Origin of the sequence: Magnetospirillum sp. UT-4, from assembly GCF_902729435.1 — a bacterium.
Taxonomy (GTDB): Bacteria; Pseudomonadota; Alphaproteobacteria; order Rhodospirillales; family Magnetospirillaceae; genus Magnetospirillum.
In genome coordinates, this window is record NZ_CACVCG010000024.1 from 1 (window position 1) to 55261 (window position 55261).

The window sequence follows — 55261 nt, forward strand, 5'->3', positions numbered from 1 at the left end:
CGAGGAATCCGCCGCCGCCGCCCATGCCCTCGAGGAGCAGAGCCAGGAGCTCAATCGCCTGATGGGCTTCTTCCACACCGGCGCGCCGGCCAAGGCCCAGCCGCGGCTGGCCTAGAGCCGGATGCTATCCGGTTGAATCCGCCTCTAAATCAATAAATTAGAGTGCGATTCAGACATTAGGTCGGCGCACCCCGTGCGCCGACCTAATGTCATCGCGCTCTAAGGCCTTCGCCTCTTTCCCAGCCTAGCCTGATACGCCAATATGGCGCCATGATGCGTCTTCTTCTTCTTTGCCTTGGCATTGTCCTTTCCGCCCCGGCGGCCTGGGCCGACCGCGCCGACCGGGCGGTGCTGTCGGCCGCCTTCGACCAGGCCGGCATCGAGGGTGATCCGGTGCGGGCCAAGGTGTTCCTGATCGACGAGATGATCGGCCGCATCGCCGACACCTACGTCGAGCCGCGCGAGCGCAGCGCCCTGGCCCACGCCGCCGCCGAGGCGGTGCGCAAGCTGGACCGCAAGGCCAGCCCCGACGAGGCCTTCAAGACCGCCGTCGAGGCCATGGTCAAGCAGCTCGACCCGCACACCGCCTATCTCAGCCCGGCCGACATGGAAGACATGCGCTCCATGGTCACCGGCGAGTTCGGCGGCGTCGGCATGGAACTGACCATGAAGGACGACCACGTCACCGTGGTCGCCCCCATCGACGACACCCCGGCGGCCCGCGCCGGCATCATGGCGGGCGACCGCATCACCCTGGTCGATGGCCAGACCGTTCAGGGCCAGTCGCTGTCCCAGGTGGTGGCGCGCATCCGCGGCAAGGTCGGCACCCGGGTGACGCTGATGCTGGCCCGGCCCGACGGCAAACCGCGTGAGGTGGTGCTGCGGCGCGAGATCATCCACGTCTCGGCGGTGCGCGGCCGGCTCGAGGGCGACGTCGCCTATGTCCGCCTCAGCCAGTTCGCCGGCGGGGTCGCCATCAACCTGAAATCCACCCTGCTCGACCTCGACAGGGCGGCGGGCGGCAGGCTCGGCGGCATCGTGCTGGACCTGCGCCGCAATCCCGGCGGCCTGCTGGACCAGGCGGTGGAGGTCTCGGACCTGTTCCTGGGCGACGTCCCCATCGTCGCCACCACCGGCCGGCGGCAGGAGGACCGGCAGGTCTACAGCGGCCGCAGCGGCGAGATCCTGGCCAACGTGCCGATGGCGGTGATGATCGACGGCGGCAGCGCCTCGGCCTCCGAGATCGTCGCCGGCGCCTTGCGCGACAACCGCCGCGCCGTGCTGGTGGGTCAGAAGAGCTTCGGCAAGGGCAGCGTCCAAACCCTGCTGCCGCTGTCGGAAGGTTCGCTCAAGGTCACCACCGCCCATTACCTTCGCCCCAGCACCCTGCCGGTGGACAAGGTCGGACTGCAGCCCGACATCCCGGCCGAGGGCGACGATGTCCAGCTGGAACGGGCGCTGAAGGCGGTCCGGGGGCGGTAGCCCTATTTCCTCTTTTCCTTTTTTTCCTTTTTATCCCAGCCACGGTGCTTCATCTCGTCGTCCATCCGATGCTCTGCGGAACGGCCACGCTCGGCCGCCTTCTCCTTGGCCTTTCCGGTGGATTGCCCGGTGGCGGACGACGAGGAAGTCGGGTTGCCAGCAGCCTTGTCGAGTTGCTCGGTGGCTGCCTGGGTCGCGGCCTGCTTGGCGGCGTTGGTCAGGGTCTCGGTGGCCGACTGGGCCAGGGCCGGGACGGCGAAGACCAGGATGACGGCGAATACGGCAAGAAACTTCATGGGCGCCCTCCGGATGGGGAAGGCGCCCATTCTGGACCCTGCGCCGGAACGGGTAAAGCCCCGTTACCGCTTGCCGGTTTGCGGCTTCGGCTCGGCCAGGGGCAGGGCGACGTAGCGCAGCGCCTGGGGATTCTCGACCCGAAGCAGCAGGTACTTCTGCCCCGCCGCGCGCGCGGCGTCCAGGGTCTTGACCAGTTCGGCCGGGGTGCGCACCGGCTTGTTGCCGGCTTCGATGATGACGTCGCCGGGCTTCAGGCCTTTCTCCGCCGCCGGGCCGGTCTTGACCTCGGTCACCACCACGCCCTTGGTTTCGTCGTCGATGCCGAAGCGCTCGCGCAAGGCGGGATTGAGGGTGGCCACCGACATGCCGGTGCCGGCCACCGCCTGGCCGCCGGCATCGACCGGCGGCTTCTCGGGCGCCTTGGCCTGCTCGACCGGCTCGTCCTCCATCTCGCCGACCATCACCGAAACGGTCAGCCGCTTGCCGTCGCGCCAGATTTCCACCGGCACCGCCTTGTTGATGGGGGTCTCGGCGACGATGCGCGGCAGCCTGCGCATCTCGCCGATCTCGCGGCCGTCGAAGCGCAGGATGACGTCGCCGGCCTTGAGGCCGGCCTTGGCCGCCGGCCCGCCGTCGTTGACCTGGGCGACCAGCGCCCCCTTGGCCTCGGCCAGCCCCATGGACTCGGCCAGCTCGGGGTCGAGCGACTGGATGCGCACGCCCAGCCAGCCGCGCCGGGTCTTGCCGAACTTGCGCAGATCGTCGACCACCGGCTTGGCCAGCGACGCCGGGATGGCGAAGCCGATGCCGATGGAGCCGCCCGAGGGCGAGAAGATGGCGGTGTTGATGCCGATCACCTCGCCGTTCAGGTTGAACATCGGGCCGCCTGAATTGCCGCGGTTGATGGAGGCGTCGGTCTGCAGGAAATCGTCGTAGGGACCGGCATTGATGTCGCGGGCGCGGGCCGAGATGATGCCGGCGGTGACGGTGCCGCCCAGGCCGAACGGATTGCCGATGGCCAGCACCCAGTCGCCCACCCGCATGCCGTCGGAATTGCCGAACGGCACCGCGGTCAGCTGGCGCCGGCCGGGATCGATCTTGAGCAAAGCGAGGTCGGTCTTGGTGTCGCGCCCGACCAGGGTGGCCTTGTGCACGGTATCGTCATGCAGGGTGACGGTGATCTCGTCGGCGTCGGCGATGACGTGGTTGTTGGTCACCACGTAGCCGGCGGCGTCGATGACGAAGCCCGAACCCAGCGAGGTGGCGCGGCGCGGGGTGGCGTCGGGGCGCATCTGGCGCTCGAAGAATTCCTTGAAGAAGTCCTCGAAGGGCGAGCCCGGCGGGAACTGGGGCATCTCGGGGACGCGCTCGGGGTTCTTCACGGTCTGGGTGGTGGAGATGTTCACCACCGCCGGCAGCAGCCGGTCGGCCAGCTCGGCGAAGCTGGCGGGCGCCTCGCGGGCGTTGGCCGCCGCCGCCTGCAGCAGCAGCGCGACCGCCGCCAGGGCGGCCCAGATCCAGGCCGGAACCGCCGGCCGCGGGGCGGCGGCAACGCGGGCACGCACGGTCTTGTTGGCGTTTCTTGAGTGCACCGATCAGGCCCTCCTTCGGGGGTGGCGCCCGCACGAGCATGCGGGCTCCTTCGAATTGGTCGCAATTCCGGCCGCCGTCAAGCGCGCCGAAGCGCGCCGTGACCATGGCGCGAAACTAAGGCGCGGCAATGGCGAATTCCGTCGGCCCGACGGATGGGGCGGCCGCCTACCGGCCACCCCGCGCCGGTCCCTGGCCGAAATAGCGCAGGAAATCCGAATCGGGCGACAGCACCATGCTGGTCGAGTTGTCCGACAGCGCCTTGCGATAGGCTTCCAGCGACCGGTAGAAGTCGTAGAAGCGGGCGTCCTTGCCATAGGCCTCGTTGAAGATGCGCGACGATTCGACGTCGCCCTTGGCGCGGAAGAAGTTGGACTGCTTGGTCGCCTCGGCCAGGATGACGGTGCGCTCGCGTTCGGCGCGGGCGCGGATCTGCTGGCCCCATTCGTAGCCCTGGGCGCGCAGCTCCTTGGCCTGGCGCTCGCGCTCGGACTTCATGCGGTCGTAGATGGACTGGCTGGTCTCTTCCGGCAGGTCGGCACGGCGGATGCGCACGTCGGCGACGATGATGCCGTAGGCGGAGGCGCGTTCGCCGACTTCCTTCTGGATGTCCTCCATGATGCGGGCGCGCTCGTCCGACAGCAGGCTGGGCAGCATCAGCTGACCCATCACCCGGCGCAGCGACGACGACACCACCTGGGACAGCTGGGTGCGGGCGTTGGTCTCGTTGCGCAGGGCCTGGTAGAACTTCAGCGGATCGGCGATGCGGTAGCGGGCGAAGGTATCGACGACGATGCGCTTCTGGTCGCCCAGGATGATCTCCTCGGCCGGCGGCTCCAGCGCCAGCAGGCGCAGGTCGTAGCGCACCACTTCCTCGATCAGCGGCATCTTGAAGTGCAGGCCGGGCTCCTTGATGGTGGCGCGGTGGGCGCCGAAGCGCAGCACCAGGGCCTGTTCCGCCTGGTTGACCACGAACAGCGCCGAGGAGGCGATGACGAGCAGGACGGCGCCGACGATGCCGGCCGCGATCAGCGTGGTGCGGTTCATCGCGAAGCTCCCGTGCTGGACTGGGACTGGGACTGGGGCTGGGGCTGCGGCTGGGCGCGGCGCAGTTCGGGCAGCGGCAGATAGGGGACCACCCCCTGGCCGCCGCGTCCGGTGGGCTCGATCAGCACCTTGGTCTTGTCCTTCAGCACCTCTTCCATGGTTTCCAGGTAGAGGCGGCGCTCGGTGACTTCGGGGGCCTGGCGCCAGGCGTTGTAGAGGGCGAGGAAGCGCTGGGTTTCGCCCTGGGCCTGGTTGAGCACCTGCTCGCGATAGGCCTCGGCCTCCTGGATCATGCGCTCGGCCTCGCCGCGGGCCCGCGGGATGATGTCGTTGCGGTAGCCTTCCGCATCGTTGCGGGCGCGCTCCTGGTCGGCGCGGGCGCGCTGGACGTCGTTGAAGGCGTCGATCACCGCCGACGGCGGTTCCACCTTCTGCAGCTGCACCTGGCGCACGGTGATTCCGGCGTCATAGGAATCCAGCAGCCGCTGCAGTTCCTCGTGGGCCTGAGCGGCGATCTGCTGGCGCTTGTCAGACAGCGCCGCCTGGATGGGGTTGCGGCCGATGACGTCGCGCATGGCGCTTTCCGCCGCCACCTTGACGGTGCCCTCGGGGTCGCGGACGTTGAACAGGAACTTGCCGGCGTCCTTGATCACCCAGAACACGGTGAAGTCGGTCTCGACGATGTTCTCGTCGCCGGTCAGCATGCGGCTTTCCTCGGTCACGTCGCGCACCCCGGTGCGCTCGAAACGGGGGTCGCCGGCGGCACGGAAGCCGAGCTGAAGCTGGTTGACCTTGGTCACCTTGGGCTTCAGCACGTTCTCGATGGGATAAGGCAGATGGTAGTGCAGGCCGGGCTCGGTGGTGTCGACCCAGCGGCCGAAGCGCATCACCACGCCCTGTTCGTCGGGCTGCACCTTGTAGATGCCGGTCGCACCCCAGGCCGCCACCGCCAGCACCACGATGGCCAGCAGGCCCTGGCCGCCGCCGAAACGCTGGCGCGGCATGGCGCGGCGCAGCTTTTCCTGGCCGCGACGGATGATTTCCTCGAAATCCGGGCCGCCGCCGGGCATGCCGCCGCCGGGGCCACGCCCCCACGGTCCGCCGCCGCCACCGCCGCCGCCGCCGCCGCCACCGCTGCCCCAGGGACCACCACCGCCCCCTTGAGGATTCCAAGGCATGCCAATTCCCCTCTTTCCATTCGGGCAACCAAAGGGCCTTATAGGCCACCCGCCGGTCCGGCGCAACGCGTGGGCGTCGGCTTAGGCGGGGTATCCGCCCATATGGAGAAGAACGCCCCCTTTTCAAGCCGAGGCCGGCCGGAACGGTCGCCCCCCCTTCCCAAACGGGGACGCCGCCCTTATATGAGGAAACGCTTTTGCTCGCCGCCAACAGCGCAGGTCCAACGGCGGCGCAATTCCAACGACAACCAGCACTCCCGGAGAAACGTTGATGGCCGATGTGACCGAAGCCCAAGTGGTCGATGCCCTGAAGCGGATCGTCGATCCCGACAAGAACGCCGATATCGTCAGCCTGGGCATGGTGTCGGGAGTGGTGGTGAAGAACGGCCACGTGGCCTTTGCCATCGAGGTCGAGCCCGAGCGCGGCCAGGCCCTCGAGCCCCTGCGCAAGGCCGCCGAGGAGGTGGTGCACAAGCTGCCCGGCGTGCTCACCGTCACCGCCGCGCTGACCGCCGAACGCAACGTCCACGGCGGCCCGAAGGGCGGCGCCCCGCAATCGGCGCCGCAGGGCCATTCCGACATGCTGTCGATGCCGGGCGTGAAGTCCATCGTCGCTGTGGCCTCGGGCAAGGGCGGCGTCGGCAAGTCCACCACCGCCACCAACCTGGCCATGGCGCTGGCCCAGCTGGGCCTCAAGGTCGGCCTGTTCGATGCCGACATCTACGGCCCCTCCATGCCGCGCATGCTGGGCATCTCGGGCGAGCCGGTCAGCCCCGACGGGCAGTCGCTGCTGCCCATGGAGAATTACGGCGTCAAGTGCATGTCCATCGGCTTCCTGGTGCCCGAGGATTCCCCCATCATCTGGCGCGGCCCGATGGTCATGGGCGCGCTGCAGCAGCTGCTGCGCGACGTGCGCTGGGGCGAGCTGGACATCATGATCATCGACATGCCGCCGGGCACCGGCGACACCCAGCTGACCATGAGCCAGAACGTGCCGCTGACCGGCGCGGTGATCGTCTCGACGCCGCAGGACATCGCCCTGCTGGACGCCCGCAAGGGCCTCAACATGTTCCGCAAGGTGGACGTGCCGGTGCTCGGCCTGATCGAGAACATGAGCTACTACGTCTGCCCCAAATGCGGCGACGAGGCCCACATTTTCGGCCATGGCGGCGCCAAGGAAGAGGCCGCCCGGCTGTCGGCCGAATTCCTGGGCGAGGTGCCCCTCGACATCGAGATCCGCAAGACCTCGGACAGCGGCGAGCCGATCGTGGTGTCCAAGCCCTCCAGCCCCCACGCCAAGGCCTATCGCGACATCGCCAAGAAGGTCTGGGACAAGGTCCAGACCATCCAGGGTGGCGGCAAGAAGGGTCCCAAGATCACCTTCGAATAGGCGATCCAAGGAAAGCCCCCCGTCCAGCCGGACGGGGGGCTTTCGTCATCCAAGCAACACTATCCTTTCGTGAAAACGAGTCGTAGCATTCCCCGACCGGCGGCCGCTTCGATGGCGGCGGCAATCAGGGGGAGTCGCGGCGATGGCTTTCGAAATCGGTTTGGTCATGGCCGGCGCGGTGTCGGGCGGGGCCTATACCGCCGGGGTCATGGATTTCATGATCGAGGCGCTGGACACCTGGTACGGCGCCATGAAGGACGAAGCCCATCTGCCGCCGGAGCAACAGACCGTGCCCCGCCACGAGGTGCTCCTAAAGGCGATGGCGGGCGCCTCGGCCGGCAGCGTGACCGCGTCCATCCTGGCCATCGCGCTGGCCTACAGGTTCCCGCCTGTGCGACTGGCAGCGGGCCAGAATGCTCCTACAATGTCCGGCAACCCCCTGTTCGAGGGCTGGGTCAATTCCGTCGATATTCAGGATCTGCTGAGCACCACCGATTTCGACGGCAATGCCGATGGCGAGCCGGCACACCGGCTGAAATCCGCGCTGAACTCCCGCAAGATCGACAAGACGGTCAAGGGTATCCTTGGCAGCAAGGGCCTGACCATGCAGCGGGACTGGGTCGCCTCCAAGCTGCCGGTCCAGCTCATGGTCGGCAATCTACGCGGGGTCCCCTATGGACTGACCTTCCGCGGCGCCAGCGGCAACGGCCATGAAATGATGCGCCATGGCGATCACATGTCGTTTTGCGTGCATGGGGCCGGCAGCGGCACTTCAACCTTCATACCTGGCCCAGGCTACCTGCCCCTCGTTCACCCCAACGATTCGGATACGGCCAACTGGCGGCAGCTCGGCAACGCCGCCATGGCGTCCAGCGCATTCCCCTTTGCACTCCGCCCGCGCCGGTTGACCCGGTCTCCGCTCGATTACGACCATCGTACCTATCTGCAGGCCGGCGACTGCACTTTGCCCCCAGGTGATCCGCTTCACTGCTCCACCTACCAGATGATTTTTCCGGCTTGGTCACGCCCCCAGGCGGGCGAATACGCCTTCCTCTGCATGGATGGCGGCATCATGAACAACGAACCCATCGATTTGGTGCGGAGCGTGCTGACCGACGGTGAATTCGAACGCAATCCGCGCGAGGGAGTTCAAGCCCATCGGGCGGTCCTGCTGGTCGATCCCTTCCTCGATCCGGCCTCCTATGGACCCGATGAGGAGCGGCCGCTCCACGAATTGCTGTTTCCGTTGCTCGGCGCCTGGAAATCCCAGTGCCGGTTCAAGCCCGAGGATCTCAGCCTTGCGCAGGATACGTCCGTCTACAGCCGCTTCGTTATCGCCCCCAGCCGTGACTACGGCCCGACTGACGCGGAACATCCACTCGCTTCCGGCGGCCTGCACGCCTTCCTGGGTTTCTTTGGCGTCGATTTCCGCCGCCATGACTACCAGTTGGGCCGCCGGAATGCCCAACAATTCCTCCGCATGCATTTCACCCTGCCGGAGAACAACCCGCTGTTCACCACGTGGGCACCGCAGGTCCGGGCGACCTGGCTGGCAAAAACGGAGTACCTTTCTCCGCCGCCAGGGACGACCGCCCTGCACCTGCCGATCATTCCCCTGCTCGGGGATTGCGACACGATGTTGGAAAAGGGGCTGCCCTGGCCGGTCGGCGGATGCGATCCAGCGCGCCTGCGTGCGTCCATTAAGACAAGAATCGCGGCCGCCTACGATGCCTTCAAGGACGACATCGGTGCCGACTGGAAAATCAGGCTTTGGCTGCTTCCTGCTTGGTTGCTAAAAAAGAACAAGATTGTCGATTGGGCCGTGGGCGCACTCACCGAGGCATTGGAAAAGCAGAAGCTTCTGCGCTGATCCGCCATCCCCCATCCGCGGCACTGGCGATTCCCTTGCGGGTGCATTATATTGATCGCGCCGGGTAGCACCCGGCTATGGCGCTAAACGCTATGTGGAATAGGCCTTGCGGACCCGGGGGCGGTACCCGGCGCCTCCACCAAATTCCGGAATTACGGCCGGAGAATGGGGGCGAAACAGGATCGACGCGGGTAGTAAAGACATGGTTTGCGCTCGGCATGGTACCACCGTTATCGGGCTAAACCTCACAAGTGCCAACGACAACGTTGCTCTTGCCGCTGCGGCGTAATCCGTAAGCGCGGTCCGGGGGGCACCGGGCAACAGAAGCCCCCCACTTACCACAAGGCCGCCCGCCCGGGGCGCCCGGGGGGACCATGGACGAGGACAGCCTGCGCTACGACAAGATGGTTGAGGACGCCCTGCGCGGCGTGGTGCGCACCGCCCTGAACCGTGCCGCCGAATCGGGCCTGCCCGGCGACCATCATTTCTACATCACCTTCCAGACCCGTGTTCCCGGGGTCCGGCTGGCCGACCACATCGCCGCCCGCCATCCCGACGAGATGACCATCGTGCTGCAGCACCAGTTCTGGGGGCTGGAGGTCGATGAGGAAGGCTTCCAGGTCACCCTGTCCTTCTCCGGCGTGTCCGAGACCCTGCGCATCCCGTTCGCCGCCATCACCGGCTTCGCCGATCCTTCGGCCAAGTTCGGCCTGCAGTTCCAGGCGCTGCTCGAGGACGAAGAGGACGAGGACGAGGACGGCCAAGCCGAGGCCGCCCCCGAATCCTCCGCCGCGCCGGAAGCCGAGGGCGACGGCAAGGTGGTGGCGCTGGACAAGTTCAGGAAGAAGTGAGCCTTCAGGGAAGGCCCCGGATTTCGACGGACCCGTCGGAATAGACTTCCACCACCCGGTTGACCACGTCGGACAGGCCCTCGAGCGTATCGAGGACCTTGCCGAACAGGTGCAGTTGCACCTCGACCGCGATGCCGCCGGGAACGATCACCACCAAGCCCGCGTGAAGGTTCTCACGCGCGTAGAGCTTCAGAAAATCCCGGGCGTTGTTGGTGACGAAGACCAGCCCTTCGTGCCGGATCAAAGGCATCAGATCCCGATCCGCGGTGCCCGACAGGCCCCGGAACACCACGTGGGTGGCGGCAAAGCCGCGCGAATGGGCAAGCGCCACCAGTTCCGGCGACAGGCATTCGTCGATCAGGAACGGATCGCGCATGGCGGCCGGCCGTCCCTCTCCCAGGCGAGGCAGGCGTCGATGCCGTCGGGTGGAAGCGAGGGATAGGATCGGAAAATCTCGAAGCGGCTGCGCCCGCTCCGCAGTTCCGCCAGGATGGTGTCGGCCGGTATGCGGGTTCCGCGCACCACCGGGACGCCGCCCAGGATACCCTCGACGCTGACGACGGCTGCCGAAGACGAAATCCGTGATGCCATGGCCGTATCCTTGCTTCGAAACGAATATGCTGCCGGACGCGCCCCGACGCAACGGCCCCGACGCAACGGCCCCGTCGCCGCCCCTTGACCCGCCGGCCAAAAAGGTGTTTGTCCAAGGCGTGTCCCCGCCCCACATGGGTGGGCAGCCCCACCCCTTTGGTTCCAGACCGCAGAGGCCGCCCATGTCCGAATTCGTCTACCATGAGCTGTTCCCGCTGGCCCATGACGACACCCCCTACCGCAGGCTCGATTGCGGCGGCATCGGCACCGCCGCCTTCAACGGCCGGAATGTGGTGACGGTCGAGCCCGAGGCGATCACCCGGCTGACCTTCGAGGCGATCCGCGATACCTCGCACCTGCTGCGCCCCGGCCATCTGCAGCAGCTGCGCAACATCCTGGACGACGCCCAGGCCAGCCCCAACGACAAGTTCGTCGCCTTCGACCTGCTGAAGAACGCCTGCATCTCGGCCGGCGGCACCCTGCCCATGTGCCAGGACACCGGCACCGCCATCGTGATGGGCAAGAAGGGCCAGGCGGTGTGGACCGGCGGCGGCGACGAGGCCGCCATCTCCAAGGGCGTGCAGCAGGCCTATACCGAGCTCAACCTGCGCTATTCCCAGACCGCGCCGCTGTCCATGTACGACGAGGTCAACACCGGCACCAACCTGCCGGCCCAGATCGACCTGTTCGCCACCGACGGCGACGCCTACAAGTTCATGTTCATGGCCAAGGGCGGCGGCTCGGCCAACAAGACCTTCCTGTACCAGCAGACCAAGGCACTGCTGAACCCGGATTCGCTGCTGAAGTTCCTGGATGCCCAGATCCGCACCCTGGGCACCGCCGCCTGCCCGCCCTATCACCTGGCCATCGTCATCGGCGGCCTGTCGGCCGAGATGACCCTGAAGACGGTGAAGCTGGCCTCGACCCGCTACCTGGATTCCCTTCCCGAGAGCGGAAGCAAGGACGGCCGCGCCTTCCGCGACCGCGAGCTGGAGCAGGTGGTGCTGAAGATGACCCAGGACATGGGCCTGGGCGCCCAGTTCGGCGGCAAGTATTTCTGCCACGACGTCCGCGTCATCCGCCTGCCCCGCCACGGCGCCTCGTGCCCGGTGGCCATCGGCGTGTCGTGCTCGGCCGACCGCCAGGTGCTGGGCAAGATTACCAGGGACGGCGTCTTCGTCGAGGCGCTGGAGCGCGACCCCGCCCGTTTCCTGCCCGACATCGCCGCCGACACGCTGTCGGGCGAGGTGGTGAAGATCGACCTCACCCGCCCCATGGACGAGATCCGGAAGACCCTGTCCCAGTACCCGATCAAGACCCGGGTCAGCCTGACCGGCCCGATGATCGTGGCGCGGGACATCGCCCATGCCAAGCTGAAGGAGCGGCTCGACCGCGGCGAGGGGCTGCCCGACTATTTCCGCCGGATGGCGGTCTACTACGCCGGCCCGGCCAAGACCCCCGACGGCATGGCCTCGGGCTCGTTCGGCCCGACCACGGCGGGGCGCATGGATTCCTACGTCGATCAGTTCCAGGCCAATGGCGGGTCCATGGTGATGATCGCCAAGGGCAACCGCTCGAAGGCCGTCACCGACGCCTGCAAGGCCCATGGCGGCTTCTATCTCGGCTCCATCGGCGGCGCCGCGGCGCGCCTCGCCCAGGACTGCATCAGGAAGGTCGAGGTGGTGGAGTACCCGGAACTGGGCATGGAAGCCATCTGGCGCATCGAGGTGGTCGATTTCCCCGCCTTCATCGTCGTCGATGACAAGGGCAACGACTTCTTCGCCGAATTCGCGCACTGAGCCGGGTCGGCACGGGTCCGGCGCCAACCAGGGCGCCGGGACCCGGCCCGGGACCGCGAGGGGGGATACGGTCCCGGACGGGAGATGGTCATCGGGGCGTCGGGGTCAAGCGGACCCGACCTTCAGACGTCGCGCTCCGGATCGATATCGTGGGCGCGCTTGCCGTATTTCTCGGTCAGCGCCGGCCCGCGGGCGATCTCGACGTGGCTGCGCTGGTGCTTTGCCGCCTGGCACAGGAACTGCTGCTGCAGGTCGAACAGGTGGCGCCACAGCTGCAGTGTCTGGCTGAGGCCGGCGTTCCACGCCTCCATCCAGGCCAGTTGAGCTGAATTCAGGGTCTTGAGGGGTTCTGCCATGGCTCCCTCCTCGCCGAGGGTGACCCCGCATCGGGGCCGTGATCTGGGGACCATGGTACCAGAGACCGGCAGGTCGTGCTACCGGGGGCATTGCGCCCATGCGGGGGAGGCGGTTCCCCCGCTCAAGCCGACAGGGCGCCGGCGCGGTCGGGGAAGATGGCAAGAATCTTGGCGAATCCGGACACGTCGAAGACTTCACGGATATGGGGCTTCATGCCGCACAGGACGAACTTGCGCGGGGCGCGGGTCATCTTGGCGCCGACCAGCACCACGCGCAGGCCGGCACTGGAAATGTAGTCCATCTCGGCGAAGTCCAGCACGATCCGGGCGACCCCGCTGTTGACCACCTGCAGCACCCGGGCCTCGAACGCCTTGGCGGTGGCACTGTCGACGCGCGTGACCGGCACCAGAATGGTGGCTCCTTCGACTTTTTCTTCCCGGATTTCCATTCCCTCAGCTCTCCTGCTTGTCGACCCGCTTCACCAGGGTCACAACGTTCCGGCCGTCTTCGCGGCGGTAGTCGGTGCGGTCCATGAATTCCTTCACCAGGAACACCCCCAGGCCGCCGATGGGGCGGTCGTCCACTTCGAGGTCGAGATCGGGCTCCGGTGCCTGCGAGAACGGATCGTATTCCTTGCCGTCGTCAAGAATCTCGGTGGTCAGCTCGTCCCCGTTCAGCGCGAAGCGGACATGAATATCATGATGATGATCGTCTGCGTACCCATAAGAGACGATGTTGGTTATCAGCTCATCAAGACAGAGGTTCAGATTGAAGGCAATCCGCTCCTCCAGGCCATGCGTCTCGACGAATTCGTCCACCAGGCCGGCCAGCCGGCCCAGCTCGCCCAGGTCGTTGGCGATGGTGACGTCGAGGCGCGCCGCCTTGCCGGCCGGAGCCGGCCGTGGCACCGTCGCCGCCTTCAGCTTCACCACCGGCCGCGGCTTGGCCGCCGCCGCCGGGGCCGCCGGGGCCGCCGGCGTGGCGCGGCGCACCTTGATGGCCGCCGGCTTGGACGCGGCGGGCTGGGGCGCGGCGGGCGGGGAAACGGGCTGGGGCACGGCGTCGGCCAGCGCCCCGGGCGCCGGCTCCGGTGCGCGGGTGCGGAAGCCGGTCAGCATCATCGTCGGCTGGGCCTCGTCGGCCAGCTGGGCACCGACGGTGGCGCGGTCGAAGCGCAGCGTCAGCATGGTGATGTCGTCGAATTGCGGTGCGTCGCCGACGAATTCCTCGACCACCTGGTTGACGCGGGCGATCACCGCCTCCGGCTCGAAGCCGGCGAGGCTGGCCGACAACTCGATCAGCCGGTACTCCTCGTAGAGCTGCTCGGCGACGTTCTGCGCCTCGGTGACGCCGTCGGTGTAGAGCAGCACGGTATCGCCGCTCTCCAGCCGGAAGCTGCCGGTTTCGTATTCCAGCCCCTCCATGACGCCCAGCGCCACCCCCGAGACGTCGCGGATGGCGTCGATGCCACCGCCCGTCCTCAGGATCAGCGCCGGAGGATGGCCGGCGTTGCAGAACGCCACCTCGCCCGAGCGGGTGTCCAGCACCGCATAGAAGCAGGTGGCGAACAGGGTCTGCGGGTTGTCGGCGGCCAGCATGGTGTTGACGAAGGCCATGCATTCGCCCGGCGTGCTGGCCAGCGGCGCCACCGCCTTGATCAGCGAGCGGGTGATGGCGATGAACATGGCCGCCGGCACGCCCTTGCCCGAGGCGTCGCCGATGACGAAGCCGAGATGGTGCTTGTCGATCAGGAAGAAGTCGTAGAAGTCGCCGCCCACCTCCTTGGCCGGGACCATGGCGGCGTGGATCTGGAACTCGTCGCGGTCGGGGAACGGCGGGAATACCTGCGGCAGCGACGACAGCTGCAGCTCGCGGGCGAAGTCCAGTTCCTGCCTCAGCGCGCTCAGCTGTTCGCGGGTGCGCAGGGCTTCGCGCAGCACATCGGCCTCGCGGGTGCGCTGCTCGATCAGGTCCTGCAGCCTGAGGTGCTGCTCGCGGATGCGGTCGGACATGGTCTGGAAGGCGACGCCCAGCACCTCGAGCTCGCCCTTGCCGGCATCGTCCGGCCCCTCGGTCCCTTCGGACTTGCGTTCGGCCAGCGCCTCGATCTGCTTCATGTCGTGCAGGACGGCGGCGCGGGCCTCCTCCTCCAGCATCTCGGACAGCTTCAGCATCTGGATGCGGATGAACAGTTCCTGGCGGCGGCGCTGGCGTTCGCGCCGCTGCTGCATCTGGTCGATCATCACCACGTTGTCGCGGAACACGCCGACGGTGCCGGCGATGCGTCCGATCTCGTCCTTGTCGCTCTTGACCTCGAGGGTCACCGAGGTGTCGCCGCGCGACAGCGCGTTCAGCACCTGGATGGCCTCGTCGAGCGGATGGAACGAGCGCCGCAGGTAGACGTAGAAGACGAACAGCACGAACACCAGGAAGCTGCCAACCGCGGCGATGGCGATGTTGCGGATGGTGCGCTGGCGGGTCTGGGTGGCGGTGACGTCGCGGGAGGTGACCAGGGCGCCGATGACCCGGTTGAAACCGTCGTGGATCGGCAGCACCACCACCGAATAGTACTGCCGGCCCGACTGCCAGGTCTCGAGGCGGCTCTTGCGCACCGACAGGTTGCCGTCGAACACCTTCCACAGCGCCTCGTCGGTGCCCAAGGGGGCGCCGTCGCTGCCGGGCGACAGCTTGGCCGCGCGGTCGACCAGGAAGATGTCCGAGCCGGTGGAGGCCTTGAACTCCAACAGCGGCGGATGCATGTCCGAGCCCAGCAGCGCGATGCCGGCGACATTGTCGCCGACCTTCAGCGGGACCGCCAGGGTGGCGACGAAGGCGCGCTTGGTGTCCTGGTTGAGGCCGCGCACCGGCTGGCCCGATTCGACGATGGCGTGGACGGTGCCGGCATCGACGGTCGGCGGATCGAGCAGCGAGCCGCGCGAGTTGTAGAGCAGCTCGCCGTCGGCGGCGATGATCTCGACCCGGCTGTTCCTGCCGCGGCTGCGGATGGCCTCCATCAGCGGCGCGATCTCGACCAGCACGTTGGCCGGGTCGCGCCCCTCGACGGCCCTCGCCAGGCCATCCGAATCGGTGATGACGCGGGCGTCGGTCTCCAGCCGCTGGACGGTGTTCTCGACCAGCTTCTTCCAGAAGATCTCCTGGCCGACCAGGGTGGCCTGGGCAAATCGCTCGTCCGCCAGTTCCTCGCTTTTCAGCCACGCGAAGGCGAGGCCGGCGACCAGCAGCGAATACGACAGCGAGACGATCAGGGTTACGCGTGTGCGCAGCAGCATGACGCCCCCATCCCTTCCGCCACCAGGCCCGCGACGGCCGCCTGCTCCACCGCCCCGCCCGCAGGCAGGAAACCGTTCAGGATGTCCATGTATTCCTTCGGATCATACAGGCGCAGCCCCCGCGAACGGAAGGCGGCGAACGACTGCGCGTCGGGCAGCGAGGCATAGGCGCGCCGCGTCCGGTCCTGTTCGGCCAGTTCGGGCGGGCGGCCCGCGCGCAGGCCGTCCATCACGCCGTACAGCAGGTCGAGACCGGGGCCGTAGGTGCCGACCACGTGCCACAGCAGCGAGCGGGCCGGATCCACCGGCAGCCAGCCGATCCCGACCACCGGCCCGGTATCGATGCCGTCATCGACGCGGTGCAGGGTGCAGCCGATGGCCTCGTCGCCCTCGACCAGGCAGCGGAAGGGTGCGAACAGACCGGCATAGCGGGGCAGGGCGCCGGGATGGACGTTGTAGGTGCCGTAGCGCGGAATGTCGAACAGGTTGCGCTTGAAGATCAGCGAGAAGCGCACCGACACCATCAGGTCGGGCGCGAAATCGCGCACCAGCGCCTCGCCATCCGTGCCGTTGATGTCGTGGACCACCTTGACCGGCACGCCGAAGCGCCGCGCGACGCCGTCGAAGGTGGCCAGCGCGCCCTCGCCGCCGGTGCGGTCGATCAGCGGGAACAGGGTGTCCACCGGCAGGTCGCGCTCGAGGAACTTGATCTCGGCCAGCTCGGGCACGGCCTGCTCGACCGGCCGCGTCTTGTCCGACAGCAGCACCATCACCGTGTCGCCGGCCAGGCGCGGCAGCATCTGGTTGAGGACCACGGCGCCGACTAGGTCGCGCTTGGTGCACAGCACGATCCTCACGGGCCGGCCTCCGGATCGTGGACCTCGGCCAGGCCCAGCAGGTTCATGGGCGGATAAACCCCCAGCGCCCGCACCACCGGCATGTTGATGATGATGGACAGGCGCTTGGGTGCGTCGATAGGAATGTCCTTGGGCGCCACCTTGTGGACCAGGATCTGCTCGGCTTTGTAGGCGGTGAGCTGGCCCACCGTGTAATAGCGATAGACGCCGCCGATCATGGCGCGCGAGTTGAGCACCGGGTTCTCGGCCGCCGCGAAGCTGGGCAGCTGGAATTCCAGGGCGGCCCCGGTCAGCACGTCGCGGTTGACGTTGAGGAAGGTGTCGGGAGGAATGTAGAGGAACTCGACCCCGGCATCCTTCAGCTCGGCCACCTTGCCCGGAATGCTGGCCACCGAGGGCTTGCCGTCCACCAGGTCCACCGCCTTGGCCACCAAGTCGTAGCCCAGCCGCCGCCCGAGCTGGGTCAGCTCGTCGATGGCGACCCGCGAATTGGCCTCCAGCGGGTTGTAGACCATCCCCAGCCTCCGCGCCGGCAGGTACGAACGCATCAGGTTGACCTGGGTCTCCATGGGCACCAGGTAGCTGGTCCCGGTGATGTTGCGCCCCGACGACTTGAAGTCGGGCACCACCTTGGCCCCCACCGGCTGCGACACGATGGCGAACACCGCCGGAATGTCGGTGATGTGCTTTTCCGGATCGACCTTGTCGTAGGTCCCCAGCATCTCCTGGGTCACGGTGGTGCCCCAGGTGAAGACCAGATCGACGCCCAGTTCCTTGGCCTCGGCGACGAAGCCGGGAATGCGCGACTTGTCCTGGGCGGCGTCGCGGATGATCAGCTCGACCGGGATGTTCTGGTTGGTGAAATAGTCCTTGAACCCCTTGGCGCATTCCTCCCAGCCGCGATACAGCACCATGTAGATGCGATACGGCCGGGCCGGGGTTCCCTTCTCGGCCGACGCGCCATTCTCGGCGGCGCCGGCGAGGGCGGGCAGCAGCAGCGGCGCCGCGGCGCACAGGGCGAGCAGGAGCCGACGGGCGATCATGCCGTTTCCTCTTCGGTCTCGATGTGGGGACCCGAGCCGTAGGCCCCCGAGGCGATGGCGAAGAATGCCGCCAGGGCCAGCACCAGCACCCCCAGCCCGATCACCGCCCCGTTCAGGCCCCACATCGGAATGAAGGCGGCCGCGATCAGCGGGCCGGCCACCGAGCCGGCGCGCTCGATGGTGCGCACCAGCGCCATGATGGAAACGCGGCCGAAGGCGCGGCATTCGGTCCAGCACACGTCGGGGATCAGCGCCAGCTGCGGCGAGGCCGACAGGCCGTGCGACAGCCCCAGGGCGATGATGGCGATGGCGATGGGCAGGGTGCCGTCCAGCACCACCGGCGCCAGCAGCCCGATGCCGCCGATCAGGCCGCCCAGCGCCACCAGCCCGGCGCGCCACTGGAAGCGGTCCGACAGACGCGAGGCGATGGCCGAGGTGACCGCCATCACCAGCGGGTAGAGCACCACCATGCGGGCGATCTCGGACAGGGTCAGCGACGACTGCCACAGGATCATCGGCACCAGGAAGAACAGGAACCCGGTCAACGCCATCTTGGCCGGCACCGCCGCGAACAGCATCAGCACGGTGAAGCGCCAGTTGGCCAGCAGACGGCGGAACTTCGGCCGCGCCGCGACGGCGACGACGGCGGGCGGCTCGGATTCCGCCATGATGCGGGCCAGCAGGACGCCCGACAGCACGACCAGGGCGCCCGACACGAAGAAGGTGGCGCCGAAGCCGATCCGTTCGGCCAGCAGGCCGCCGATGCCGGTGCCGCAGATGGAGGCGGTCAGCACCGCGCCGACATAGACCCCAAGTCCCTGCGCCCGCTGTTCCTCGCGCGCCGCCTGCGAGATGTAGGTCTGCGCCGCCACCGTCACCAGGGCGTAGCCGACGCCGCTGACCACCCGCCACAGCAGCAGGTCGAAGAGGCCGAAGACGAAGCCGGTCATGACGTAGCCCAGCGCCGCCGGGACCATGCCCATGACGAAGGCGCGGCTGCTGCCGACCCGTTCGGTCACCCGCGCCGCCCACGGCGAGGCCAGGGCGATGGCCGCCATGAAGAAGGCGATGGGCAGCGCCGTCATCATCTCCACCGACAGGCCGGGCAGCGGCGTCGCCAGCCCGCCGGCGTAGAGCGGCATGAACGAGCGGCTCATCTCCTCGGCGAAGACGAACAGGAACAGCGGCAGACGGATGTCGGTGGCCATGCGCTGGCCCAGCGGCGCCGGCCGCCCGTCGGGCGAGAAGCGGAACAGGAAGCGCACCCGGTCGGCCACCTCGGCCACCCGCGCCACCACGCCGGCGTCGAAATGCGCCGTGCGCACCTCCTCGATATAGGCCATCAGCCCGCGATAGGCCTCGTCGGTACGGCGCACCGAGTTGCTCATGGCGCGGACGAAATGCCCGACCTCGTCGCCCGACCATACCGACGGGACGTGCTCGAAATCGCCCCGGCGGACCCGGTCGACCACCCAGCCGGCCACTTTCAGCGGCCCGGTGATGTTGAAGAACACCACGAACAGCAGGACCTCGAAGGCGACGATCAGCGACACCGACAGCACCACCGCCACATCAAGGAAGATGTTCGCCAGCCGGTCGGTGACATAGGCGCGGTCGAAACCGACATGCAGGTGACCGATCACCGCCCCGCCCTTGGCCTGAACCGGCAACGCCACGTCGAAATAGGGGCCGACCGAAATCTTGTGTCCGTCCCGCCCGGTGCCGAACCCGGCGGTGCGGAAATCGGCCTGCAGTTCGGCCGTCTCGGCTCCGTGCAGGTACAGCAGCCGCCCGTCGGGATCGCTGACCGCCAGGTACCGCAGCTCGGGATTGGCCGCCAGCACCGGCGCGAAGAACTCGGTCATGCCGACCATGCGCTCCAGCGGCACGCCATAGCCCACGGCGCGCTCGAGCTGGGTACGCAGATCCTGGCCGACGATGGCCGCCTTCTTGTCCATTTCGGGCGCCATGCCCTGCTCGAACGCGCCCAGGGCGCGGTACGACACGATGGCGGTGGGCGGCACCAGCACCAGCACGGCGAGGATGAACAGGCGGACCAGCAGGGAGCGGGAGCTGTCGAGTCTCATGGCGCCCTCATGCCAGCCTGTCCATGCGCTCGACCTCGTCGGTCGAGTCGCGGATATGCTCGACCGCCTCGCGGCTGCGGGCGACGAACTCGGCGAAACGCACCTCGAAATCGTCGCCGCCGCCGGGATCGGGGACCGCCTCGCCGCCCTCGGCCATCACCTTGGCCAGGGTCGCCTCCATGGCCCCGAGGCGGCGGGTCACCGCCCCCAGCAGGACATAGGCGGCGACGGCGGCGACCATCGCGAAGCCCGACACCACCAGCACCAGTTCGAAGGCCAGCCGCCCCAGCATCTCCCCCAGCCCCTGCTCGAGATAGGCGGCGGGATAGCGCAGCACCACCGCGCCTTCGACCTTGCCCAGGGTGTTGACCAGCGGCATGCCGACCACCCCGGCCTCCTCGTCGGTCAGCGAGAACGCCTTGCCGGGGGCGCCCTTCAGCACCTCGATCCAGGCCTCGGGCACGGCGCTGCCGACGCCGCCGCGGTCGGTGTTGAACAGCACCTCGCCGCTCGCGTCGTAGATCTCGATGCCCAACACCCGGTCGTCGCGGGCCTTTTCCAGCTCGATGGTGTCCTGCGTCTGGCGCAGCTGGCGCAGGGCGAAACCCAGGCTGAGGCCATCCTCGACCTTGCGCTTGATGGTGAAGACGACGAAGCTGAAGCGCGACTGCACCTGCGCCGACATCTGCTCGGCGAACTTGGCGTAGCCGAAATAGGCGGTGAGCGCCATGGTGCACACCAGGATGGCGACCAGAGCGGCAGAAACCTTGCGGGCCAGCGACCACGACATGCCGTCACCCCCACGCCGCGACGGCCGGAACCATTCCGGCGGAACCATCTCGCAAACCCCGTACCCCTCGCGTCACGCCGAACCCCGTACCCGGTACCCAACGGCCGCCCCTGCATTTCGACAGGGGTTGCCTATTCCCTCCAGTGTTTATAGGACATTTGCGCGGACCGGCCAAGCCGCCATCAAGACACGACGTAAAATCCCGGGGAAAAATAAACAAATGGATAAGCACGGCGGCCAAAAACCTTACTGGAGCGGGAACAATGTACGTTGCCTCAGGTGTACACCTTACATGATCCGGGGCCGGGTATGAACATCGGCATATTCGATTCGGGTGTGGGGGGATTGACCGTGGCTTCGGCGCTGCGGCGCCGCCTGCCCGCCGAGACCCTGACCTATCTGGGCGACACCGCGCGGCTGCCCTATGGCACCAAGTCGCCCGAGACGGTGGTGCGCTATGCCCTGCAGGCCGCCGACTACCTGGCGGCCGGCGGCATCAAGATGCTGGTGGTGGCGTGCAACACCGCCTCGGCCCATGCCCTGCCGGCCCTGGTCGCCAGGCATCCCGGCCTGCCGGTGCTGGGGGTGGTCGAGGCCGGCGCGGCGGCGGCGGCCCGGGCCTCGGCGTCGGGCCGCATCGTCGTCGCCGCCACCGAGGGCACCTGCCGGTCGGGCCGCTTTCCCGCCACCATCACCGCCCTGCGCCCCACGGCGGAGGTGAGCCAGGTGGCCTGTCCGCTGCTGGTGGCGGTGGCCGAGGAGGGCCTGGGCGACAGCCCCATCGCCGAGGCCATGGCGCGGTCGTACCTGGCCGACCGCTTCGCCGGACACGGCGCCGCCGACTGCCTGGTGCTGGGCTGCACCCACTTCCCGCTGCTGGTGCCGGCCATCCGCCGGGTGATCGGGCCGCGCCCGGTACTGGTCGATTGCGCCGAGGCGGTGGCCGAGCAGGCCGCCGCCCTGCTGGCCGAACGCGGCCTGGCGCGCCAGGGCGGTGCGGGCGGACTCGCTCTGATCGCCACCGACTCGCCCGAGCGCTTCCGGCGCATGGCCGCCCGCCTGTTCCCCGGCTTGGGAAGCAACCTGGCGGTGACGCTGGCGGACCTCTGAATCTTCATCATCCTGTCACTTGCCCCGATCCCGGCGCGCGGCCTACCCATGGGCATGGCCGCCGAGGATTCCCCGCCCATGCGCATCGCAATCGTCACCGACGCCTGGCACCCGCAGCGCAACGGCGTGGTGCGGGTGCTCTCGACCCTGGCCGACGTCCTGCGGGGGATGGGCCACACGGTGGGGGTGTTCGAGCCCGGCGCCTTTACCACCCTGCCCTGCCCCTCCTACCCCGAGATCCCGCTGGCGCTGTTCCCCGGCGGCAGGCTGGGGGGGATGCTCGAGGCCTTCGCCCCCGACGCCATCCACCTCGCCACCGAGGGGCCGCTGGGATGGGCGGCGCGGCGCTGGTGCCTGGGCCGCGGCCTGCCCTTCACCACCGCCTACCACACCAAGTTCCCCCACTACGTGCGCGCCCGCACCGGGGTGCCGCTGGCCTGGCCCTATGCCCTGGTGCGCCGCTTCCATGCCCCGTCGGCGGCGGTGATGTGCCCGTCGCCGTCGGTCTACCGCGAACTGGGGGAATGGGGCTTCGTCAACCGGGCGGAATGGTCGCACGGCGTCGACACCCGCACCTTCCGGCCGCAGCCCAAGGATTTCGTCGATCTGCCGCGGCCGCTGTTCATGTATGTCGGGCGGGTGGCGGTGGAGAAGAACCTGCCGGCCTTCCTGTCGCTGGACCTGCCGGGCAGCCGCATGGTGGTGGGCGACGGCCCGGCCCGCGCCCCCCTGATGCGGCGGTTCCCCCACGTCCACTGGCGCATCGCCAACGGTGACGAGGAGCTGTCGCGCTATTTCGCCGCCGCCGACTGCTTCGTCTTCCCGTCGCTCACCGACACCTTCGGGCTGGTGATGCTGGAGGCGCTGGCCTCGGGCGTGCCGGTTGCCGCCTACCCGGTGCCCGGCCCGGCCGACGTGGTCGGCGACGCGCCGGTGGGCGTGCTGGGCCACGACCTCGGCGCGGCGGCGCTGGCGGCGCTGACGGTCGATCCCGCCGCCTGCCGCGACCATGCCGCCCGCTTCTCGTGGGAGGCGGTGGCCAGGCAGTTCCTCGGCCTGCTCAGGCCGATCGGACGGAGCGCCGCCGACGCGGCATAGGCCGCGCCGTTTCCCCCATCCACCGGAAGAGGCCGGGCTCACCCCCAATGCCGGGATTGAGGCCGGGGCACCCGCGCGCCGACAATCCCCGGCGATGGCGGCGTCCGGTCGGCGGCCGCGTCCCAGTGGAAGGACGGCGCAAGCATGAGGATCGCGGTCATCGAGACACCCGCCGGGGGCGGGCCGGGGCGGCAGGACGCCGGCACCGCCCTCTCCCATCTGCTGCCGCGCCTGGCCCGGCGCGGCCACGCCATCGACCTGTTCCGCGACCGCCGCCACGGCGGCGAGGCGATCGCCGGCACCCGGCTGATCCGTCTGCCCAGCCTGCCGGGTTTGCGGGACGGTTCGCTGGCCATGCTGTCGTCGCTGCTGTCGTCGCTGGGCGGCTACGACGTGGTCAACTTCCACGGTGTCGGCCCCGCCTGCCCCTTCCCCAAGGTGGCGCGGCTGGGGCCGTTCCGCACCGTCGCCACCATCCGCGACACCGATGGCGGCCCGGTCGATCCGTCCCATCCCGCCGCCGCCCATCCCGCCGCCCGCCTTGCCGACGTGGTGACGGTGTCGTCGCGCCGGCTCGAGCGCCACATCCGCGACACCCACCGCCGCGAGCCCATCTACATCCCCGACGGGATCGCCGCCCCGCCCTTCACTCCGGACGAGGCCGCGCCGCTGCGCGCGCTGGGCCTGGACCCCTTCCGCTACCTGCTGATGGTCGCCGCCGCGGCGCCGGATCCCGGTGTCCTGGTGGCCGTCCGCGCCATCGCCGCCCTCGACCGTCCGCTACCGCTGGTAATCGCCGAGACCGCCCCCGGCGACCCCGGACAGCGCCGGGTTCTGGCCGAGGCGGCAGGGGGCGCCACCCTTCTGTTCACCGGCCCCCTGGCCCCCGGTCAGCTGGATGCCCTGGCGGCCCATGCCCACCTGTACCTCCTGCCGGCCCAGGTGGAAACGCCGCCGGGGCGGCTGCTGGCGGCGATGGCGGCCGGCGGAGCGGTGGTGGCCAGCGACCTGCCCGACCATCTCGACGCGGTCGGCGCCGATGCCTTCACCTTCACCGCCGGCGATGCCGGCGATTTGCGGCGAGTGCTGGCATGGCTGCTGGCCGACCCGGAAGTGGTCGAGGGCATGCGCCGGCGCGCCGCCGCGGCGGTCACCGTGCGCTATTGCTGGGACCGCGTCGCCGATGCCTATGAACAGGTCTACCAGGCCCTGGCCTGATCGCAGGGGACCTGACCGCAGGGGAAGCGCCAATGACCATCGCCGGACTCCTCGCCCCCAACCACGCGGCCGTCGATCCCGAGCTGGCCCAGCGTCTGGCCGGCAGCGGCAGCGTCTACCGCTCGCCCGAGGGACGGCTGGCGCTGGCGGCGGCCAATCTGTCCACCCTGTCCGGCGATTTGTGGCTGGCGTTGGACGGCGACGTGATCAACCACGCGCCGCTGCGTCACTCCCTGGCCCTGATGGGGCACCGCTTCCCGCCGCGGCCCGGTCCCGCCGACACCGTGCTGAGGGCCTACGAGCAGTGGGGCGCCGACTGCCTGAGCCACCTGCAGGGGCCGTTCGCCCTGGCGCTGTGGGACGACCGCCGCGGCCTGCTGCTGCTGGCCCGCGACAAGCTGGGGCGCAAGCCGCTGTTCATCGCCCGCGACCGCGGCCGCCTTGCCTTTGCCTCTTCCCTGGCGCCGCTGCTCGACCATCTCGGCCTGCCGCGCCGCCTCGACCCGGCCGGGCTGGCCATGCTGCTGGCCCACGGCGTGGTGCCGGCGCCACTCACACCGGTGGCCGGGATCGCTAAGCTGGGGGCCGGCGAGATGCTGGTGGTCGAGGGCGGCGCGGTGTCGCCGCCGCGGCGCTGGGCCCAGCCCGGCCCCGACGAACGGCTGCTGCTGGTCGCCCGCAACCTCGGCTTCGAGCGCCATGCCGCGACCGCGCGCACGCTGCTGGAATGCAGCGTCGCCGACCGGCTGGGCGGCGACGGCGCCGGCGCGCTGCTGTCGGGACGCCCGGCGGCGGCGGCGATGGCGGCCCTGATGGGGCGCCTCAGTGGCCGCGCCACGGTGACGGTGGCGCCGGTGGCCGCCGAGAGCTGCAGCGGCGCCGCCGGCACGCTGCGGCGCTGGGCCGCGGCCAGCCGGTGTGACCTGATCGAGGCGGCCTGCGACGGCGATTGCAGCGTCGAGGCGGTGCCCGTTTTGGCCGCCGCCCTGTCCGAGCCGACCGCCGGCCCCGAGGCCCTGGGCACCTGGCTGGCCGCCCAGGCCGCCGGCCGGGCGAAACTGGCCCGGGTTTTCGACGATTGCGGCGTCGAGGCCAGCTTTCCCGCCGCCACCGCGCCGGTGCCGGGGCTGTCCTGGCTGTGGCGCCTGCTGGCCCGGGAAATGACGGCCGGCGCTCCGGTGGTGGGATCGCCCTTCGCCGCCGAGGGATGGGCCGGCCTGCTCGCCGATGGTGGCCGCGGCCGGCTCGGGTCGCCGCCCTGGGGGCCGCCGACGCCGCCGGCCTGGCTGGCCGGCGACCGCCGCGCCGGAGCCGCCTGGCAGGATTTGCGCTGGCGCCTGGCCGACGCCGCCGCCCCCGCCGCCGAGGCCGCCGCCGGCCGCCATGGCCTTGCCGTCTCGACGCCTTTCCTCGACGAATCCCTGCTGTCCTATACACTGGCGGTGCCGTGGCGCCACCGCGCCGGCCGCGCCGGCGGAACCCTGGCCCGACGGGTGTTCGCCGGCCTGGCGCCCGACGCCGTCCCGGCACTGCCGCTCGACCGCTGGCTGGCCGGGCCGCTGGGGGCACGGCTGGAGACGCTGGCGCGGCACGCGCCGCTGATCGAAAGCGGGGTGCTGTCGGCCGCGGCGATCGCCGCCCTGCTGGAGCGCCAGCGCCGCCGCCACGACCGCACCCGCGCCGTGTGGTCGTTGCTGCTGCTGCTGGAATGGTGCGCCGCGCTGGGGCTGGGCGACCTTGCCGAGGGCGACGGCGTCGGGCCGCGGGTCGCCTACAGCATCTCGTAGAGCCGCTTCGGCACGTGGAAGCGGCGCTTGGTCAACACCGCCCCCAGCAGGTTGGCGCCGCCGCGCACCAGGGCGTCGCGGGCGGCGGCGGCCACGGCTTCGCGGGTGCGCTCGGCCTCGATCAGCAGGATCACCCCATCGGCGCTGGGCGCCAGCCCCAGGGCCAGCGGCGAGGCCAGCACCGGCGGCGTGTCGAGGATGATCAGCCCGGCCCGTTCGGACAACCGGTCCCAGTAGCGCCCGAGCAGCGCCGAATCGAGGGCGCGGGCGTCGCCGCCGCGCCCCGGCAGCGGCCCGAAGGCCAGCCGTCCGCCCTCCTCGACCCGGGTCTCGCTGTCGACGGCGTTGAGCACCAGCACCCCGCCCCCCATCACCCGCCCGGCCAGCCGTCCCAGCCGCACCGCCACCGCCGGGTCGGCCTCGCCGGCGGCGCAGGCGGTCAGTTGCACCACCCGCCGCGGCCGGTCCTTGAGACCGCTTTCGACGGCCTGCCACAGCCGCAGGATGGGCAGGTCGCCGATGCCCCGGCACGCCCCCAGCGCCGCCTCGGCGGGCAGGCCGGCCGCCGCCGGGACCAGGGCGCGGGCGGTGGCGATGGCGTCGTAGAGACCGGTCATGGCTTGGCCGGGAATTCGATCATCTGGCCGACCTGGATGCGGTCGACATCGACGATGGCCGGGTTGTGGCGCTTGACCAGGTCGAGCAGGGTACCGTCGTAGCGGCCGTAGACCTGCTGGCTGAGGCCGGCCAGGGTGTCGCCGGGGGCGACGATGCGCACGGTGCGGCGCGGCGTGTCGGGTGCGTCGGAAATGTCGGGCAGGGTTGCGGCGGCCGGCATTCCGACGGAGATGGGCGCCGCCAGCGGCGGCAGCGGCGCCGTCAGTTGCACCGACTCCGGCTTCGGCAGCTGCTCCGAATCCGGCTTCGGCAGATGCACCACCACCTTGGCCGGCGGCAGCGCCGGCGGATCGGGCAGCAGCACCGCCACCGCCGCCACCGCCGCGGTGGCCGCGCCGGCCGCCGTCAGCCAGCGCCACGACCACGGCCGCAGGCGGCGGCGGCGCCCGCCCTCCTTCAGGCGCAGATCGACCACCACCTCGCGCACCACCTTGACCGGCACCGGGCGCAGCTTGCGGCCGAAGGCGGTCATCAGCGCGTTGTCGGCCAGCACGTTGATGCGCCGCGGGATGCCATCGGCGTGGCGGACGATCTCGGTCACGGCGGCGTCCGAGAACGCCGGCCGGTCGTCGAGGGCGACGCACTTCACCCGGTGGCGGACATAGGCGGCCGCATCCTTGCGCGACAGCGGCCCCAGCCGGGTGCGTACGGCGATGCGCGATTCCAGCTGGCGCAACTGGCGCTCGCCCAGCAGCTGTTCCAGCTCGGGCTGGCCGACCAGGACGATCTGCACCAGCTTTTCGGTGGCGGTTTCCAGGTTGGACAGCATGCGCAGGGATTCCAGCGTGCCGATGGGCATGTTCTGCGCCTCGTCGATCAGCAGCACCAGGGTCTCGCGCTTGCGGTGCCGCTCCATCAGCCAGCCGCGCAGGGAGTCGACCATGCTGGCGATGTCGTCGCCGGGATAATCGTGGCCGATCTCCTTGAAGATGTGGCGCAGCAAGGCCTGGAACGAAACGTTGGGGTTGAAGACGTAGACGAACCTGAGGCCGGGCTCGTCGACGCTGTCCAGGTACGAGCGCAGGATGGTGGTCTTGCCCACCCCGACCTCGCCGGTGATGCAGATGAAGCCCTTGCGCTTGGCGATGCCGTAGATGATGGCGGCCAGCGCCTCCTTGTGCTGGTCGGTGAGGTAGAGGAAGCCCGGATCGGGGGTGATGCGGAACGGCTCGGCGGAGAGGTTGAAGAATTCCTTGTACATGGCGTCACCCTTCGCGCGGGAGGGAGGTGAGGACGACCAGGCCGAGGCGGCGTTCGACCTCGGCCGGGGTGGCGAAGCGGGAGGACAGGGCCTGGGCCAGCCCGGCGGCGGCCAGGGCGAGAACGGTCCCGGCGGCGGCGGCCCAGCCCATGACGGCACCCTGGCTCAGGCCCGGCTGCGCCGCTGCCCTGGCCGGCTGCAGCACGGCGACGGCGCCGGCCGAGGGGGCGCTCTGGCGCTCCGCGTCCGCCGCCAGCGCCGCCGGGTCGAGGACGGGTCCGGCCGCGGCCAGCAGGCGTTTGGCGTCGCGCTCGCGCGCCGATGCCCGCGCCAGCGCCGTTTCGGTCCGCACCACCTCGCCTTCCAGCTGCTGGTGCACCGGATTGGGGCCGCTGGTCACCGAGCCGGCGACCGGCTGGGCGAGGCCGGCGATCAGCGCCTCGACGCGGCCGCGCTCCTCGCGCACGTTGCGCACGAACGCGCTGTCCTCGCGGTAATTGCCCAGCAGCTCGGCCTCGCGGGCCTGCAATTCGAACAGGCGCTTCTCCGCCTCCCCGGCCGCCTCGGGCCGTTCGACCCGGCTGGCCAGCGCGATGGTCGGCGGCGTCTTGGCCAGGCGCGCCCGCAGCACCTGCAGGGTGTCGGCCAGGACCGCCGCCTCGCGCCCGGCGGCGGCGGCCTCGGCGGCCAGGTGCTGCTGCCGGCGCAGGGTTTCCAGGCGCGAGGCGGTGTCGCCGCCGCGGTCATCGCTCAGTCCGGCGACCAGGGCGGCCAGCGCCGCCTCGGCGGCCGCCGGCGAGGCGGCCGACAGCGCCAGCCGCACCACCGCCGCCGGCTCGTCCACCGCCACCGACAGCGACGGCCCCGGCCCGCGCGCCGCCAGGGCGGCGGCCACCGCCCCGGCGCGGCCGGGTTCGGCCAGCAGCACCGCCTCGGCCCGCCAGCGTTCGGGCAGCAGCAGCGCCGCCGCGCCGCCCAGCGCCAGGGACAGCGTCATCGCCGCCGCCATGAGCCGGCGTCGGCGGAACAGGAGATGGGCGAGGCCGCGCGCGCTCATGGATCCCTCCCTCAGTAGGCGTTGGTGCCCTTGAGGCAGGCCAGCGGCGTCCTGAACAGGATCGCCAGGTCCAGGCCGGGGCTCCAATGGTCGATGTACCAAAGGTCGCAGGCCACCCGCTGGCGCATGGACTCCACCGTGGCGGTCTCGCCGCGATGGCCGTTGACCTGGGCCCAGCCGGTGATGCCGGGCTTCATGCGGTGGCGGCACAGGTAATCGTCCACCAGCCGGGAATAATGGTCGTTATGGGCCAGCGCGTGGGGGCGCGGCCCGACCAGCGACATGCTGCCGCCGACCACGTTGAACAACTGCGGCAGCTCGTCCAGCGAGGTGCGCCGCAGCACCCGGCCGACCCGGGTGACGCGGGGGTCGTGGCGGGTGGCCTGCTTCGGCATGGCTTCCGGCGGGCGCACGTGCATGGAACGGAACTTCAGGCAGGTGAAGGCCTGGTTGTCGAAGCCGGTGCGGCTCTGGCGGAACAGCACCGGGCCGGGGCTGTCCAGCTTCACCGCCAGGGCGATGACCGCCATCAACGGCGCCAGCAGCAGCACCAGCAACGCCCCCAGCAGCCGGTCCTCGGCCGCCTTGGCCAGTGCCCGCCAGCCCTTCAGCGGCCGCGCCCGCAGCCGCGCCACCGGGACGTCGCCCAGCAGCGCGAAGCCGTGCCCGGCCAGGTAGGGGGCGGGGAACTCGGGCATCAGATGGACGTCGACGGCCAGCGGCCGCAGCACCGCCAGGCAGGCCTCCAGCCGGTCGGCATCGGACCACGGCAGGGTCAGCACCACCTCCTCGACCCGCTGCTCGCGCACCATGCGGGCGGCGTCCTCCAGGCCGGCGACGAAGCCGCCCAGGACGGGGCGGGCCGGCGCCTCGCGGTCGAGGCAGATGCCCACCGGAAGCGCGCTGCGATGGTCGCCGGCGACCAGGGACAGCGCCCCGAACGCCCGCTCGCGGTCGCCCACCAGCAGCACCCGGCGCAGGCGCCGGCGCCGCCGGCGGCCTCCGCCATCGTCCCCGCCGCGGGGAAAGGAATGCTCCCCGGACCACACCCGGAGGCGTTGCAGAGTGTCGGTATCCAGGTGTCGCATCGGCTCTCCCGGCGGCGGGGACGGTGGACGGACCGCGAAGGTCGCGGGCCGGAGGTCGAGGCACTGCCAGGGGACATATGCCGCCGGTTGGGGCGGGCGTGCAGTCTCTCAACGGGATGTGCGCCACCGGGGGAAGGCCCGCGCGAATTCGGGGGGGTCAGGGAAATCCGCTGCCCAGCACGGCAAATGTTGATTTCGCCGGGCCGCTTGTCCAAACTGCGTTCACCGATGCCCCCTTCGATGCGAGGTCCCCGTGCGCAGAGTGCCCGCCACCGCCGCAATGGCATTCCTCGCCCTTGCCGCAGCCGCTCCGGTCGCCGCCCAGGCACGCTGCGCCAACCCGCCGGAGGTGCGGGCCCTGCAGGTGCGCCAGCTGCACATCCAGCTGCAGGTCGCCTCGCTCAACTGCCGCGTCGACGACCCCAGCCTGCCCGGCAAGTATGCCGCCTACGTCAACCGCTTCGGCGGCGCACTGAGCGACAACGCCAAGGTGCTGAAGGCCCATTACGCCCGCTCCGGCACCAACATGGACCGGGCCATGACCTCCATGGCCAACGACGAATCCCAGCGCGCCCATCTGGTCGAGAATTATTGCGAGCAGCATGTGCCGCTGTTCGAGCGGCTGTCGGCGCTGAAGCCCGGCGAGCTGGAGCACTTCGCCTCGACCACCATGGACCAGCCCGAGACCCCGGCCTGCCGCGCCCCGGCCATCCGCCAGGCCAGCGCCGCCACCGCCGCCGCCGCGCCGGCCGCCAAGCCGAAGGCCAAGCCGGCGGCGAAGAAGGCCGACGCCAAGGGCTGAGTTCCCCAGTCACTCCCCTCCCCTTGATGGGGAGGGGTCGGGGGTGGGGTGAAGCCGCACACTCAGGCACCGGCGCGGTTCGCCCCCCACCCCAACCCTCCCCCGCAAGGGGGGAGGGAGTCATCCCCCCTCCCCTTGATGGGGAGGGGTTGGGGTGGGGTGAAGCCGCACACTCAAGCGCCGACCGCAGACGACAAAAAACCCCCCGGCTCGCGCCGGGGGGTTTTCCGTTGGAACGGCGTGCCGGTTAGGGCAGGACGATCTCGACGCGGCGGTTCTGCGGCTCGCGCACACCGTCCGGGGTGGCGACCAGCGGGACGCTCTCGCCCTTGGCGACCACGGCGATCTGGTTGGCCGGGATGCCCTGCTTGATCATGGCGTCCTTGACCGCGTTGCCGCGCTTCATGGACAGGGCCATGTTGTACTTGTCCGAACCGGAGCGGTCGGCGTGGCCGGTGAGGTCGATCTTGGCGGCGTTGCCGGCCTTGGCGGCGGCGACGGCCTGGGTGATGACCTTGGCGGCCTCGGGGGTGATGTCGGCCTTGTTGAAGTCGAAGAACACCAGGAACTGCTTCTGCATGGCCGGGGCCGGCTTGGCCACCGGAGCCGGGGCCGGGGCCGGGGCGGCGACCGGGGCCGGAGCCGGGGCCGGGGCCGGGGTCGGCTTGGCGAACTTGTAGGTGAAGCCGACGGTGATGGCGTGGTTGTCGTAATCGGCCTTCTGGGTCGAGGTGCCGACATCGGTGTCGGTGGTGCCCAGGTAGCGGTACTGGGTCTTCAGCATGAAGTTGTTGCTGATGTCATAGCCCAGGCCGAGGATGCCCTGATAGGCGAAGGCGTTGTCCGAGTTCTTGGCGTTGGTGCCGGCGAAGTCGCCGTCCAGGAACGCCCAGCCGATACCGGCACCGACCATCGGGTGCCACTTGGAGGTCGGCATGAAGTCATACAGCACGTTGACCATGGTGGTCAGCGAGTCGATGTTGTCGTTGGCGCGGTAGCCCAGCTCGAACTCCACCTTGGGGGCGCCGAAGCTGTAGCCGACCTGGCCGAGGCCGAGCCAGCCCCAGTCGGAATCGGTGCCGGTGACACCCGGGTCCTGCATGTAGTTGGTGCCGGCATCGAGGCCCATGTACCACTGGGCATCGGCGGTGGCGGGCACGGCGGCAGCCAGCAGGCCGGCGGCGATGAGGGTCTTCATGGTGCGCATGGATGGGCCTTTCCCTGACATCTGGATCGAGGTCTTTGGACCGGTTCTACCCCAGGATGGGGCGCCCCTCAAGCGGCGACACGCCAGATGTCGTTGGATTGCCATGACTGTGGCATTCCGGCAACAGCTCTGTGCGTCCCGATGTGATCAGCGGACCAGCAGGACCGAGCAGGGCAGGTCGTCCAGCGGCATCCCGGTGCCGGCAGGCGCCACCAGGATGCCGTCGCCGGCCACCACCGCCAGCAGCCGCGCCAGCCGCCCCGCGGCGCGGATGCGGGCCTGGGCGCCGAGCCCCTCTGCCAGCCCCACCGCGCGCACCGCCAGGGCGGCGCCGGCGATGGCGTCGGGCGCCGGCACCATCAGATCGACGATGCCGTCGCCGGCCAGCCGGACCGCCACCGCCAGCGCCCGTTCGGCCGCCGCCGAGTCGTCCCACAGCAGGGTCACCGGGCCGCCCCCCGGCGCGGTCCTCTGCATCACCAGCACCGCGCCCGCGACGCCCCCGGCCAAAGCGCGGGCGACCGAGCCCAGACGCGGCCGCGCGCCCGGCTCGGCCCGCCCCGACCAGCCCAGGCAGACCAGATCGGCGCCGTGCGAGGCCGCCACCAGTTCGGCCTCGACCAGACCGCGGCGGACATGGAAGCCGCCGCGGGCGCCGGCCACGGCCAGCGCGGCATCCATGGCGCGGCGCGCCGCCATGGCCTGCAGTTCCATCGCCTTGCCGATCAGGGCGTCGCCGCCGGCCTGGCGCCGGGCGGCGATGAACGAGACGGTGTGGACATAGGGGTGCGAGGCCAGGCGGGCGACGTTGCGGTCCTCGACGAACAGCCCCTCGATCTCGGCACCGAAACGCACCGCCAGGCTGCAGGCCGTGGCCGCCGCCGCCAGCGACAGCGGGCTGGCATCGACGGCGGCGACGATGCGGCGGAAGCCGCCGTCGCTCATGGCGGCCCCCGCCGGTCGCGCGCCGATTCGGCCCGCCGGGCGTGCTCCTCGGCGCGGCGGGCATAGGCGGCCAGGCGGGCCTGGACCTTGCGGTTGACGGTCTGCGCCGGGAATTCGCCCTTGGCATCGGCGATGCCGGCCGGCAGCCCGGTCAGCAGCTCGATGCCCTGGTCCACGGTCTCGATGGGGTAGATGGCGAAACGGCCCTGGCGGCAGGCCTCGAGCACATCGCGGCGCAGCATCAGGTGACGCACGTTGGCGGCCGGGATCAGCACCCCCTGGGTGCCGTCGAGGCCGCGCGCCACGCACAGGTCGAAGAAGCCCTCGATCTTCTCGTTGACGCCGCCGATGGCCTGGACGCGGCCGAATTGATCGACCGAGCCGGTGACCGCCAGGCCCTGGCGCAGCGGCACCTCGCCCAGCGCCGACAGCAGGACGTAGAGCTCGGTCGAGGATGCGGAATCACCGTCGACGCCGCCGTAGGACTGCTCGAACACCAGGCTGGCCGACAGCGACAGCGGCATCTCGGCGCCGAAGCGGGCGGCCAGGAACGCCGACAGGATCAGCACCCCCTTGCCGTGCAACGGCCCGCCCAGGTCGACCTCGCGCTCGATGTCGATGACATCGCCCTTGCCGGCATGGACCCGGGCGGTGATGCGGCTCGGCCGCCCGAACGAGAAGCGTCCCAGCTGCAGCACCGCCAGCCCGTTGATCTGGCCCACCGTCTCGCCTTCGGTGGCGATGTGGACGGTGCCGTGGCGGATTTCCTCCTGGACGTTCTCGCGCACCCGGTCCTGGCGGTAGATGGCGGCCTCGACGGCCTGCTGGACGTGGGCGGCGGAGATCACCCCGGCGCCGTCGCGGCCGGCCCAGTAATCGGCCTCGCGCACCAGATCGGCCAGGCTTCCCATGTGGGTGGACAGCTTGCCGGAATCCTCGACGTCGCGGGACGCCTGCTCGATGACGCGGGCGACGCCCGAGCGGTCCACCGGCTTCAGCGATTCCTTGCGGACCAGGGTGGCGATGGAGCGGGCGATGCCCAGCATGGTGGCGTCGGTGCGCTCCATGCGCCAGTCGAAGTCGGCGGCGACCTTGAACAGCTCGGCGAATTCGGGGTCGTGATGGGACAGCAGGTAATAGAGCATCGGGTCGCCGATCAGCACCACCTTGACGTCCACCGGGATGGGCGCCGGCTCCAGCGTCACCGTGCTCATCAGGCCCATGCTCTGGCCCGGGCTCTCGATGCGGACCTCGCGCGATTTCAGCGCCCGCTTCAGGTCCTCCCAGGCGAACGGGTTCATCAGCAGCTTGCGGGCGTCCATCACCAGATAGCCGCCATTGGCCTTGTGCAGGCTGCCGGCCTTGATCAGGTTGAAATCGGTGATGAGGGCGCCGAAATGGGCGAAATGCTCGACCCGGCCGATCAGGTTGGGCTGGGTCGGGTGGTCCTCGAACACCACCGGCGCGCCGGCCAGGCCGGAATTGTCCACCAGCACGTTGACCCGGTAGCGGCGGATGCCGCCCTCGCTGCCCTCGCGCCGCTTGAGGCGGGCGCGATCGTCGTCGCCGTCGCCGAGGAAGTCGCCGACGTTGTCGGCGATGTCGGCGGCCACCGCGGCCAGGTGCTCGACCACCTCGGCCAGGTCGGCGTAGCGGTCCTGCAGTTCCTCCATCAGGTGGCTGACGGCGAAGGAGACCACCTCCTGGTCCAGTTCGCGGATGCGGGCGCGGGTCTCGCGCTCCCAGTGCGGCACCTGCTTCAGGGTGGCTTCCAGCTTTTCCTGCAACGCCTCCATGTCGGCCTTGAAGCGGGCCTGCTCGGCCTCGGGCAGTTGCTTGAAATCGTCGGGCGACAGCACCTCGCCGTCGCGCATGGGGGCCAGGGCCAGCCCCACCGGGGTACGCAGCAGGGCGACGCTCTTCTCGCCGGCCTCGCGGCTGACCGCCGAGAATTCCTGCTCCTGCCGCTCCTTCAGCGATTCCTCAAGGGCCTGCTTGCGGTTGCGGTATTCCTCGGCCTCGAAGGCGGCAGGCAGGGCCGAGCCCAGCTCCTCGACCAGCCGGTCCATGTCCTTCTTCAGCCCGGCGGCCCGGCCGGCCGGCAAGCGCAGCGCCCGGGCGCGGTGGCTGACGGCGAAGTTGTTGACGTAGACCCAGTCGTCGGGAACCAGCTGCCCGGCCGCCGCCTGCCCCAGGAACTGCATCACCAGCGAGCGCCGGCCGGTGCCCTCGGGACCCAGGGCGAACAGGTTGAAGCCGCGGTGGCGCATGCCGATGGCGAACCGGATGGATTCGACGGCGCGGTCCTGGCCCACCGGGCCTTCGGTGTCGGGCAGGTCGGCGGTGGTGACGAAGGGCAGGGTCTCGGGGTCGCAGGACCGGTAGAGCTGGTCCGGAGGCAGGGCGGGGACGGCAGGCATGGTCACGGCGGGGGGGCTCCGACTGTAGGTGCGACCGTCAGGCTTCGTCCTCGATGCGCGCCATGTCCTCGTCGCTGAAGCCGAAGTGATGGCCGATCTCGTGAATCAGGACGTGTTTGATGAGGCTCGTCAAGTCTTCGCCGGTCTCGCACCAATAATCGAGGATGGGACGGCGATAGAGGAAGATCATGTCGACGTCGGCGCGCGGCACCGTCTCGCCGAAGCTCTGATGCGGCATGGCAACTCCGCGGTAGAGGCCCAGCAGGTCGAACGGGCTTTCCAGGCCCATCTCGTGCTCGACCTCCTCGTCGGGGAAGTCATCGACCCGGATCACCACGTCGGCGGCGTAGACCCGCAATTCGTCGGGGATCTCGGCGAAGGCCGCCTGTGACAGCGTCTCGAAGTCGGCAAGAGAGGGCGGCGTGGTATGGGGCGGGATGACGCGCGGCATAGCCCACCTTACCCCGCCTTGAAGCAGGCGTGAAGGGCGCCCATTGATTCCTGAACGGGCGATCCCCGAGGAGAGCATCATGGCCGACATCCTGACCGGCGCCGACCGTTCCACCGCCATGCTGGGCCTGCCCGGCTGGGGCGAGTGCGAGGACCGCGACGCCATCTGCAAGCGCTTCACCTTCCGCAATTTTTCCGAGGCGTTCGGGTTCATGACGCGGGTGGCGCTGGCGGCCGAGCGGATGGACCACCATCCCGAATGGAGCAACGTCTACAACCGGGTCGAGATCACCCTGTCGACCCACGATGCCGGCGGCGTCACCCAGCGCGACGTCCGCCTGGCCCATGCCGTCGAGGACGCCATCAGGGGCTGATACAAACCGTATTCTCCGCCACCGCCGCCCGTATTATCCTCGCGACCGCGGTTTCGGGGACGGGGCATGGCAAGGATACTGACGGGACGGCGTCTTCTGCTGCTGACGGCGGCGCTGTTCGGCGTCGTCGTCCTGTTGGCGGCCGCGCTGATCGTGCGCCACGACTACCGCTCCACCATCGCCGAATCCCAGCGCGACGGCGTCGCCCTGGTGCAGATGGTGGAGGAGCACGCCCGGCGCACCTTCGACATCAACCGGGCCGCCCTCGACGACGTCCGGGCGGCCCTGCTGGTGGGCAAGCGGGTCGAGATCACCGCCGAGGCCAGGGCGGCGTTCGCCAAATGGATCGCCAGCGTCGACAGCATCTTTGCGTTCTGGGTGATTGATGAGCACGGCAACCTGCTGCACACCACCCAGAACCTCCCCAATGCCACGGTATCGGTGGCCGACCGCCCGTTTTTCAAGGCCCATGCGGCGGGCGAACCGCTTTACGTCAACGGCATGACCCGCGGTCGCCTGTCAGGCACCTGGTACTTTTCCGTCAGCCGACGCATCACGGATTCCCAGGGAACCTTCCGCGGCGTCCTGGTTGCGGTGACCACCACCGACTACTTCGCCGCCATGTATGCCCGCCTGGGCCTCGACACCCAGGCCAACATGGCCATCTACAAGCCCGACGGCACGGTGGTCGCCCGCCGCCTGGGCAACTGGCCCGGCGACACCCCGCCCAGCGGCGCCGGCCACGTGGTGTTCACCGACCTGCTGCCGAACAGCCCGGACGGGGTGTTCGAGGCGGTCTCGCCCATCGACGGCCACACCCGCATGGGCGCCTATCGCAGCGTCCGGGGCTGGCCGCTGGTGGTGACGTCGGTGTCCGAGCGCAGCGAGGTGCTCGCCCCCTGGCGGCAGCGGGCGGCGATGATCGCCGCCTTCAGTGCAGCGGTGCTGGCCGGACTGGTGCTGGCCACCCTGTGGGGCCTGGCCCGCATCAACGAGGCCGAGCGCGAGCGCGAGGCGACGCTGAACGCCCTGGTCCAGGCCGATCTCGCCAACCGCGCCAAGTCGTCCTTCCTGGCCATGGTCAGTCACGAGTTCCGCACGCCGCTGAACGCCATCATCGGGTTCTCGGAAGGGCTGAAGGACGGCTACCTGAGATCCGATTGCGACCTGTCCTGCAACGACTACATCGCCGACATCCATTCCGCCGGCACCCACCTGCTGGCCCTGATCAACGACGTGCTCGACGTCTCGGCGGTGGAAGCGGGCAAGCTGGCCCTGTACCCGGAACCGACTCCCGCCGCCGATGTGGTCCGCGCGGTGACGGCGCTGCTCGGCCCGCAGGCCCGCGAAAAGCGCCAGCGCCTCGACGTCGATCTGGACGGGGCGCCGCCGCTGCTGCTGGTCGATGCCCGCCGCTTCAAGCAGATCCTGCTCAACATTCTGTCCAACGCGGTCAAGTTCACCCCCGAGGGCGGCACGGTGCGCCTGTCCATGTGCAAGACCCCGGAGGGCGGCGCCGCCGTGATGGTGGCCGACAGCGGCATCGGCATGGCGGCGGCCGACATCGCCACCGCCCTGGCCCCCTTCGGCCAGGTCGACAGCAGCCTGTCGCGGCGCTACCAGGGCACCGGGCTGGGACTGCCCATCGCTCACGCTTTGGTGCAGTTGCACGGCGGCCGCCTCGCCATCGACAGCAGCCCCGGCCGCGGCACCACCGTGACCATCCACCTGCCGCCCTCGTGCATCGCCGTGTGAGCGTCACCAATGGAATTTACAGCGGGCCGCGGGCTGTGGAATCATGCGCCCCGTTCACGCCACCTGAAAGCACCCCGAAAATGAGGATCGCCGCCGCCGCCGCCCTGCTCTCCTGTCTGATGGCGGGACCGGGCCTGGCGCAGACCAACAAGCCGGTGACGACGAAGAGTCCGGCCGATCGCAGCGAGCAGGTGGCCAAGCGCGCCCCGGCCAAGCCGTCGCTGGCGCAGGCCGCGGCCCAGGGCGATGCCCAGGCGCAGTTCCGGCTGGGCCTGGCTTACCGCGACGGCAAGGGCATGAAGAAGGATCCGCTGCAGGCCGATTCGTGGCTGAGCCAGGCGGCCGCCAACGGCGTCGCCGCGGCGGCCATCGAACTGGCCAAGGGGGCCGAGAGGGCCAAGGATGCCATCGAGGCCGCGCGCTGGTGGCAGCGCGCCGGAGAATTGGGCGACGAGGATGCCCGCACCCGGTTCGTCGAGCTGTTCGTCACCGGCAAGGCGCAATCCATCGGACCCGGTCTGGCCTGGGTCGAGGCCGCCGCCCTGGCCGGCGACGGGCGGGCCGTGCTTGCCCTTGGCAGCTTCTACGAGGGCGGCGACGACAGCCGCCGCGACCTGGCCAAGGCGCGGCGCTGGTACCTGGAGGGCGCCTATGGCGGCGATGCCGAGGCCAAGTACCGCCTGGGCCGCATGCTGCTGGCCGAGCCCGGCGCCTGGCGCCTGGTCTACGGCGACCCCGAACGCGAGAAGTCCAACGCCGAACGCGACCGCCTGTACTGGTCCCGGCAGGAGGCGCTGGAGGCCGCCGGCGGCGACCGCTTCCCCGACCTGCTGCGGCCCGGCATGATCGAGGGCGAGCGCTGGCTCACCGATGCCGCCCGCCAGGGCCACGCCGAGGCGCGCTACACCCTCGGCATGGCCTATCTGGGCGGAGTCGACCTGCCCTTCGACATGCAGGCCGGCCTGGGCTGGCTGCTGGCCGCCGCCTGGCGCGGCCACGCCCCGGCCCTGATGGAGGTGGCCGATCTCGCCGCCAAGGGCCAGGGCTTCGTCGCCAGGGACCCGGTGCGGGCCTGGGTCAATTACGACCTCGCCGCCGCCCAGGGCCTGAAGCCCGCCGAGGAAGCGCGCGACGCCCTGGCCAAGACCATGAACGGCCGCCAGCTCAACCGCGCCCGCCAGCTCGCCGCCGACCTGCGCGGCAACTGATTTCTTCTTGAACCGGCCGCCCCGTCCCCCACATGGCGGGGATCATGGACACCCGCACCGAGGCGACGTTCTGGAGCAAGGTCAGGTCGGTCATCGGCCGGGTGCCCTTCCTCGACGAGGTGGTGGCGGTGTGGTTCACCGCCCGCGACCCGGCGACCCCGACCACGGCGAAGGCCATCCTGCTGGGCGCCGTCGCCTATTTCGTGCTGCCCTTCGACCTGGTCCCCGACGTCATCGCCGGGCTGGGCTACGGCGACGATCTGGCGGTCCTGGTGGCGGCAGTGCGCGCCGTCCGCCCCCACATCACCGACGACCACCGCACCCGCGCCCGCGAGGCGTTGCGGCGAATGCGGGGGTGACCGTCGGCCCGGCGGCCCCCTACCCCGTATTCCTCAACCCGGTCGCCAGGGCGTTGATCGAGCGCAGCAGCGGGGTCAGCCAGCGGATGCGCTCCTCGGACTCCTCGGGGGCGGCGCGGACGCGTTTCAGGGCGGCCATCTGGATGTGGTTGATGGGGTCGAGATAGGGGTTGCGGCGGGCCAGCGAAAGGGCCAGTTGCGGGCTGCCCTCCAGCAGTTCCGAGGCCTCCGCCACCGCCAGCATCTGGGCGGCGGTGCGGCGGCATTCGGCGGCGACGCGGCCGTGGATGTCGGCGGCGACGGTCTGGTCGGTGACCAGATCGGCGTATTCGCGGGCGATGGACAGCTCGGCCTTGGACAGCGCCATCTCGCTGTTGGACATCAGGGCGCGGAAGAACGGCCAGTCCCGCATCATCCGGCGCAGCGCCGCCTGGCGGTCGGGGCGGCCGTCCTGCCAGCGCTCCAGCGCGGTGCCGATGCCGTACCAGGCGGGGATGGTGTGGCGCGACAGCGCCCAGGCGAACACCCACGGGATGGCGCGCACGGAATATTTGGAGCGGTCGCCCTTGGCCCGGTGCGAGGGGCGCGAGCCGATGTTCAGCAGGGCGATCTCGGTGATCGGCGTGCCCTGGTAGAAGTAGTCCATGAAGCCCGGCACCCGCTCGGTCAGCTCGCGGTAGGCGGCCTCGCCGGCGCGGGCGAGGTCGTCCATGGCGGCGACGAATTCCGGCGGATCGGGCGTGCAGGCCACCGCCAGGCAGCGGCTGGCCTTCAGCAGCCCGGTGATGCCCATGGTCAGCTCGTAGACGGCGGTGTCGGCATGGGCGTACTTGGCCGACAGCACCTCGCCCTGCTCGGTGAACTTGATGTCGCCGTTCACCGTGCCCGGCGGCTGGGCCAGGATGGCGTCGTGGGTCGGTCCGCCGCCGCGGCCGATGCTGCCGCCGCGGCCGTGGAACACGCGGCTGCCGACGCCGTGCCGCCCGGTCAGGCGGGCGATGGAGCGCTGCGCCTTGTACAGCCCCCACGACGAGGCCAGGATGCCGCCGTCCTTGCAGCTGTCGGAATAGCCCAGCATCACCTCCTGGACATTGCCCGAGGCGGCCAGCAGGGCGCGGTAGGCGGGCACCTTCAGCAGGTCGTCCAGCACCGGCTCGATGCGGGCGAGGTCGTCGATGGTCTCGAACAGCGGCGCCACCACCAGGTCGCAGTGCCAGCTGCCGTCGCGCCGGCGTCCGCACAGACCGGCGAAGCTGGCCAGGAACAGCACTTCCAGCACGTGGCTGGCATGGTGGGTCATGGAGATGACGTAGGCGCCGAAGGCCTGGGCGCTGACCTCGTGGCGCATCTCGACCATGCTGCGCAGCACCGACAGCACCTCGGCGGTCTCTTCGGTCAGGTCCTCGGCATAAAGCAGCGGCGTGCCGCCGTGCGACAGCAGGAAATCGAGGGTTTCCAGCCGCTGCGCCTCGGTCAGCTCGCGGTAGTCGGGCAGGTTGGGGGCCTTGGAGAACAGCTCGATCACCGCCTCGGTATGGCGGGTCGATTCCTGGCGGATGTCGAGATGGGCGAGGTGGAAGCCGAAGGTGCGGGCCAGCACCATCAGGTCCTTCAGCTCGCCTTCGGCGATGTCGGCATCGCCGTGGCTGGCCAGCGAATCGGTCATCAGCTGCAGGTCGGCCAGGAACGCCGCCTCGTCGGCATAGCCCGAGCGGCGCCCGGGATCGGGCTGGCCGGCCAGCAGCGCCTCGGCCCGCTCCAGCAGGTCGCCCAGCCGGTGGCGCATGACGTGAACCTTCAGCCGGTAGGGCTCGGTGTCGTAGCGGTGGGCCTGGTCGGGATGGGCGGCGGCGAACAGCCCGGCATCGGCGGCCAGGCTGGCGGCGAAGTCCGGCGACGGCGTCACCAGCGTCGAGGACTGGGTCAGCACATAGGCCAGTTCGAGCAGGCGGCGGCGGTATTCGCGCAGGATCTCGCGGGTGTGCAGCAGCACCGCCTGGCGGGTGACGCGGTGGGTGACGTAAGGGTTGCCGTCGCGGTCGCCGCCGATCCACGAGCCGAAGCGCACGATGCGCGGCACCGGGATGGCCGCCGCCCCGCCCTCGTCGGCAAAGATGCGGTCGATGGCCCGCTCCAGGTTGCGGTTCACCCGCGGCACGGTGTCGAACAGGGTCTCGCGGAAATAGAACAGGCCGTTCTTGACCTCGTCCACCACCTGCGGCTTGTTGACCCGCACCTCGTCGGTCTTCCACAGGATCTGGATCTGGGTGCGCAGGCGGCGCTCGATCTCGGCGCGCTCGAGCTCGCCCAGGACCGGATCGTCGAGACGCTGGGCCTCGGCATAGATGCGCCGCTGCGCCTCCAGCACGGTACGGCGCTTGGCCTCGGTGGGATGGGCGGTGAATACCGGCTGGAAGCTCAGCGCCGCCAGCAGCTCGCGCAGCTGCGCCGCGCCGACGCCCTCGGCCTTCAGCCCGCGCAGGGTATCGTCGAACGAGCCGGTCCACAGCCGCTCGCCGCGGCGGACCTGGCGGCGCCGGGCGAGATGGGCCCATTCCTCCTCGGCGATGTTGGCCAGCAGGAAATAGACCGAGAAGGCGCGCACCACATGCGACAGGATGTCGGGGTCGAGCCGGTTGATCAGCGCCATCAGCTCGTCCCTGAGCGCCGGGTCCTCCTTCTCGCGCAGGTCGATGAAGCCCTTGCGCAGGGTCTCGACGGTGTCCAGCACCTCGGCCCGCTCCTGGCTGGCCAGGACGTCGCCAAGCAGTTGGCCGAGCAGCTTCACCCGCGCCCGCAGGTCCTTGTCGTCAACGGCGGTCATGATTCCCCCTTCGGTCGCCGTCGAATAGCACCGACGCGCCCTGGACGCCACCCCTCAACGGGGTGGTGGGAATACCCTACCCCATGGCACTCACTCCACGGAACGCCGCGCGATCCGGCTGTCCTTGTGAACTCGAGATGGGGCGGCGGCGGCCTGGAATCCATCGTGAAAACGGCACCGCCGGCGCGCCCCAGGCGGCCGGCGGGACCTGGCAGTTCCATTGATGCCGGAAGTGCCTTAGCGGGTGGCGGCGAAGTCGCGCAGCACCGCGGTTTCCATCTGGGCCTCGTGCAGGCGGAAGTTCACCGCGTCGCCGATGGAGACCATGCCCAGCAGTTCATCGCCCTCGACCACCGGCAGGTGGCGGATGCGGCGTTCGGTCATCACTTCCATGACCTTCTTGACCGAGTCGCCGGGGGCGCAGGTCACCACCGGGCTGGTCATGATGTTGCGCACCGGCATCTCGAGCACGCCCTTGCCGTACTGCGCCAGGCCCTTGACCACGTCGCGCTCGGACACCACGCCCATGATGCGGCTCTTGGCGTCGCACACCACGGTCACGCCGACCCGCTTGGCCGACATCAACGCCGCAGCCTCGGACACCGTGTGCTCGGGGCGGATGGTGAAGACGTTGCGTCCCTTGGACTTCAGGATGGCTTCGACGGACATCGGACGTTCCCCTGTTGCGCATTGATTGGGGAGAAAGGATGGCGCCTCGGACGGGGAAATTCAACGCCCTTATGGGTGGCTGCGGGGGAAAGCGGGCGAAAAGAAACCCCCCTCCCCGCGATGCGGGAAGGGGGGCCGTCCGGACGGTCGGCATTGGGGGGGCGATGACTGCCCGGACGGGGGGGGTGGGTCCGGCCAACGCTTCTAATGGCCCTTGACCTCGACCTTGCGTTCCTTGCCGGCCGCGTCCTCGGCCTTGGGCACGGTCACGGTCAGCACGCCCTTGGCGAATTCGGCGGCGATGCCGTCGGGATTGGCGTTCTCGGGCAGGCGGAAGGTGCGTGCGAACGAGCCGAAAGTGCGCTCGCGCACCTGCAGCCCCTCCGCTTCCTCCTCGTGCTCGTGGCGCTTCTCGCCGGCGATGGAGAGCACGCCGTTCCTGATGGTGACGTTGACGTCCTTCTCCTCCAGCCCGGGCAACTCGGCCGCGATCTCGTAGCGGTCGGCGGTCTCCTTGACGTCGATGCTGGGATAGACGCCGCCCAGCGCACGCAACGACGGAGCGCGCCAGGGATCGAGACCCAGCAGGGTCCGCCCGAAGGCGGCGGGGAAGAAGCTGTCGAAAAGCCGGTCGACCTCGTCGCGCAGAGCCATCAGCGGATGATGAGTCCGCGAAGCGGGGGCCGAGCCGGGATCGGGCGAATGCCGGGGCATCCTTTCGGCCATGGCAGCCTCCTTGCGATGCAGGCCCCTGTTTGCGGTAACGGCCAACACGGGCGGACCATTCCGCCCGTTTCAGGCAACATTATAACACACGGAGGAAGGCGGACGGCGTGCGCGGAGAGTATGGCTGCCCCATGAAAGCGGGAGGCGGCGCGCTACGCCCCGCCGAAACTCTGCACCAGCGAGCCGACCACCATGTACCAGCCGTCGACCAGCACGAAGAAGATCAGCTTGAAGGGCAGCGCGATCATCGCCGGCGGGATCATCATCATGCCCATGCTCATCAGCACCGAGGCCACCACCATGTCGATGACGATGAACGGCAGGAAGATCAGGAAGCCGATCTCGAAGGCGCGGCGCAGCTCGCTGATCATGAAGGCCGGCACCAGGGCCTTGAGCGGCACGTCCTCGGCCTTGTCCGGGACGGCCGAGCGCGACAGGTCGAGGAACAGGCGCACGTCCTGCTCGCGCACGTGGCGGGTCATGAAGGCATGGATCGGTTTGACCGTGCGCGCGAAGGCCTCGGTCTCCTCCAGCTCGCCATCGACATAGGGCTGGACGCCCTGGGTCCACGACTGCTCCAGGGTCGGCGCCATGATGAAGGCGGTGAGGAACAGAGCCAGCGACACCAGCACCATGTTGGGCGGGCTCTGCATGGTGCCCAGCGCCTGGCGCAGGAAGCCCAGCACGATGACGATGCGGGTGAACGAGGTGACCATCACCAGGATCGACGGCGCCACCGACAGGATGGTGGTGAGCGCCACCAGCTGGACCACCCGCAGCGTGGTGCTGTTGGGATTGCCGCTGCCGCCGCCGAAATCGATGGACAGCTGCTGCGCGGCGGCCGGGAAGGCCAGCGCCATTCCCGCCACGGCGAACCCCGCCGCCAGTCCCATGGCCAAGGCCAGCCTGTGCCTGTTCATTCCCCCACCTCCGGTTCCGCGGCCGCGGCCGCGATGTTCCCTTCGACCACCAGGTCGTTGCCGCCGCCCACCAGCAGCAGATGCTCGGTGCCGTCGCGACGCACCAGGACCAGCCGGCGCCGGGCGTCCACCGGTGCGCTTTCGAGCACCTGCAGGCGGCGGCGGGCACCGTGGGGGCGCTGGGCCAGGCCGGCCAGCCCGAAGCGGCGCACCGCCCAGGCGACCAGCAGCATCAGTCCGACCACCAGGGCCAGCGAGGCGACGAAGCGGATATAGGTCGAGGCGTCCATGGCTTAGCCTGCCGCCGGCGCGGCATCGGGCGCCGGGGCGGTATCGGGCGGCGGCGGATCCATGCGCTCGGTGATGGCGGCGGCCAGACGGTCGAGGTCCGCGATCAGGCGTTCCATGACCGGCAGCAGGGCCTGCCCCTCCTCGCGCTCCATCGCCGCCAGGGTCTCGCAGATCAGGCGCACCCGGCCCTCGAGGGCGGACAGGTCGACCATGGTGCCGGTGGCCAGCAGGCGCCGCGCCGCGGTGACCATCGAGGCCGCCTTCTCCAGCTCCTCGGCGACCAGGACCGCGCTCATGCGCCCTCGGCGGCCGCCGGACCGGCGGCGTTGGCGCGGTAGACGTAGGCAAGGATCTCGGCCACGGCGGCGAAGGCCTCCAGGGGTATCAGGGTATCGACCTCGACCGCCGCCAGCACCTGGGCGAGGTCGGGATCGGTGCGCACCTTCACGCCGGTGGCGAAGGCGAGTTCGAGAATCTGCTCGGCCAGGGCGCCCCGCCCGGAAGCGACCACCCGCGGCGCGTCATCCTCGGCCGGATCGAAGGACAGCGCCACCGCCACCGCCCTGCCGGGGCGCGGCGGAGCGGCGCCTTCGCCCTCGGCCCGCTCATTCCAGAGGTCCCGGCCTTCGCCCATAAGACCGGCATCCGATGCTGGTTGTGTTCTTCTGGCGCCATGCGCCGGCCTGACTCTTCGGCCTCCGCGCTTAAGGAACGGTTAAACGGCAAGTGCCTGAACCGATTCATTCTTTCTTAAACGCAAAAAGAGCACTATCGATTCCATGGGCAAGCCCCGCCGCCGGCGGGTCGGGTCCGGAAGACGAGGACCGGCAACATGTACGACAAGCTGAGTGTGGTCTCGCTGGCCAGGAGCCGCATGGACTGGGTCGCCCGGCGCCAGGAAGTGCTGTCCGAGAACATCGCCAACGCCAACACCCCCAAATTCGCCCCCAGCGATCTCAAGCCGTTCAATTTCAAGGACGCGCTGAACCAGACCATCCAGCCGGTCGGCGTCGCTGCCACCAACGACAAGCACATCGTCCCGGTCGTCAAGGACCCGATGAATGTGGTTAGGAGCCGGAAGACCTATGAATCCTCGCCCGACGGCAACGCCGTGGTGGTCGAGGAGCAGATGGTCAAGATCGGCGAGGCGAAATCCTCGTACGAAATCGCCGCCGGCCTGTTCCAGAAGCAGTTCAAGCTGCTGCGCACGGCGCTCGGAAAGAACTGATAGGGGGCGGTCATGGACGAATTGCGGAAGAGCTCGAAAATCGCCATCGCCGCCATGAAGGCGCAGAGCGAGCGCCTGCGCGTCATCTCCGAGAACCTGGCCAACGTCGATTCGCTGGCCCAGACCCCCGACGGCTCGCCCTACCGCCGCAAGGTGGTCACCTTCAAGTCCGAACTCGACCGCGCCACCGGCCTGGAGACCGTGAAGGTGGCCAAGGTCGGCCCCGACCGCTCGGAATTCCTGCGCCGCTACGAGCCCAACCACCCCGCCGCCGACCGCGACGGCTACGTCCTCGCCCCCAACGTCAACCCGCTGATCGAGATGATGGATTTGCGCGAGGCGCAGCGCAGCTATGAGGCCAACATGGCCGTCATCACCTCGTCGCGCGCCATGATGTCGCGTACCATCGAAATGCTGCGCTGAAGCGCCGCCTGGTAAGGACCGCCCCCGATGAACCGCATTTCCGACGCCCTCAACGCCTATGCCGCCTTCGCCAAGCCGCTGGCCAACGGCATGGAGGCCCGCGACGCCCCGGCGCCCGTCCCCGGCTCGGATTTCGCCGCGGTGCTGAAGGATGCCGCCAAGGTCGCCATCGGCACCGTCAAGGAGGCCGAGGCCCAGTCGGCGGCGGCCATCGCCGGCAAGGCCGACATCCGCGAGGTGGTGGCGGCGGTGACCAATGCCGAGATGACCCTGGAGACCGTGGTGACGGTGCGCGACAAGGTCATCAACGCCTACAACGAAATCATGCGCATGCCGATCTGACGGCGGCGCCATGACCGAGGCGGAACTCATCGACATCGCCCCCGGCGGCCCGGGCCGCCATTCCCAAAGGTACCGGGCGCCATGACCGAGGCCGAACTCATCGACATCGCCAGGGAAGGCATCCTCACCATGGTGGTGGTGGCGGCCCCGCCCCTGCTGACCGGCCTGGCGGTGGGCCTTGCCATCTCGATCCTGCAGACCATCACCCAGATCCAGGAAATGACCCTGACCTTCGTGCCGAAGGTGCTGCTGGTGTTCGGATCTCTGGTGCTGTTCCTGCCGTTCATGCTGAACGAGATGAACGAATTCTGGAAGTCCATGCTGGACCGGGTGATCGCCGGCAGCACCGGCTAGGCGGTCCGCCGTGCTCAACGAGATCCTGACCCTCGACGTCTACCGGCTCATGCTGATCTTCACCCGGGTCGGCGCGGCGCTGATGGTGATGCCGGGTTTCGGCAGCCAGGTGATCAACACCCGTTTCCGCCTGTTGCTGGCGCTGGCGGTGTCGCTGCTGCTGCTGCCGGTGATCGGACCCGCCTTGCCGCCCCTGCCACGCTCCCAGGCGGCGCTGCTGCTGCTGGTGGTGGGCGAGGTGACGGTGGGCGCCTTCCTGGGCATTCTGGTGCAGATGCTGATCAGCGTCATGCACGTGGCCGGCACCTTCATCGGCTTCCAGATCGGCCTGACCAACGCCTTCTCGTTCGACGCGGTGGCCGAACAGCAGAGTTCGACCCTGACCGCCTTCCTCAACACCGTTGCCATCGTGGTGATCCTGGCGTCCGATCTGCACCACCTGATGCTGCGGGCGATGGTCGATACCTACGCGCTGCTGGGGCCGGGCGAGACCCCGCCGCTGGGCGACATGACCGAGACGCTGTCGCATCTGCTGTCGGCCGCCTTCGGCTTCGCCATCAAGATCTCGGCACCGCTGCTGGCCTTCGGCCTGATCTTCTACGCGGCGCTGGGGCTGATGTCGCGCATGGCGCCCCAGATCCAGGTGTTCTTCGTGGTGCTGCCGCTGCAGGTGATGGCCGGCCTGGGCATGCTGATGGTGACCCTGCCGCTGATGATGCTGCTGTTCATGCGGTGGTTCGAGGACGGCCTGGTGCCCTATCTGGTGCCGAGATAGCCGATGGCCGACGACGACGGCGACAAATCAGAAGAACCGACAGGCAAACGCCTGACCGACGCCCGCAACGAGGGCAATCTGGCCCAGTCCACCGAGGCCAAGGCGCTGGCGTCGCTGCTGGCGGCGCTGGTGGTGGTCGGCCTGATGGCGCCGGGAATGGCCACGGATGTTCAACGCCTGCTCTACCGCTACATCGAACAGCCCCATGTGCTGGAGGTGACACCGGATTCGATCCGGGGCCTGCTGCTGGACGTGGTCCTCGGGCTGGGGCTGGTGCTGGCCATGCCATTGGCGGTGGTGCTGGTGTTCGGCCTGGCGGCGCCGATCATCCAGTACAAGGGCTTCCTGTGGGTGCCCAAGAAGGTCATGCCGGACCTCACCAAGATGTCGCCGCTGCAGGGCATCAAGCGCGTGGTGTCGGCAGCCCAGCTGGTCGAGTTCATCAAGGCGATGGTCAAGATCACCATGCTGGGCACCGTCCTGATGCTGATGTTCTGGAGCGACCTCAAGGAATTCGAGAACCTGCCCCAGCTCGACCTGGTCATCATCCTGCAGTACGTCCACGACCGCACCTACCAGCTGATCTTCATCACCGTGCTGATGATGACCGTGCTGACCTTCGCCGATTACCTGTTCGTCCATTGGCGGTGGAAGGAAAAGCTCAAGATGTCCAAGCAGGAGGTCAAGGACGAGCACAAGCAGCAGGAAGGCGACCCCCACATCAAGGCGCGCCTGCGCTCGCTGCGCATGTCGCGGGCCCGGAAGCGCATGATGGCGGCGGTGCCGGCGGCGGACGTGGTGGTGACCAACCCGACCCACTTCGCGGTGGCGCTGAAATACGACCAGGACTCCATGAGCGCGCCGGTGCTGGTGGCCAAGGGCGTCGACCTGGTGGCCAAGCGCATTCGCGAGATCGCCAACGAGAACGACGTTCCGGTGGTCGAGAACCCGCCGCTGGCCCGCGCCCTCTATGCCACGGTCGAGCTTGACCAGGAAGTCCCGCCGGAGCACTACAAGGCGGTGGCCGAGATCATCGGCTACGTCATGCGATTGAAGGGCAAACTTGCGAACTGACGGACCGATCGGCCCGCTGGCCCTGGCCTTGGGGGCAAGCGCGGCGGCATTGTCGGGGCTGGCGCTCGCCCAGGGCGGGCCGCTGCTGCTGCCGGTTGCCGCGGCGGCCGCCACCACCCTTGCCGCAATCGTCGTCACCGCCCGCCGCATGGCCCGCGCCGAGGCCGCCGCGGCGATCGCCGACCGCCTGGGCGGCGCCCTCGATTCCGAGACCCGCGCCTGCGTGCTGGCCGGCGAGGACGGCGCCGAGCTGTTCCGCAACGCCGCCGCCCGCCGCCTGCTGGGCGCCGCCGCCGACCCGCTGGCGCCGCTGATGGATCGCGCCGCCGGCGACGATCACGTGCTGTCCGAGCTGGAGCGCCTGGCCGCAGCCGCGGTGGTTGGGGCGGTGCGGCGCACCGAGGTGGCGCTGCCGGGTCCGGGCGGCGGCCGCGAATGGTACGCCCTCGAGGTCCGCCCGGCCGGCCGCGGCGCGGTCGCCTGGTTCGCCGAGGACGTGTCGGCGCGGCGCGCCATCGAGGAGACCCTGCGGCGCGAGAACGAATGGCTGGCCGATTTCATCGATTACCTGCCGGTGGGCTGCTATTCCGCCGATTCCGACGGCATCATCCGCAGCGTCAACTACCGCCTGGCGGAATGGCTGGGCGGCACCCCCTCCGAGTTGATCGGCCAGAGCCTCGAGGACGTGCTGGGCCGCATCCCCGACCCCGAGGAGGAACGCACCGAGTTGCGCCTGATGGGCCGCGGCGGCGAGGTGTTCCAGGCGCTGGTCGCCCATTCGGTGTTCGACGAGGGCGGCGAGATCCGCACCCGCTCGGTGGTGGTCCGCGACATGGTCCCCGAGCACCAGTGGGAACGCGCGCTCAGGGCCGCCGAGCGGCGCTTCCGCTGGCTGTTCGACGACGCCCCCGTGGGCATCGCGCTGATCGAGCCGGACGGCGCCATCGGCACCTGCAACCTGGCCTTCCAGGCGATGATGGGCATCGACCACGACGGCATGGTCGGCCGCCCGCTCACCGACCTGATCGCCGAGGACCAGCGCGCCGCCTCGGCCGACCAGCTGGCCAAGGTGCTGTCGGGATCGGTCACCGGCACCCACCTGGAGGTCCGCCTGAAGGGCCGGCGCGAGCTGATCGCCCAGTTGTTCGTCAGCCCGACCCACGAGGACGGTGCCATCTCGGGCCTGATCATCCATTTCATCGACGCCACCGAGCAGCGCAACCTGGAGGTCCAGTTCGCCCAGTCGCAGAAGATGCAGGCCATGGGCCAGCTGGCCGGCGGGGTGGCGCACGACTTCAACAACCTGCTCACCGCCATGATCGGCTTCTGCGACCTGCTGCTGCAGCGCCACGGCGCCGGCGATCCCAGCTTCGCCGACATCATGCAGATCAAGCAGAACGCCAACCGCGCCGCCGCCCTGGTACGCCAGCTGCTGGCCTTCTCGCGCCGCCAGGCGCTGCAGCCCCGGCTGCTGAACGTCACCGACGCCCTGGCCGAGCTCAACAACCTGCTGCGGCGCCTGCTGGGCGAGACCATCGAGCTGCGCATGGTGCACGGCCGCCAGCTGGGGCTGGTCCGCGTCGATCCCGGCCAGTTCGACCAGGTCATCATCAACCTGGCGGTCAATGCCCGCGACGCCATGCCGGGCGGCGGCATCCTCACCATCCGCACCGGCGCCGTCACCGTCGATCAGCCGGTGCAGCGCGGCCCCGAGCTGATGCCCGCCGGCGACTACGTGCTGATCGAGGTCAGCGACACCGGCACCGGCATCCCCAAGGAGAATCTGGGCCGCATCTTCGAGCCCTTCTTCTCGACCAAGGAGGTGGGCGCCGGAACCGGGCTGGGCCTGTCCACCGTCTACGGCATCGTGCGCCAGACCGACGGCTTCGTGGTGGTGGAAAGCGAGCTGGGACAGGGCGCCGCCTTCTCCATCTACCTGCCGCGCATGGAAGCCGAGCCGGCCGCCGAGGAACCGCGCAAGCCGGCGGCCGCCGACCCCGCCGAACAGGCCGGCGCCGACCTCACCGGCTCGGGCACCATCCTGCTGGTGGAGGACGAGGACGCGGTGCGCCTGTTCGCCGGCCGCGCCCTCAGGAACAAGGGCTACCGCGTCATCGAGGCGCGCTCCGGCGAGCAGGCCCTCGACGTGCTGCGCGGCGACGACCATATCGACGTGCTGATCTCCGACGTGGTGATGCCCGGCATGGACGGCGTCACCCTGGCCAAGCTGGTGCGCATGGAACGCCCGGCCATCAAGGTGATCCTGATCTCGGGCTATTCCGAGGACGTCGCCAGGAACGGCATCGACCCCGATTCCGGCATCCACTTCCTGCCCAAGCCGTTCTCGCTGAAGCAGCTGGCCGGCGCGGTCAAGCTGGTGACGGGCGGGTAGGGCTCAACGAAAGGCCAAGCGTCTAAGTGGTTCTCTGTATTTGTTAATAAGCGCAAGAGGACTTTCGTAGCCGGAGAAAAATGCTTGAGAGTCGTAGCCATTTTCCGGGTCAAGCTTAGCAGCATTTCTAACTATGTGTATGTCCTTGCGACTAACCTGCCGAGAGGCCCCGTGATATCCAATATGCGCAATGCGTGTGGGTGAAATTTCTTTACCGGACAACGCATCAAGGTATCTGACGAGATCGATTCTGTTGTGCTTTGGATTTTCTAGGCGCATTCCGTGTTTGTGTAATATTTGATCTAACTCCCTATATGTAATAAGCTTCATGGAAAGGTCTATTTCTCGCGTATGGCGCCGCAAAAATTTTGCAATAACGTCTACTCCTTCATCTGTATTCCCGGCGTCTTTGGTGGTATATCGCCTCAAGTTGTTATTCGCTATATCGACCGCAAAATCCTCATAGGTCTCGTGTGAAACCGTTGGTGTTCTACCGATTTTCTGAAGATGCAGAATGGACACGAGAAATGCGGTCCTTTTATTTGCGTCATGAAAAGGATGATTCTTGATGAGGCCAAGCATTAATGTTGCGCACACGTGAATGCGGCTTGTCCACTTTGGCTTTCCGCCGAATTCAACAAATTGCCGGCTAAGGGCAGAGTGAAGAAGGTCAATATTTTTTGGGCCTAGTCCGCCGAGACCCTCCCCCGTTTTTGCAAAAAATTCGGCCAGCAGAAAATGTGCTTCCAATACGTCACTAATGCCAATCGTGGTGTCCCCGGCGTATTGGTCGTCAGGACCAACCTGACGCTTCCATCTCTCATGCTCACTCTTGACGTATGCAACTACGTCATTCAACGTCGATCTTCTGTTGTGTGACATGGGGCACCAGTAGACCTGTTTCAAATCAGTAAATCACTGACATACCACCTATTGGTGTTTTTGTACAGCCAAAAACACCATTCGCTTTCACCATGCCCGGCCTGCCGCCGCTGCCGATGATGGACTATGTGCTGTATTGCGCCGATGACAACGCGGCGCAAACGCACAGCCTGGCCACCCAGATTGCGAACCGCATGCGAACTCTAGCGGAACATACGTGAACATTCCTGTTGCGTTCTGGAACGAAGTGTGTACTCTTGGTCGCACGAACCAGATTGCGCCGCCGGGCGCGACGGGATACATGAAGGGGAACGGCCATGTCGCAGGCTGCGTTGCGTCTCGTGGACAAGGACACCATGGATAGACAGAAGGCACTGGAAGCCGCCGTCAGCCAGATCGAGCGGGCGTTCGGCAAGGGCTCCATCATGAAGATGGGCAGCAAGGAGCATGTGGAGACCGAGGTGATCTCCACCGGCTCGCTCGGGCTCGACGTGGCCCTCGGCATCGGCGGCCTGCCCAAGGGCCGCATCATCGAGATCTACGGGCCGGAAAGCTCGGGCAAGACCACCCTGGCCCTGCACGTCATCGCCGAGGCCCAGAAGAAGGGCGGCACCTGCGCCTTCGTGGATGCCGAGCACGCCCTCGACCCCATCTACGCCCGCAAGCTGGGGGTCAATCTCGACGACCTCCTGCTCAGCCAGCCCGATGCCGGCGAGCAGGCCCTCGAGATCTCCGACACCCTGGTGCGCTCGGGCGCCATCGACGTGCTGGTGGTCGATTCGGTCGCCGCTTTGGTGCCGCGCGCCGAGCTGGAAGGCGAGATGGGCGACAACCACATGGGCCTGCACGCCCGGCTGATGAGCCAGGCGCTGCGCAAGCTCACCGGCTCGGTCTCCAAGTCCAACTGCATCGTCATCTTCATCAATCAGATCCGCATGAAGATCGGCGTCATGTTCGGCAACCCGGAAACCACCACCGGCGGCAACGCGCTCAAGTTCTACGCCTCGGTGCGCATGGAGATCCGCCGCGTCGGCGCCATCAAGGACCGCGACGAGGTGGTCGGCAACCAGACCCGGGTCAAGGTGGTCAAGAACAAGCTGGCGCCGCCGTTCAAGGTGGTCGATTTCGACATCATGTACGGCGAGGGCGTCTCCAAGTCGGGCGAGCTCATCGACCTCGGCGTCAAGGCCAACGTGGTGGAGAAGTCGGGAGCCTGGTTCTCGTACAACTCGACCCGCATCGGCCAGGGCCGCGAGAACGCCAAGCAGTACCTGCGCGACAACCCGGCCATGGCCGCCGAGATCGAGGGCGCCATCCGCGGCAATGCGGGCCTGGTGGCCGAGGCCCTGGCCGCCGGCCCCGGCGACATGGACGGCAACGCGGTCGAGGAATAGGCCCGGCCGAAGAATAGGCCCGACGTCGTCCCCGCGAAAGCGGGGACCCAGGGGTGCACCGCCGGCTTGCCCGCGACTCCTGGGTTCCCGCCTGTGCGGGAACGACGGTCCTGGGGACGGACGGATCGGTACCCGACACCACTCCCCTTGCACCCGACCGGCCGGACCTCCTATGTTCCCGCCATGACCGAAGACACTCGCACAAATCTTACCGGGCGCACCAACCTGATCGGGCTGTCGCGCACCGAGCTGGAGGCCGAGATGGCCGCCATCGGCGAGAAGCCGTTCCGCGCCAAGCAGCTGTGGCACTGGCTGTACAACCGGGGCGAGACCGACTTCGCCCGCATGACCTCGATCTCCAAGATCATGCAGGGCAAGCTGGCGGAACGCTATGTGGTGTACCGCCCGGTGGTCGAGCGCGATCTGGTCTCGGCCGACACCACCCGCAAATGGCTGCTGAAATTCGCCGACGGCAACGAGGCCGAGACCGTCTACATCCCCGACGAGGACGAGGAGCGCGGCGCCGTCTGCATCAGCACCCAGGTCGGCTGCACCTTGACCTGCCGCTTCTGCCACACCGGCACCCAGCTGCTGGTGCGCAACCTCTCTGCCGCCGAGATCGTCGGCCAGTTCCTGGTCGCCCGCGACGCCTATGGCGAATGGCCGACGCCCGACGATTCGGTGCGGCGGCTGTCCAACGTGGTGGTGATGGGCATGGGCGAGCCGCTGTACAATTTCGACAACGTCGCCACCGCCCTGAAGATCGTCATGGATGGCGACGGTATCGGCGTGTCGAAGCGCCGCATCACCCTGTCGACCTCCGGGGTGGTGCCGATGATGGCCCGCTGCGGCGAGGAGCTGGGGGTCAACCTCGCCATTTCGCTGCACGCGGTCACCGACGAGGTGCGTGACCGCATCATGCCCATCAACAAGAAATATCCGCTGGCCGAGCTGATGGCCGCCTGCCGCGCCTATCCCGGCGCCTCCAACGCCCGCCGCATCACCTTCGAGTACGTGATGCTGAAGGGGGTCAACGATTCCGCCGCCGATGCCCGCCAGCTGCTTCGCCTAATCAAGGGGCTGCCGGCCAAGTTCAACCTGATCCCGTTCAATCCGTGGCCGGGCGCGCCTTACGACTGCTCCGACGCCAAGACCATCCGGGCCTTCTCGGACATCCTGCAGGATGCCGGCTATTCCGCCCCCATCCGCAAGTCGCGCGGCCAGGACATCATGGCCGCCTGCGGCCAGCTGCGCTCGGACTCGCAGCGGGTCAGGTGCTCGCGCCAGCAGGACCGCCTGGCCGCCGGCATCGCCGACGACCACGGCCCCCAGCCGGCGGCGCCTTGAGTTTCTAGAGCCGGATGCTATCAGGTTGAATCGCGAGGCGATCCAACCTGATAGCTGAATCCGCCTCTAAATCAATAAATTAGAACCGGACCCCCAACCCCGCCCCCAGGCGGAAGTCGGATTCGCCCGCGCCGGACTCGTATTCGGCCCGGCTGGCGGCAGCGAAGCCGCCCAGGCTGAGCGAGGGGGTCACCGGGTGGGTGAAGGACAGCGACAGCGACAGGTCGCCGGCGGCAGGGTGATAGCCGGCATCGCCCAACACGGAATGCTGCAGGTTGGGACTGAAGGTGCCGCCCGTCGTCGCCCAGTCATAGCCCAGCCGCAGCGCCGTGGTGCCGTCCAGG

53 protein-coding genes and 1 other RNA gene (1 of these 54 cut by a window edge) are annotated in these 55261 nt (G+C 69.1%); 24 read left to right on the forward strand and 30 right to left on the reverse strand.

Annotated elements, in window-relative coordinates:
• The first annotated feature begins 270 nt into the window (after nt 1–270).
• Nucleotides 271–1482 carry a S41 family peptidase gene (locus tag MTBUT4_RS01305; protein ID WP_173977859.1) on the forward strand — a complete coding sequence of 404 codons (1212 nt, stop codon included), beginning with the start codon at nt 271–273 and terminating at the stop codon, nt 1480–1482.
• A 2-nt stretch (nt 1483–1484) separates the two neighbouring features.
• Here MTBUT4_RS01305 and MTBUT4_RS01310 read toward each other — a convergent pair whose 3' ends face one another.
• The 4 genes from MTBUT4_RS01310 to hflK all read right to left on the reverse strand — a co-directional run bounded on the left by MTBUT4_RS01310 (nt 1485) and on the right by hflK (nt 5594).
• A complete protein-coding gene (locus MTBUT4_RS01310) occupies nt 1485–1778 on the reverse strand; it encodes a hypothetical protein (protein WP_173977860.1) in 294 nt (97 codons plus the stop codon).
• A gap of 63 nt (nt 1779–1841) precedes the next feature.
• Nucleotides 1842–3371: a DegQ family serine endoprotease gene (locus MTBUT4_RS01315; RefSeq protein ID WP_371737417.1), complete on the reverse strand. Its 1530-nt coding sequence runs from the start codon at nt 3369–3371 to the stop codon at nt 1842–1844.
• Between the two features lie 166 nt (nt 3372–3537).
• Nucleotides 3538–4416 (reverse strand): protease modulator HflC, encoded by an 879-nt coding sequence (hflC, locus tag MTBUT4_RS01320; RefSeq protein WP_173977861.1) that lies wholly within the window; start codon nt 4414–4416, stop codon nt 3538–3540.
• On the reverse strand, nt 4413–5594 hold the full coding sequence (gene hflK / locus MTBUT4_RS01325; protein WP_173977862.1) for an FtsH protease activity modulator HflK: 1182 nt from the start codon (nt 5592–5594) through the stop codon (nt 4413–4415). Before hflK ends, hflC begins: the two co-directional genes overlap by 4 nt.
• Before the next feature lie 271 nt (nt 5595–5865).
• On the opposite strand from hflK, the gene apbC reads away from it, so the two are divergent.
• From apbC to MTBUT4_RS01345, 4 genes are all read left to right on the forward strand, one after another.
• The gene (gene apbC, locus MTBUT4_RS01330) at nt 5866–6984 is read left to right on the forward strand and encodes an iron-sulfur cluster carrier protein ApbC (RefSeq protein ID WP_173977863.1); all 1119 of its coding nucleotides are present in this window, start codon (nt 5866–5868) and stop codon (nt 6982–6984) included.
• 142 nt (nt 6985–7126) lie between these two features.
• Entirely contained in the window at nt 7127–8854 is a 1728-nt protein-coding gene (locus tag MTBUT4_RS01335) for a patatin-like phospholipase family protein (RefSeq protein WP_173977864.1), read from the forward strand.
• Nucleotides 8855–8874: 20 nt separating this feature from the next.
• Nucleotides 8875–9190: a transfer-messenger RNA gene (gene ssrA, locus MTBUT4_RS01340) on the forward strand.
• Between the two features lie 38 nt (nt 9191–9228).
• Nucleotides 9229–9705 carry an SspB family protein gene (locus MTBUT4_RS01345; protein ID WP_173977865.1) on the forward strand — a complete coding sequence of 159 codons (477 nt, stop codon included), beginning with the start codon at nt 9229–9231 and terminating at the stop codon, nt 9703–9705.
• Between the two features lie 4 nt (nt 9706–9709).
• Here MTBUT4_RS01345 and MTBUT4_RS01350 read toward each other — a convergent pair whose 3' ends face one another.
• Nucleotides 9710–10081 carry a DUF5615 family PIN-like protein gene (locus MTBUT4_RS01350; protein WP_173977866.1) on the reverse strand — a complete coding sequence of 124 codons (372 nt, stop codon included), beginning with the start codon at nt 10079–10081 and terminating at the stop codon, nt 9710–9712.
• Complete coding sequence (locus tag MTBUT4_RS01355; RefSeq protein WP_173977867.1) at nt 10063–10296, reverse strand: DUF433 domain-containing protein; 234 nt, start codon at nt 10294–10296, stop codon at nt 10063–10065. Before MTBUT4_RS01355 ends, MTBUT4_RS01350 begins: the two co-directional genes overlap by 19 nt.
• Nucleotides 10297–10478: 182 nt before the next feature.
• Between MTBUT4_RS01355 and MTBUT4_RS01360 the strand changes: the two genes are divergently transcribed.
• Complete coding sequence (locus MTBUT4_RS01360) at nt 10479–12095, forward strand: fumarate hydratase (protein WP_173977868.1); 1617 nt, start codon at nt 10479–10481, stop codon at nt 12093–12095.
• Nucleotides 12096–12217: 122 nt separating this feature from the next.
• On the opposite strand, the gene MTBUT4_RS01365 is transcribed toward MTBUT4_RS01360, so the two are convergent.
• From MTBUT4_RS01365 to MTBUT4_RS01395, 7 genes are all read right to left on the reverse strand, one after another.
• Nucleotides 12218–12451 carry a hypothetical protein gene (locus MTBUT4_RS01365; protein ID WP_173977869.1) on the reverse strand — a complete coding sequence of 78 codons (234 nt, stop codon included), beginning with the start codon at nt 12449–12451 and terminating at the stop codon, nt 12218–12220.
• Between the two features lie 122 nt (nt 12452–12573).
• Entirely contained in the window at nt 12574–12900 is a 327-nt protein-coding gene (locus tag MTBUT4_RS01370; RefSeq protein WP_173977870.1) for an STAS domain-containing protein, read from the reverse strand.
• Nucleotides 12901–12904: 4 nt separating this feature from the next.
• Entirely contained in the window at nt 12905–15742 is a 2838-nt protein-coding gene (locus tag MTBUT4_RS01375) for a SpoIIE family protein phosphatase (protein ID WP_173977871.1), read from the reverse strand.
• Nucleotides 15721–16599 carry a formyl transferase gene (locus MTBUT4_RS01380; RefSeq protein ID WP_173977872.1) on the reverse strand — a complete coding sequence of 293 codons (879 nt, stop codon included), beginning with the start codon at nt 16597–16599 and terminating at the stop codon, nt 15721–15723. The genes MTBUT4_RS01375 and MTBUT4_RS01380 overlap by 22 nt, the downstream gene beginning before the upstream one ends.
• The gene (locus MTBUT4_RS01385) at nt 16596–17642 is read right to left on the reverse strand and encodes an ABC transporter substrate-binding protein (RefSeq protein ID WP_173977873.1); all 1047 of its coding nucleotides are present in this window, start codon (nt 17640–17642) and stop codon (nt 16596–16598) included. The genes MTBUT4_RS01380 and MTBUT4_RS01385 overlap by 4 nt, the downstream gene beginning before the upstream one ends.
• On the reverse strand, nt 17639–19729 hold the full coding sequence (locus MTBUT4_RS01390; protein ID WP_173977874.1) for an MFS transporter: 2091 nt from the start codon (nt 19727–19729) through the stop codon (nt 17639–17641). The genes MTBUT4_RS01385 and MTBUT4_RS01390 overlap by 4 nt, the downstream gene beginning before the upstream one ends.
• A gap of 7 nt (nt 19730–19736) precedes the next feature.
• Complete coding sequence (locus tag MTBUT4_RS01395) at nt 19737–20519, reverse strand: hypothetical protein (protein WP_173977875.1); 783 nt, start codon at nt 20517–20519, stop codon at nt 19737–19739.
• Nucleotides 20520–20828: 309 nt separating this feature from the next.
• Here MTBUT4_RS01395 and murI point away from each other — a divergent pair, with 309 nt between their 5' ends.
• The 4 genes from murI to MTBUT4_RS01415 all read left to right on the forward strand — a co-directional run bounded on the left by murI (nt 20829) and on the right by MTBUT4_RS01415 (nt 25732).
• A complete protein-coding gene (murI, locus tag MTBUT4_RS01400) occupies nt 20829–21629 on the forward strand; it encodes a glutamate racemase (RefSeq protein ID WP_173977876.1) in 801 nt (266 codons plus the stop codon).
• Between the two features lie 78 nt (nt 21630–21707).
• Nucleotides 21708–22727: a glycosyltransferase family 1 protein gene (locus tag MTBUT4_RS01405; protein ID WP_173977877.1), complete on the forward strand. Its 1020-nt coding sequence runs from the start codon at nt 21708–21710 to the stop codon at nt 22725–22727.
• 144 nt (nt 22728–22871) lie between these two features.
• Complete coding sequence (locus MTBUT4_RS01410; protein WP_173977878.1) at nt 22872–23945, forward strand: glycosyltransferase family 4 protein; 1074 nt, start codon at nt 22872–22874, stop codon at nt 23943–23945.
• Between the two features lie 32 nt (nt 23946–23977).
• Complete coding sequence (locus tag MTBUT4_RS01415) at nt 23978–25732, forward strand: asparagine synthetase B (protein ID WP_173977879.1); 1755 nt, start codon at nt 23978–23980, stop codon at nt 25730–25732.
• Here MTBUT4_RS01415 and MTBUT4_RS01420 read toward each other — a convergent pair.
• Genes MTBUT4_RS01420 through MTBUT4_RS01435 form a run of 4 tightly spaced genes read right to left on the reverse strand, consistent with a single transcriptional unit; the run spans nt 25717 to nt 29756 of the window.
• On the reverse strand, nt 25717–26349 hold the full coding sequence (locus MTBUT4_RS01420) for a hypothetical protein (protein WP_173977880.1): 633 nt from the start codon (nt 26347–26349) through the stop codon (nt 25717–25719). The two genes, MTBUT4_RS01415 and MTBUT4_RS01420, sit on opposite strands and share 16 nt — an antisense overlap.
• Nucleotides 26346–27611 carry an AAA family ATPase gene (locus MTBUT4_RS01425; protein ID WP_173977881.1) on the reverse strand — a complete coding sequence of 422 codons (1266 nt, stop codon included), beginning with the start codon at nt 27609–27611 and terminating at the stop codon, nt 26346–26348. Before MTBUT4_RS01425 ends, MTBUT4_RS01420 begins: the two co-directional genes overlap by 4 nt.
• Nucleotides 27612–27615: 4 nt before the next feature.
• Nucleotides 27616–28668 carry a hypothetical protein gene (locus MTBUT4_RS01430; protein WP_173977882.1) on the reverse strand — a complete coding sequence of 351 codons (1053 nt, stop codon included), beginning with the start codon at nt 28666–28668 and terminating at the stop codon, nt 27616–27618.
• 11 nt (nt 28669–28679) lie between these two features.
• Complete coding sequence (locus tag MTBUT4_RS01435; RefSeq protein ID WP_173977883.1) at nt 28680–29756, reverse strand: undecaprenyl-phosphate glucose phosphotransferase; 1077 nt, start codon at nt 29754–29756, stop codon at nt 28680–28682.
• 253 nt (nt 29757–30009) lie between these two features.
• Between MTBUT4_RS01435 and MTBUT4_RS01440 the strand changes: the two genes are divergently transcribed.
• A complete protein-coding gene (locus MTBUT4_RS01440; RefSeq protein ID WP_173977884.1) occupies nt 30010–30558 on the forward strand; it encodes a heme utilization protein in 549 nt (182 codons plus the stop codon).
• 247 nt (nt 30559–30805) lie between these two features.
• Here MTBUT4_RS01440 and MTBUT4_RS01445 read toward each other — a convergent pair whose 3' ends face one another.
• The 4 genes from MTBUT4_RS01445 to MTBUT4_RS01460 all read right to left on the reverse strand — a co-directional run bounded on the left by MTBUT4_RS01445 (nt 30806) and on the right by MTBUT4_RS01460 (nt 35581).
• Nucleotides 30806–31765 (reverse strand): OmpA family protein, encoded by a 960-nt coding sequence (locus MTBUT4_RS01445; protein ID WP_173977885.1) that lies wholly within the window; start codon nt 31763–31765, stop codon nt 30806–30808.
• Nucleotides 31766–31912: 147 nt separating this feature from the next.
• Nucleotides 31913–32710 carry a universal stress protein gene (locus MTBUT4_RS01450; protein ID WP_173977886.1) on the reverse strand — a complete coding sequence of 266 codons (798 nt, stop codon included), beginning with the start codon at nt 32708–32710 and terminating at the stop codon, nt 31913–31915.
• The gene (locus MTBUT4_RS01455; protein WP_173977956.1) at nt 32707–35130 is read right to left on the reverse strand and encodes a Lon protease family protein; all 2424 of its coding nucleotides are present in this window, start codon (nt 35128–35130) and stop codon (nt 32707–32709) included. The genes MTBUT4_RS01450 and MTBUT4_RS01455 overlap by 4 nt, the downstream gene beginning before the upstream one ends.
• A 37-nt stretch (nt 35131–35167) precedes the next feature.
• On the reverse strand, nt 35168–35581 hold the full coding sequence (locus MTBUT4_RS01460; protein ID WP_173977887.1) for a metallopeptidase family protein: 414 nt from the start codon (nt 35579–35581) through the stop codon (nt 35168–35170).
• A 79-nt stretch (nt 35582–35660) separates the two neighbouring features.
• Here MTBUT4_RS01460 and MTBUT4_RS01465 point away from each other — a divergent pair, with 79 nt between their 5' ends.
• The 4 genes from MTBUT4_RS01465 to MTBUT4_RS01480 all read left to right on the forward strand — a co-directional run bounded on the left by MTBUT4_RS01465 (nt 35661) and on the right by MTBUT4_RS01480 (nt 39276).
• Nucleotides 35661–35954, forward strand: a complete 294-nt coding sequence (locus MTBUT4_RS01465) for a 4a-hydroxytetrahydrobiopterin dehydratase (protein WP_173977888.1) — start codon at nt 35661–35663, stop codon at nt 35952–35954.
• Between the two features lie 66 nt (nt 35955–36020).
• Entirely contained in the window at nt 36021–37709 is a 1689-nt protein-coding gene (locus tag MTBUT4_RS01470) for an ATP-binding protein (protein ID WP_173977889.1), read from the forward strand.
• A gap of 80 nt (nt 37710–37789) precedes the next feature.
• Nucleotides 37790–38917, forward strand: a complete 1128-nt coding sequence (locus MTBUT4_RS01475; protein ID WP_173977890.1) for a tetratricopeptide repeat protein — start codon at nt 37790–37792, stop codon at nt 38915–38917.
• Between the two features lie 44 nt (nt 38918–38961).
• Nucleotides 38962–39276 (forward strand): YkvA family protein, encoded by a 315-nt coding sequence (locus MTBUT4_RS01480; protein ID WP_217424088.1) that lies wholly within the window; start codon nt 38962–38964, stop codon nt 39274–39276.
• Nucleotides 39277–39295: 19 nt separating this feature from the next.
• Here MTBUT4_RS01480 and ppc read toward each other — a convergent pair whose 3' ends face one another.
• The 7 genes from ppc to MTBUT4_RS01515 all read right to left on the reverse strand — a co-directional run bounded on the left by ppc (nt 39296) and on the right by MTBUT4_RS01515 (nt 45340).
• On the reverse strand, nt 39296–42100 hold the full coding sequence (gene ppc, locus MTBUT4_RS01485; protein ID WP_173977892.1) for a phosphoenolpyruvate carboxylase: 2805 nt from the start codon (nt 42098–42100) through the stop codon (nt 39296–39298).
• 237 nt (nt 42101–42337) lie between these two features.
• On the reverse strand, nt 42338–42769 hold the full coding sequence (locus MTBUT4_RS01490) for a CBS domain-containing protein (RefSeq protein WP_173977893.1): 432 nt from the start codon (nt 42767–42769) through the stop codon (nt 42338–42340).
• A 204-nt stretch (nt 42770–42973) separates the two neighbouring features.
• Complete coding sequence (locus tag MTBUT4_RS01495) at nt 42974–43495, reverse strand: Hsp20/alpha crystallin family protein (RefSeq protein ID WP_173977894.1); 522 nt, start codon at nt 43493–43495, stop codon at nt 42974–42976.
• Between the two features lie 152 nt (nt 43496–43647).
• Entirely contained in the window at nt 43648–44415 is a 768-nt protein-coding gene (gene fliP, locus MTBUT4_RS01500; RefSeq protein WP_217424089.1) for a flagellar type III secretion system pore protein FliP, read from the reverse strand.
• The gene (locus tag MTBUT4_RS01505; RefSeq protein ID WP_173977895.1) at nt 44412–44705 is read right to left on the reverse strand and encodes a flagellar biosynthetic protein FliO; all 294 of its coding nucleotides are present in this window, start codon (nt 44703–44705) and stop codon (nt 44412–44414) included. Before MTBUT4_RS01505 ends, fliP begins: the two co-directional genes overlap by 4 nt.
• 3 nt (nt 44706–44708) lie before the next feature.
• A complete protein-coding gene (locus MTBUT4_RS01510) occupies nt 44709–45002 on the reverse strand; it encodes a hypothetical protein (RefSeq protein WP_173977896.1) in 294 nt (97 codons plus the stop codon).
• The gene (locus MTBUT4_RS01515; protein ID WP_173977897.1) at nt 44999–45340 is read right to left on the reverse strand and encodes an EscU/YscU/HrcU family type III secretion system export apparatus switch protein; all 342 of its coding nucleotides are present in this window, start codon (nt 45338–45340) and stop codon (nt 44999–45001) included. Before MTBUT4_RS01515 ends, MTBUT4_RS01510 begins: the two co-directional genes overlap by 4 nt.
• A gap of 198 nt (nt 45341–45538) precedes the next feature.
• On the opposite strand from MTBUT4_RS01515, the gene MTBUT4_RS01520 reads away from it, so the two are divergent.
• From MTBUT4_RS01520 to MTBUT4_RS01550, 7 genes are all read left to right on the forward strand, one after another.
• Nucleotides 45539–45934, forward strand: a complete 396-nt coding sequence (locus MTBUT4_RS01520; RefSeq protein WP_173977898.1) for a flagellar basal body protein — start codon at nt 45539–45541, stop codon at nt 45932–45934.
• A 12-nt stretch (nt 45935–45946) separates the two neighbouring features.
• Nucleotides 45947–46357, forward strand: a complete 411-nt coding sequence (gene flgC / locus MTBUT4_RS01525) for a flagellar basal body rod protein FlgC (protein WP_173977899.1) — start codon at nt 45947–45949, stop codon at nt 46355–46357.
• A 90-nt stretch (nt 46358–46447) separates the two neighbouring features.
• Nucleotides 46448–46699, forward strand: coding sequence for a flagellar hook-basal body complex protein FliE (locus MTBUT4_RS01530; protein WP_173977958.1), 252 nt, complete (start codon nt 46448–46450; stop codon nt 46697–46699).
• 81 nt (nt 46700–46780) lie between these two features.
• Nucleotides 46781–47053: a flagellar biosynthesis protein FliQ gene (gene fliQ / locus MTBUT4_RS01535; RefSeq protein ID WP_173977900.1), complete on the forward strand. Its 273-nt coding sequence runs from the start codon at nt 46781–46783 to the stop codon at nt 47051–47053.
• Nucleotides 47054–47063: 10 nt separating this feature from the next.
• The gene (gene fliR / locus MTBUT4_RS01540) at nt 47064–47828 is read left to right on the forward strand and encodes a flagellar biosynthetic protein FliR (RefSeq protein WP_173977901.1); all 765 of its coding nucleotides are present in this window, start codon (nt 47064–47066) and stop codon (nt 47826–47828) included.
• A gap of 3 nt (nt 47829–47831) precedes the next feature.
• Nucleotides 47832–48902 (forward strand): flagellar biosynthesis protein FlhB, encoded by a 1071-nt coding sequence (flhB, locus tag MTBUT4_RS01545; protein WP_173977902.1) that lies wholly within the window; start codon nt 47832–47834, stop codon nt 48900–48902.
• Nucleotides 48892–51294, forward strand: a complete 2403-nt coding sequence (locus MTBUT4_RS01550) for a PAS domain-containing sensor histidine kinase (protein WP_173977903.1) — start codon at nt 48892–48894, stop codon at nt 51292–51294. The genes flhB and MTBUT4_RS01550 overlap by 11 nt, the downstream gene beginning before the upstream one ends.
• Before the next feature lie 3 nt (nt 51295–51297).
• On the opposite strand, the gene MTBUT4_RS01555 is transcribed toward MTBUT4_RS01550, so the two are convergent.
• Complete coding sequence (locus tag MTBUT4_RS01555) at nt 51298–52152, reverse strand: type II toxin-antitoxin system death-on-curing family toxin (protein ID WP_173977904.1); 855 nt, start codon at nt 52150–52152, stop codon at nt 51298–51300.
• Nucleotides 52153–52493: 341 nt separating this feature from the next.
• Here MTBUT4_RS01555 and recA point away from each other — a divergent pair, with 341 nt between their 5' ends.
• Both recA and rlmN read left to right on the forward strand, forming a co-directional pair.
• Nucleotides 52494–53570 (forward strand): recombinase RecA, encoded by a 1077-nt coding sequence (gene recA, locus MTBUT4_RS01560; RefSeq protein ID WP_173977905.1) that lies wholly within the window; start codon nt 52494–52496, stop codon nt 53568–53570.
• 183 nt (nt 53571–53753) lie between these two features.
• On the forward strand, nt 53754–54917 hold the full coding sequence (gene rlmN / locus MTBUT4_RS01565) for a 23S rRNA (adenine(2503)-C(2))-methyltransferase RlmN (protein WP_173977906.1): 1164 nt from the start codon (nt 53754–53756) through the stop codon (nt 54915–54917).
• A 79-nt stretch (nt 54918–54996) separates the two neighbouring features.
• On the opposite strand, the gene MTBUT4_RS01570 is transcribed toward rlmN, so the two are convergent.
• Nucleotides 54997–55261, reverse strand: the end of a protein-coding gene (locus tag MTBUT4_RS01570; protein ID WP_173977907.1) for a hypothetical protein. 326 nt of this gene lie beyond the right edge of the window; 265 of the gene's 591 nt are visible here — the last part of the coding sequence; the start codon falls outside the window, past its right edge; its stop codon occupies nt 54997–54999.

Excerpts from the sequence above, each read along its gene's own strand:
- MTBUT4_RS01305 (WP_173977859.1), top strand. The coding sequence starts at position 271 with ATGATGCGTCTTCTTCTTCTTTGCCTTGGCATTGTCCTTTCCGCCCCG.
- MTBUT4_RS01310 (WP_173977860.1), bottom strand. The coding sequence starts at position 1,778 with ATGAAGTTTCTTGCCGTATTCGCCGTCATCCTGGTCTTCGCCGTCCCG.
- hflC (WP_173977861.1), bottom strand. The coding sequence starts at position 4,416 with ATGAACCGCACCACGCTGATCGCGGCCGGCATCGTCGGCGCCGTCCTG.
- hflK (WP_173977862.1), bottom strand. The coding sequence starts at position 5,594 with ATGCCTTGGAATCCTCAAGGGGGCGGTGGTGGTCCCTGGGGCAGCGGT.
- apbC (WP_173977863.1), top strand. The coding sequence starts at position 5,866 with ATGGCCGATGTGACCGAAGCCCAAGTGGTCGATGCCCTGAAGCGGATC.
- MTBUT4_RS01335 (WP_173977864.1), top strand. The coding sequence starts at position 7,127 with ATGGCTTTCGAAATCGGTTTGGTCATGGCCGGCGCGGTGTCGGGCGGG.
- MTBUT4_RS01345 (WP_173977865.1), top strand. The coding sequence starts at position 9,229 with ATGGACGAGGACAGCCTGCGCTACGACAAGATGGTTGAGGACGCCCTG.
- MTBUT4_RS01350 (WP_173977866.1), bottom strand. The coding sequence starts at position 10,081 with ATGCGCGATCCGTTCCTGATCGACGAATGCCTGTCGCCGGAACTGGTG.
- MTBUT4_RS01355 (WP_173977867.1), bottom strand. The coding sequence starts at position 10,296 with ATGGCATCACGGATTTCGTCTTCGGCAGCCGTCGTCAGCGTCGAGGGT.
- MTBUT4_RS01360 (WP_173977868.1), top strand. The coding sequence starts at position 10,479 with ATGTCCGAATTCGTCTACCATGAGCTGTTCCCGCTGGCCCATGACGAC.
- MTBUT4_RS01365 (WP_173977869.1), bottom strand. The coding sequence starts at position 12,451 with ATGGCAGAACCCCTCAAGACCCTGAATTCAGCTCAACTGGCCTGGATG.
- MTBUT4_RS01370 (WP_173977870.1), bottom strand. The coding sequence starts at position 12,900 with ATGGAAATCCGGGAAGAAAAAGTCGAAGGAGCCACCATTCTGGTGCCG.
- MTBUT4_RS01375 (WP_173977871.1), bottom strand. The coding sequence starts at position 15,742 with ATGCTGCTGCGCACACGCGTAACCCTGATCGTCTCGCTGTCGTATTCG.
- MTBUT4_RS01385 (WP_173977873.1), bottom strand. The coding sequence starts at position 17,642 with ATGATCGCCCGTCGGCTCCTGCTCGCCCTGTGCGCCGCGGCGCCGCTG.
- MTBUT4_RS01390 (WP_173977874.1), bottom strand. The coding sequence starts at position 19,729 with ATGAGACTCGACAGCTCCCGCTCCCTGCTGGTCCGCCTGTTCATCCTC.
- MTBUT4_RS01395 (WP_173977875.1), bottom strand. The coding sequence starts at position 20,519 with ATGTCGTGGTCGCTGGCCCGCAAGGTTTCTGCCGCTCTGGTCGCCATC.
- murI (WP_173977876.1), top strand. The coding sequence starts at position 20,829 with ATGAACATCGGCATATTCGATTCGGGTGTGGGGGGATTGACCGTGGCT.
- MTBUT4_RS01405 (WP_173977877.1), top strand. The coding sequence starts at position 21,708 with ATGCGCATCGCAATCGTCACCGACGCCTGGCACCCGCAGCGCAACGGC.
- MTBUT4_RS01410 (WP_173977878.1), top strand. The coding sequence starts at position 22,872 with ATGAGGATCGCGGTCATCGAGACACCCGCCGGGGGCGGGCCGGGGCGG.
- MTBUT4_RS01415 (WP_173977879.1), top strand. The coding sequence starts at position 23,978 with ATGACCATCGCCGGACTCCTCGCCCCCAACCACGCGGCCGTCGATCCC.
- MTBUT4_RS01420 (WP_173977880.1), bottom strand. The coding sequence starts at position 26,349 with ATGACCGGTCTCTACGACGCCATCGCCACCGCCCGCGCCCTGGTCCCG.
- MTBUT4_RS01425 (WP_173977881.1), bottom strand. The coding sequence starts at position 27,611 with ATGTACAAGGAATTCTTCAACCTCTCCGCCGAGCCGTTCCGCATCACC.
- MTBUT4_RS01430 (WP_173977882.1), bottom strand. The coding sequence starts at position 28,668 with ATGAGCGCGCGCGGCCTCGCCCATCTCCTGTTCCGCCGACGCCGGCTC.
- MTBUT4_RS01435 (WP_173977883.1), bottom strand. The coding sequence starts at position 29,756 with ATGCGACACCTGGATACCGACACTCTGCAACGCCTCCGGGTGTGGTCC.
- MTBUT4_RS01445 (WP_173977885.1), bottom strand. The coding sequence starts at position 31,765 with ATGCGCACCATGAAGACCCTCATCGCCGCCGGCCTGCTGGCTGCCGCC.
- MTBUT4_RS01450 (WP_173977886.1), bottom strand. The coding sequence starts at position 32,710 with ATGAGCGACGGCGGCTTCCGCCGCATCGTCGCCGCCGTCGATGCCAGC.
- MTBUT4_RS01455 (WP_173977956.1), bottom strand. The coding sequence starts at position 35,130 with ATGCCTGCCGTCCCCGCCCTGCCTCCGGACCAGCTCTACCGGTCCTGC.
- MTBUT4_RS01460 (WP_173977887.1), bottom strand. The coding sequence starts at position 35,581 with ATGCCGCGCGTCATCCCGCCCCATACCACGCCGCCCTCTCTTGCCGAC.
- MTBUT4_RS01465 (WP_173977888.1), top strand. The coding sequence starts at position 35,661 with ATGGCCGACATCCTGACCGGCGCCGACCGTTCCACCGCCATGCTGGGC.
- MTBUT4_RS01470 (WP_173977889.1), top strand. The coding sequence starts at position 36,021 with ATGGCAAGGATACTGACGGGACGGCGTCTTCTGCTGCTGACGGCGGCG.
- MTBUT4_RS01475 (WP_173977890.1), top strand. The coding sequence starts at position 37,790 with ATGAGGATCGCCGCCGCCGCCGCCCTGCTCTCCTGTCTGATGGCGGGA.
- MTBUT4_RS01480 (WP_217424088.1), top strand. The coding sequence starts at position 38,962 with ATGGACACCCGCACCGAGGCGACGTTCTGGAGCAAGGTCAGGTCGGTC.
- ppc (WP_173977892.1), bottom strand. The coding sequence starts at position 42,100 with ATGACCGCCGTTGACGACAAGGACCTGCGGGCGCGGGTGAAGCTGCTC.
- MTBUT4_RS01490 (WP_173977893.1), bottom strand. The coding sequence starts at position 42,769 with ATGTCCGTCGAAGCCATCCTGAAGTCCAAGGGACGCAACGTCTTCACC.
- MTBUT4_RS01495 (WP_173977894.1), bottom strand. The coding sequence starts at position 43,495 with ATGGCCGAAAGGATGCCCCGGCATTCGCCCGATCCCGGCTCGGCCCCC.
- fliP (WP_217424089.1), bottom strand. The coding sequence starts at position 44,415 with ATGAACAGGCACAGGCTGGCCTTGGCCATGGGACTGGCGGCGGGGTTC.
- MTBUT4_RS01505 (WP_173977895.1), bottom strand. The coding sequence starts at position 44,705 with ATGGACGCCTCGACCTATATCCGCTTCGTCGCCTCGCTGGCCCTGGTG.
- MTBUT4_RS01510 (WP_173977896.1), bottom strand. The coding sequence starts at position 45,002 with ATGAGCGCGGTCCTGGTCGCCGAGGAGCTGGAGAAGGCGGCCTCGATG.
- MTBUT4_RS01515 (WP_173977897.1), bottom strand. The coding sequence starts at position 45,340 with ATGGGCGAAGGCCGGGACCTCTGGAATGAGCGGGCCGAGGGCGAAGGC.
- MTBUT4_RS01520 (WP_173977898.1), top strand. The coding sequence starts at position 45,539 with ATGTACGACAAGCTGAGTGTGGTCTCGCTGGCCAGGAGCCGCATGGAC.
- flgC (WP_173977899.1), top strand. The coding sequence starts at position 45,947 with ATGGACGAATTGCGGAAGAGCTCGAAAATCGCCATCGCCGCCATGAAG.
- MTBUT4_RS01530 (WP_173977958.1), top strand. The coding sequence starts at position 46,448 with ATGGAGGCCCGCGACGCCCCGGCGCCCGTCCCCGGCTCGGATTTCGCC.
- fliQ (WP_173977900.1), top strand. The coding sequence starts at position 46,781 with ATGACCGAGGCCGAACTCATCGACATCGCCAGGGAAGGCATCCTCACC.
- flhB (WP_173977902.1), top strand. The coding sequence starts at position 47,832 with ATGGCCGACGACGACGGCGACAAATCAGAAGAACCGACAGGCAAACGC.
- recA (WP_173977905.1), top strand. The coding sequence starts at position 52,494 with ATGTCGCAGGCTGCGTTGCGTCTCGTGGACAAGGACACCATGGATAGA.
- rlmN (WP_173977906.1), top strand. The coding sequence starts at position 53,754 with ATGACCGAAGACACTCGCACAAATCTTACCGGGCGCACCAACCTGATC.